Genomic DNA, 57,007 nt, shown 5'->3' on the forward strand with positions numbered 1-57,007 from the left:
GGTCGACCGGGCAGCCGAGATCGGCGCACGTCTCGTGGGCATCAACGCCCGCGACCTGTCGACCTTCGAGCTCGATCGCGATCTGTTCGGACGGCTCGCGGAGCGCATCCCGGCCGGCGCCGTCAAGGTCGCCGAGTCCGCGGTGCTCCAGCCGGCGGACGTCGCCCATTACCGTGCAGCAGGCGCCGATGTCGTGCTCGTCGGCGAGGCCCTCGTCACGAGCGACCCCGTCTCCACCCTTCGCGCATTCCTGGAGGCAGGCGCATGAGTCTTCGCGAAGCATCCGGCCCCTTCTTCGGCGAGTTCGGCGGGCGTTACATGCCCGAGTCGCTCATCGCGGCCATCGACGAGCTGACCGCCGAGTACGAGGCCGCCAAGGCCGACCCGGCTTTCCGGGCGGAGTTCGTCCGCCTGCTCCACTCGTACGCCGGGCGACCGTCGCCGATCACCGAGGTACCGCGATTCGCGGCCCACGCCGGCGGTGCCCGCATCTTCCTCAAGCGCGAGGACCTCAATCACACCGGCTCGCACAAGATCAACAACGTGCTCGGCCAGGCCCTGCTCACGCAGCGCCTGGGCAAGACCAGGGTCATCGCCGAGACCGGCGCCGGCCAGCACGGGGTTGCGACCGCGACCGCCGCCGCGCTGTTCGGTCTGGAGTGCACCATCTACATGGGCGAGGTCGACACCGAGCGCCAGGCGCTCAACGTCGCTCGCATGCGTCTGCTGGGGGCGGAGGTGGTGCCGGTCAAGACCGGCTCACGCACCCTCAAGGACGCGATCAACGACGCCTATCGGGACTGGGTGGCGAGCGTCGAGAACACGAACTACATCTTCGGCACCGCCGCCGGGCCGCACCCGTTCCCGGCCATGGTGCGCGACTTCCAGAAGGTCATCTCCGATGAGGCGCGCGCACAGCTCCTCGATGAGGCGGGCCGGCTTCCGGATGCCGTGCTGGCGTGCGTCGGCGGAGGCTCGAACGCCATCGGCATGTTCGACGCGTTCCTCGACGACGAGGGCGTCGCCCTCTACGGCGTCGAGGCGGCGGGCGACGGCGTCGACACCGTCCGTCACGCCGCGTCGATCGAGCGCGGCCGGCCGGGCATCCTCCACGGCGCCAAGACCTTCGTGCTGCAGGACGAGGACGGCCAGACGATCGAATCGCACTCGATCTCGGCGGGCCTGGACTACCCGGGTGTCGGGCCCGAGCACGCCTGGCTCGCCGCCATCGGCCGAGCGCAGTACATCCCCGCCACCGACGACGAGGCCATGCAGGCGTTGCGGCTGCTGTCGGAGACCGAAGGCATCATCCCCGCCATCGAGTCCGCGCACGCACTGGCCGGCGCTCTCCGCATCGGCCGCGAGCTCGGGCCGGACGCGATCCTCGCGGTCTGCCTGTCGGGTCGCGGAGACAAGGACATGGACACCGCGGCGCGGTACTTCGAGCTCTACGACGCGGCACCGGCCGTCGTCGCGCCCCCGGCTGACGACGCCGCCAAGGGCGAGGGGACGAAGCTGTGAGCTCTCGTGTCGCCGCGGCGATCGATGCCGCGAACGCCGCGGGCCGGGGCGCCTTCGTCGGCTACCTGCCGCTGGGCTTCCCGGATCTCGACACCAGCATCGAGGCCGCCGTCACCCTCGCCGAGAACGGGGCCGACATCCTCGAGCTCGGCCCGCCGTACTCCGATCCGGTGATGGACGGTCCCATCATCCAGGAGGCGACCCAGGCCGCCCTCGCGAACGGGTTCCGGCTGCGCGACACGTTCACCGCGGTCCGCGAGATCACGCGCCGCGTCGATGTGCCGGTTCTGGTCATGACCTATTGGAACCCGGTGCTGCAGTACGGCGTCGACCGCTACGCCGACGACCTCGCCGCCGCGGGAGGCGCCGGACTGATCACGCCCGACATCACCCCCGATGCCGCGGCCGAGTGGATCGCCGCGAGCCGGCGCACGAACCTCGATCGCGTGTTCCTCGCCGCTCCGACGTCGACCGACGAGCGACTCGATCTCATCATCGGCCAGTCCACCGGCTTCGTGTACACCGTCTCGACCATGGGGATCACAGGGGAGCGGACCCAGCTGGACGCCGCCGCCCGCACCCTCGTTCACCGGCTGCACGAGCGGGCAGATGCGCAGGACGCCCAGCTGCGCGCGTGCGTCGGCATCGGCATCTCGACCGCCGACCAGGTGGCCGGGGTGCTGGAGTACTCCGACGGCGCGATCGTCGGCACCGCTCTGGTGCGCGCGCTGCGCGACGGCGGGCTTCCCGGCCTCGCCGAGACCGCCCGCGGACTCGCAGCGGGCACCGGACGCGCCGGGAATTAGACTTCTGACGTCGGCCGCCGCCGGCCCACCCACCAGCAAGGACACGGTTCTCCCATGATCACCGCCGCCGCGAGCGTCGTCGCCAGCATCCCGAGCCCGTCGATCAGCTATTTCGACCTCGGCCCGCTGCGTATCCACATCTACGCGCTGTGCATCATCACGGGCATCATCGCCGCGGTGTTCCTGACCAACCACCGGCTGACCAAGCGCGGAGCGGAGCCGTGGGTCGTCATCGACATCGCACTGCTGGCCGTGCCGCTGGCGATCATCGTCGCCCGGGCCTACCACGTCGTCACCCACTGGGACTTCTACTTCGGCGAAGGGGCGAATCCGCTCTCGGCGCTGTACATCTGGGAGGGCGGCATCGCCATCTACGGCGCTCTCATCGGCGGCGCGGTGGGTGCATGGCTCGGCTGCCGGTGGACCGGCATCCGGTTCTGGACCTTCGCCGATGCCCTCGCGCCGGGACTCCTGCTCGCCCAGGCGATCGGCCGATTCGGCAACTGGTTCAACCAGGAGCTGTTCGGCCTGCCGACCGATGTTCCATGGGGCCTCGAGATCGACTACCCGAACGCCGCCTGGCCGATCGGGCTCCCCGAAGGCACGCTGTTCCACCCGACCTTCCTGTACGAAGTGCTGTGGAATGGACTCGGCGTGATCTTCCTGCTGTGGGCCGGCCGGCAGTTCCGGCTGCAGTGGGGGCGCCTGTTCGCCCTCTACCTCGTCTGGTACAGCGCCGGTCGCATCGTGTGGGAGTCGATCCGCATCGATCCGAGCGAGATCTTCCTCGGCATCCGCACCAACGTGTGGGCCGCGATCGCCGGTGTCGTCCTGGGTCTGGTGATCTTCTTCGTGCAGAAGAGGCGGCACCTCGGCTTCGAGCCGTCGCCCTATGTGTCCGGCCGCGAGTGGAACGCCGGACAGGCTGTACAATCGCAGGACACCGACGACTTCGTCGACGTCACCGACCCCCGACGTCCGAGGTCGCGGGATCGGCGCCACAAGCGCAGCCGTGAGCCCCACCCGGTGATCCGGGTCGCCACGATCACACGCGGTCTCCTCCGAGAATCGCGACCCAGGGCCGACGTCGTCCCATCTTGAGTATCAACGTGAGGACGGTAGGAATGGCTTCGAGCCCCCGTCGTCTCGCCTCGCAGGAGGCGAACACCCCCGCATCGGCAGGCCTCGCGGGTCTTCCGAAGAAGCAGGGCATGTACAACCCGGCCTTCGAGAAGGACGCGTGCGGTCTGGCGATGGTCGCGACTCTGCGCGGCGAGGCAGGTCACGACATCATCGACCTGGCCCTGACGGCGCTGCGCAACCTCGAACATCGGGGCGCGATCGGCTCCGACGCCGGCACCGGCGACGGGGCGGGCATCCTGACACAGATGCCCGACGCGTTCCTGCGCGCCGTGGTCGATTTCGAGCTGCCCCCGGTGGGGGAGTACGCGGCCGGGATGGTGTTCCTTCCCCGTGACGACGAGGCCCGCGCGGCCCAGAAGAGCGGGATCGAGCGGATCGCGGCATCCGAGAACCTCACGGTGCTCGGCTGGCGCGAGGTGCCCACCTCCGACGAGAACCTCGGCAAGCTCGCGTTCGCCGCCCGGCCGGCCTTCGAGCAGCTCTTCGTATCGCGGCCCGCCGTCGGCGACAGTCCGGCGCTGTCGGGGATCGCCCTCGACCGCCGCACGTTCCGCCTGCGCAAGCGCGCCCGCACCGAGCTCGACGCCTACTTCGTGTCGCTGTCGGCGCGGACGCTCGGCTACAAGGGCATGGTCACCACGCTTCAGCTCGAGCCGTTCTACCCCGACCTGCAGGACGAGCGCTTCGCCTCGGAGCTTGCCGTCGTCCACTCGCGGTACTCGACCAACACCTTCCCGTCGTGGCCGCTGGCGCAGCCGCTGCGCATGCTCGCCCACAACGGCGAGATCAACACCGTCAACGGCAACCGCAACTGGATGCGGGCGCGGCAGTCCCAGCTCGAGTCGGAGCTGCTCGGCGACATCCAGCCGCTTCTGCCGATCTGCACCCCGGGCGCCAGCGACTCCGCCTCTTTCGACGAGGTCCTCGAGCTTCTCACCCTGACCGGGCGAAGCCTCCCGCACGCCATCATGATGATGGTGCCCGAGGCATACGAGAAGCAGGCCGACATCGACCCCAAGCTGCGCTCGTTCTACGAGTTCCACTCGATGCAGATGGAGCCGTGGGACGGGCCGGCCGCGCTCATCTTCACCGACGGCACACTCGTCGGCGCGACTCTGGACCGCAACGGCCTCCGCCCCGGGCGGTGGACCGAGACGACCGACGGCCTCATCGTCATCGGCAGCGAGACCGGCGTGCTCGACTTCGAGCCCGAGCGCATCAAGCGCCGCGGACGCCTGCGTCCCGGGCGGATGTTCCTCGTCGACACGGCGCAGCGCCGGATCGTCGAGGACGACGAGATCAAGACCCAGCTCGCCGAGCTCGAGCCGTGGCAGGAGTGGCTCGACGCCGGTCGCGTGCGACTGGCCGATCTTCCCGAGCGCGAGCACATCGTGCACCCCATCGCATCGATCACGCGCCGTCAGCGCACCTTCGGCTACACCGAGGAGGAGGTGAAGATCCTTCTCGCGCCCATGGGCCAGGCCGGCGCCGAACCGCTCGGCGCGATGGGATCCGACACCCCCGTCGCGGTGCTCAGCGAGCGTCCGCGCCTGCTCTTCGACTACTTCACGCAGCAGTTCGCGCAGGTGACCAACCCGCCGCTGGACTCGATCCGCGAAGAGGTTGTGACCTCTCTCGCTCTGGGCCTCGGGCCCGAGCGCAACCTGCTGGAATGGGGCGCCGAGCACACCCGCGTGGTGACGCTCGACTTCCCGGTCATCGACAACGACGAGCTCGCGAAGATCCAGCACATCGACACGGCGCTCCCCGGCCGCACGTCGGTGACGATCCGCGGTCTGTATCGCGTCGAGGCCGGTCACAAGGGCATGAAGAAGCGCCTCGAGCAGATGTGCGCCGAGGTCGACCAGGCCATCGAGGACGGCGCCGAGTTCATCGTGCTGTCCGACCGCGACTCCAACAAGGACCTCGCGCCCATCCCGTCGCTGCTGATGCTCGCCGCGGTGCACCACCACCTCATCCGCAAGCAGACTCGCATGAAGTGCGGCCTGGTGGTCGAGGCGGGCGATGTGCGCGAGGTGCACCACGTCGCCACCCTCATCGGATACGGCGCGTCGGCGGTCAATCCCTATCTCGCGATGGAGACGGTCGAATATCTCGTGCGCGCCGGCCTGATCACCGGCATCGCGCCCGAGAAGGCGGTGCGCAACCTGATCTACGCGCTCGGCAAGGGCGTGCTGAAGATCATGTCGAAGATGGGCATCTCGACGGTCTCGTCGTACGCCGGCGCGCAGGTGTTCGAGGCGGTCGGGCTGTCGCAGGACTTCGTCGACGCCTACTTCACCGGCACCGAGTCGAAGCTCGGCGGCGTGGGACTGGACGTCATCGCGGCCGAGAACGCCGCGCGCCACGAGTACGCCTACCCGGAGGATGCCGCGGTCCGCGCGCACGAGCGCCTCTGGACCGGCGGCGAATACCAGTGGCGGCGCGACGGCTCGCCCCACCTGTTCAACCCCGACACGGTCTTCCGGCTGCAGCACTCCACGCGCACGCGCCGGTACGACATCTTCCGCGAGTACACGCAGCTGGTCGACCAGCAGGCGGGCGAGCTGAAGACGCTGCGCGGCCTCTTCTCGCTGAAGACCGAAGGACGCGCGCCGGTGCCGATCGACGAGGTCGAGCCGGTGTCGTCCATCGTCAAGCGCTTCTCCACGGGTGCGATGAGCTACGGCTCGATCTCCAAGGAGGCCCACGAGACCCTGGCGATCGCGATGAACCGTCTCGGCGGCAAGTCGAACACGGGCGAGGGCGGCGAGGACGTCGACCGGCTGCTCGACCCCGAGCGTCGCAGCTCGATCAAGCAGGTCGCCTCCGGCCGGTTCGGTGTCACGAGCCTCTACCTCACCGAGGCCGACGACATCCAGATCAAGCTCGCCCAGGGTGCCAAGCCGGGTGAGGGCGGCCAGCTGCCGCCGACCAAGGTCTATCCCTGGGTCGCCCGCACGCGGCATGCGACGGCGGGCGTGGGTCTCATCTCCCCGCCCCCGCACCACGACATCTACTCCATCGAAGACCTCAAGCAGCTGATCTTCGATCTGAAGCGCGCCAATCCGGGTGCTCGTGTCCACGTCAAGCTCGTGAGCCAGTCGGGCATCGGCGCGGTCGCTGCGGGTACGGCCAAGGCTCTCGCCGACGTGATCCTGGTCTCGGGCCATGACGGCGGCACCGGCGCCAGCCCGCTGAACTCGCTGAAGCACGCCGGCACCCCGTGGGAGCTGGGCCTCGCCGAGACGCAGCAGACGCTCATGCTCAACGGCATGCGCGACCGCGTCGTGGTGCAGGTCGACGGTCAGCTCAAGACCGGGCGCGACGTCATCATCGGCGCGCTGCTGGGCGCCGAGGAGTTCGGCTTCGCCACGGCACCGCTGGTCGTCTCGGGCTGCATCATGATGCGTGTGTGCCATCTCGACACCTGCCCGGTGGGCGTTGCGACGCAGAACCCCGTGCTCCGCCAGCGCTTCAACGGCAAGCCCGAGTTCGTCGTGAACTTCATGGAGTTCATCGCCGAAGAGGTGCGCGAGTACCTCGCCGAGCTCGGCTTCCGCTCGCTCGACGAGGCGATCGGCCGCAGCGACCTGCTCGACGTCGCGGGAGCGGTCCGGCACTGGAAGGCCAGCGGTCTCGACCTGACGCCCGTGCTCGAGGGCCCGGCTTTCGCCGATGACGAGCCGCGTCGCAACACGACGGCGCAGCTGCACGAGCTCGACGAGCACTTCGACGTCGCTCTCCTCGAGCGCGCGCAGGACGTCATCGCGCACGGCGGCGAGGTCACCATCGACCTGCCGATCCGCAACACCGAGCGCGCCGTCGGCACCCTTCTCGGGCACCACGTGACGCGCGCCCGCGGCGAGAACGGGCTGCCCTCCGGCAGCATCGTGGTGAACCTGACGGGCTCGGCCGGCCAGTCCTTCGGAGCGTTCATGCCGGCCGGCATCACCCTGCGGCTCGAGGGCGACTCCAACGACTACGTCGGCAAGGGCCTCTCGGGCGGTCAGATCGTGATCCGCCCGCCGCGGCGCGCGGCCTTCGACGCCTCGAAGAACGTCATCGCCGGCAACGTGATCGGCTACGGCGCCACGCAGGGGACGATGTTCCTTCGAGGAGTCGTGGGGGAGCGGTTCTTCGTGCGCAACTCCGGCGCCACCGCGGTGGTCGAGGGCGTCGGCGACCACGCCCTCGAGTACATGACCGGCGGCCTCGCCGTGATCCTCGGCGCCACCGGCCGCAACCTCGGCGCGGGGATGTCGGGCGGCACCGCCTACGTCTACAAGCTCGATCGCAAGCTCGTCAACCGTGAGGCCCTGGCCTCGGGCGAGCTCGAACTGGGCGAGCTGGGCGCCGGCGATGCCGAGATCCTGCGCGACCTGCTCGAGCAGCACGCCGCAGAGACCGAGTCGACCCTCGCACGCGCTCTGCTCGATGACTTCGAGGCAGAGGTCGACAATTTCGTCAGGGTGATGCCGCGCGACTACGCCGCGGTGCTGCAGACCCGCCAGGCGGCGGTCGCCGAGGGGCTGGACCCCGACGGCGATGTCGTCTGGCACCGGATCCTGGAGGTGACAGGTGGCTGACCCCAAGGGCTTTCTCAAGGTCACCGAGCGAGAGCTGCCCCCGCGGCGGCCGGTGCCGGTGCGCATCATGGACTGGAAAGAGGTCTATGAGCCGGGCGATTCCGCCGTCATCCGCCGGCAGGCGGGACGCTGCATGGACTGCGGCGTGCCGTTCTGCCACCAGGGATGCCCGCTGGGCAACCTGATCCCGGAGTGGAACGACCTGATGTGGCGCGGCGAGGGCCGGGCCGCGATCGAGCGCCTGCACGCGACGAACAACTTCCCGGAGTTCACCGGCCGGCTGTGCCCGGCGCCGTGCGAGAGCTCGTGCGTCCTCGGCATCAACCAGCCCGCCGTGACCATCAAGCAGGTCGAGGTCTCGATCATCGACGAGGCCTTCGGCCACGGCTGGGTCGAGCCCGAGCCGCCGGGACGCCTGACCGGCAAGACCGTCGCCGTGGTGGGCTCCGGCCCCGCCGGCCTGGCTGCCGCTCAGCAGCTCACGCGCGCCGGCCACACCGTGGCCGTGTTCGAGCGCGACGACCGGATCGGCGGACTGCTGCGCTACGGCATCCCCGACTTCAAGATGGAGAAGAAGCACCTCGAGGCGCGTCTTCGCCAGATGCAGGACGAGGGCACGCGGTTCCGCGCCGGCGTCGAGATCGGCAAGGACATCTCGTGGAGCGACCTGCGCGCCCGCTACGACGCCGTCGTGGTCACCACCGGAGCGACGGTCCCGCGAGACCTTCCGATCCCGGGGCGCGACCTCGCCGGCGTGCACTTCGCGATGGAGTACCTCGTCGAGTCGAACAAGGCGGTCGCCGGTGACGCGGTCCCCAACCAGATCACGGCCGAGGGCAAGCACGTCGTCGTCATCGGCGGCGGCGACACCGGCGCGGACTGCATCGGCACCGCCCACCGCCACGGCGCTCTCAGCGTGACCAACCTCGCCATCGGCAAGCAGCCTCCCGGCGAGCGTCCGGAGCACCAGCCCTGGCCCATGACGCCCACTCTCTTCGAGATGGCGTCGGCGCACGAGGAGGGCGGCGAGCGGTCCTTCCTCGCATCGACGGTGGAGTTCCTCTCGAACGACGTCGGTGAGGTGCGCGCGCTGCGCGTCGCCGAGACCGAGTTCGTCGACGGCCGCCGCGTGCCCAAGAGCGGCACCGAGCGCGAGATCCCCGCCGACCTGGTGCTGATCGCGATGGGATTCACCGGCCCTGAGCGGACCCTCCTCGAGGAGCAGCTCGGCGCCCAGTTCAGCGACCGGGGGAGCATCCGCCGCGAGGAGGACTACCAGACGAATGCGCCGGGCGTCTTCGTGGCCGGCGACGCCGGTCGCGGGCAGTCGCTCATCGTGTGGGCGATCGCGGAGGGCCGCGCCGCCGCCGCGGGCGTCGACCGCTTCCTCATGGGCGAGACTCAGCTTCCCTCGCCCGTCCGCCCGCACGATGTCGCCATCGGCCTGCAGCCCGCGTAGGCTGGCCGAGGCATTCGCCACCTTCCCAACACCCGGAGAAACCACGGATGAGACGCGCCAAGATCGTCGCCACCCTGGGTCCCGCCACATCGACGTATGAGATGGTCCGCGCGATCATCGATGCCGGTGTCGACGTCGCCCGATTCAACCTGAGCCACGGGGACTACTCGGTCCACGACAACAACTTCGCCAATGTGCGAAAGGCCGCTGACGACGCCGGACGCGCTGTCGCCGTCCTCGTCGACCTCCAGGGCCCGAAGATCCGGCTCGGAAAGTTCGAGAACGGCCCGCACGAGCTCGCCGTCGGCGACATCTTCAAGATCACGACCGAAGACATCCTGGGTACGAAGGAGATCGTCGGGACGACGTTCAAGGGTCTTCCGAACGACGTCAACCCCGGAGACTTCCTCCTGATCGACGACGGCAAGGTGCGCGTCGAGGTCGTCGAGACCGACGGCACCGTCGTCACCACCAAGGTCATCGTCGGCGGCCCGGTGTCGAACAACAAGGGCATCAACCTGCCCGGCGTCGCCGTCAACGTCCCTGCGCTCTCCGATAAGGACGAGGCGGACCTCCGCTGGGGCCTTCAGGCCGGCGCAGATCTCATCGCGCTGTCGTTCGTGCGCAGCGCGAAGGACGTCCAGCGCGTGCACGTCATCATGGCGGAGGAGGGGCGTCACGTGCCCGTCATCGCCAAGATCGAGAAGCCGCAGGCGGTCGACAACCTCGAGGAGATCATCGACGCGTTCGACGGCATCATGGTCGCCCGCGGCGACCTGGGCGTCGAGCTTCCGCTGGAGGCTGTGCCGATCGTGCAGAAGCGCGCGGTCGAGCTGTGCCGCCGTATGGCGAAGCCCGTCATCGTCGCCACCCAGATGCTCGAGTCCATGATCGAGAACCCGGTTCCCACGCGCGCCGAGACGAGCGACGTCGCCAACGCCGTCCTCGACGGTGCGGACGCGGTCATGCTCTCGGGCGAGACCAGCGTCGGAAAATACCCGGTCGGCGTCGTCGAGACGATGGCGCGCATCATCGACTCCACCGAGGAGCACGGCCTGGAGCGCATTCAGCCGCTCAACACCAAGCCGCGCACGCAGGGCGGCGCGATCACGCTGGCCGCGATGGAGGTGGCGGACTTCGTCGAGGCGAAGTACCTCTGCATCTTCACCGAGTCCGGCGACACCGCGCGTCGCATGTCGCGTCTGCGCCCTCGCATCCCGATGATCGGCTTCACTCCCGAGCCGGCGATCCGCCGCCGCATGGCGATCACGTGGGGCGTGCAGTCCTCGCTCGTCGAGCACGTCGCGCACACCGATCTGATGTTCATCCAGGTCGACGACTTCCTGCTCGCGAACGATCTCGCGAAGGTCGGCGACAAGGTCGTGGTCATCTCGGGTTCTCCTCCCGGAATCATCGGGTCGACGAACGACATCCGCATCCACAAGGTCGGCGACGCGGTCCACGGCAAGGCGCCCATCTACAAGTCGCGGGACTGAACACCGTTCTCACGGGCTGTCGCGAGCACTAAGGTGATCGCGACAGCCCGTTTTCTCGTGGGAAGGTGCCTCGCCGTGTTTCTCCAAGACTTCTTCTGGTTCCTGCTGTGGAGCTTCTACTTCATCGCATACCTGTACGTCGTGATCCTCATCATCACCGACCTCTTCCGCGACCACTCCCTCAACGGCGGCTTCAAGGCCCTGTGGATCATCGCGCTGGTCTTCGTGCCGTTCCTGACCGCGCTCATCTACATCATCGCCCGGGGCAAGGGCATGGCCCAGCGCCTGCAGGTGTCGCGCGGCGTCGTCGCCGAGAGCGACGACTACCGTCCGGCGGCATCCTCCAGCCCGTCCGAAGACATCGCACATGCCAAGAAGCTGCTGGACGCGGGCACCATCACTCAGGGCGAGTTCGACGCCCTCAAGAGCAAGGCGCTCGGAAACCAGTACTTCGGCGCCTGAGCCGTACGCACCACGTGGTGAGCGGATGCCGGGGGCTCCGGCATCCGCTCACCTCTTCGTCTGCGACGGCGGGCTACTCCACGAGCTTGCCGGCGACCGACACCTCGCGCATGAGGTCGGCGATCCCGCGCGGGATCGGCGGGATCTCTTCGCGGACCACGCCGGTCGACGGTGACCAGACGAGGTTCACCTGCAGGCCGGGGTCGAGGTCGGGATAGTCGCTGCGGTTGTGGCATCCGCGTGTCTCACGGCGCTCCAGCGCCGCCTCGAGGGTGGCTCGCGCGGCCAGCGCCGCCGACTTGAGATCGAAGGCGTGCGCGAGATCGTGGTAGCCGGCGATGTCGGGATGCACGCCGATGTCGGTCATCCGGCCCTCGATCACGTCGAGCTCTGCGAGCCCGGCGCGCAGCCCCTCGTCGTCGCGGACGACTCCGGCGTGCTCCGTCATGACGTCGCGGATCGCGCGCTGCAGTGCCCGCACGTTCTCTGTTCCGGACGCCCCGAGCAGATCGGCGATCTCGGTGCGCGCCTGCGTGACGGCTGCGGCCGACCTCTTCTGCGCCGCAAGCGAGGCCGAGTAGGCCGCCGCGGCCTGACCGACGATCCGCCCGAAGACCAGCAGCTCGATCAGCGAGTTGCCGCCGAGCCGGTTCGCGCCGTGCAGTCCGGAGGACGCCTCGCCGATCGCGTACAGTCCCGGCACGTCGGTCGAGTGATCCTCGGAGCGCACCCACACGCCGCCCATCGAGTAGTGCGCGGTAGGGGCGATCTCGATCGGCTGCTTCGTGATGTCGAGCATCTGCAGCTCGAGCATCGTCTGGTAGACCCGGGGGAGCCGGGTCATGATCGTCTCGCGCGGGAGATGGGACACATCCAGCCAGACGCCGCCGTTGGGGGTGCCGCGGCCTTCCTTGATCTCGGTGTAGCACGCGAGCGCCACGCGATCGCGGGTCGACAGCTCGAGCCGCTCGGGGTCGTACCTGTGCATGAACCGCTCGCCGAGTCCGTTCCGCAGGATTCCGCCCTCACCGCGCGCGGCCTCCGAGATGAGCGTGCCCGCGGCGTTCTCGGGTTCGATGATGCCGCTGGGATGGAACTGCACGAGCTCGGGATCGCGCAGCCGGCCGCCGGCCTCCACCGCGAGACGGAAGGAGTCGCCGGTGTTCTCGTCGCGGCGCGACGAGGTGCGTCGCCAGATGCGGTTGTGTCCACCGGCCGCGAGGATCACGGCGTCGGCGTGGATCAGATACCGCGTGCCGTCGTCGAGATCGAACCCGTAGGCGCCGAACACCGCGCCGTCGTCGTTGACCAGGATGCGCGTGATGTAGACGGTGTCGAGGACGGGCACCTGCAGCTGAGCGGCCCGATTGATCAATGTCCGCTGGATCTCGAGTCCGGTGTAGTCGCCGGCGAAGGCGGTGCGACGGTAGGTGTGCGCTCCGAAGAAGCGCTGCGAGATGCGGCCGTCGTCCTCGCGGGCGAACGGCATGCCGTAGCGCTCGAGGTCTTCGATGCCGCGCGCCGCCCCCGACGTGACGATCTCGACGGTGTGCGGGTTGGCGAGCAGGTAGCTCTCCTTGAGCGTGTCGGCGGCGTGCTGCTGCCAGGAGTCATCGGCATCCATGGTGCCGAGCGCGGCATTGATGCCGCCGGCGGCGAGCGATGTGTGGGCGTCCGATCTGGGTCGCTTGCCGAGGGCGAGCACGTCGACGCCGGCCTCCGCCAGCTCGATCGCGGCACGAAGGCCGGAGCCGCCCGTGCCGATGACGAGGACGGTGGTGGAGATCTGACGTTCTGCAGTGGTCATGCCTCGAACGTATGCCTGGCGCGACGATTACTCCAATGCATCTTTCTGCTCGGATCCATAGCGATACGCTATTCACATGAACCTCGAGCAACTGCGCGGTTTCGTAGAGGTCGCGAACGTCGGCAACTTCACGCGGGCCGCGGACCGACTGCATCTCGCCCAGCCGTCCTTGAGCAGGCAGATCGCCACGCTCGAGCAGGACCTCGGGGCCGAGCTGTTCCATCGGACGAGGGGCGGCAGTTCGCTCACCGCCGCGGGGGAGTCGCTCCTGCCGCTCGCCCGGCGGATGCTCGCCGACGCGGAGTCGGTGCGCCGTGAGTTCGCCGAGATCTCCGGGCTGCAGCGCGGCCGAGTGCGTCTGGGAGCGACTCCCACGTTGTGCATCAGCCTCGTCGCAGAGGTCTTCAGCGCATTCCACCGAGCCCACCCTGCGATCGAACTCCACCTGTCGGAGCACGGTTCGCGCCGGCTGCTCGGAGAGCTCTCGGGCGGAGAACTGGACCTCGCCGTGGTCACGACATCCGACTCGGCCTCCGCCGACCGCTTCATCGTCACGCCGCTGCTCGTCGAAGAGCTCGTCGTCATCTCGTCGAGCGACGCGCCGCCGGTGACCAGCCGTGACGCCGTCAGCCTCGAAGAGGTCGCGCCGATGCCGCAGATCGTCTTCAGCTCGAGCTACGACCTGCGTGCCACCACCGACGACGCGTTCCGCGGCGCGGGTCTGCGTCCCAATGCGGTGATCGAGGGCGCGGAGATGGATGCGGTGCTGCGCTTCGTGGAGCGCGGCCTCGGGGTGGCGATCGTCCCCGCCATGGTGCTGATCAACCGGCCGGGGCTGCGGGCCGTGCGGCTCTCGTCGCCGACCCTGACCAGGACGATCAGCATCGCTCGTCCGGCCGACATCGCGCCGACGACCGCGGTCGAGGTGATGCAGCGGACCATCGTCGGCACCGCCCGAGAGCTCGCCGCCTCGGCCGGCGCGACGATGCGCCTCGCCTGAGTGCGGCGCGGAGCCTTTGCGTGCCGGTGGTGGGAGTCGTCCCCACGGCCACTCCACGCGCCGCTGGCGCGTCGCGCGGAGCCTCTGGCCGCGTGGTCCCACCCACAAGCGGGCTCTTTCCAAGCCCACGACCGGCACGACACCGGGAAAGGCACCCTCCGGGCGGCTTCCCCGATCCCGTGCCGGTGGTGGGAGTCGAACCCACACGCCCTTGCGGGCAACCGAGTTTGAGTCGGTCGCGTCTGCCATTCCGCCACACCGGCCCACGCCTCGCGGCGCGTCCGCGATTGACCATACCGTAGGATTCAATGGTGACTGAGCAGGAGCAGACCGCCGCATCGACGGCTTCCACCCCCCGTCGTGTCGTGGTGGCCGAGGATGAATCGCTGATCCGACTCGACATCGTCGAGATCCTCCGCGACAACGGCTTCGACGTCGTCGGCGAGGCCGGTGACGGCGAGACCGCCGTGCAGCTGGCCACCGAGCTGCGCCCCGACCTCGTCATCATGGACGTCAAGATGCCGCAGCTCGACGGCATCTCGGCCGCCGAGAAGCTCAGCAAGAACCACATCGCCCCCGTCGTCCTCCTGACCGCCTTCAGCCAGAAAGAGCTCGTCGAGCGTGCGAGCGAGGCCGGTGCCCTGGCGTACGTGGTGAAGCCCTTCACGCCCAACGACCTGCTGCCGGCGATCGAGATCGCGCTGGCCCGCTACGAGCAGATCATCACGCTCGAGGCCGAGGTCGCCGACATGGTCGAGCGCTTCGAGACCCGCAAGCTCGTCGACCGCGCCAAGGGACTGCTCAACGAGAAGATGGGCCTGAGCGAGCCCGAGGCGTTCCGCTGGATCCAGAAGGCGTCGATGGATCGCCGCCTCACGATGCAGGACGTCGCCAAGGCGATCATCGAGCAGCTCGCGCCCAAGAAGGGCTGACAGAAACATCACGGGGGACGGATGCCGCGGCATCCGTCCCCCGTTCCTGTCCTGGCGATCAGCCGGCCGGGAGATCCTTGATGTGATTCGTGATGCGCACCGTCGAGCAGCGTCTGCCCTCGTCGTCGGTCACGACGATCTCGTGAACGGTGAGGCTCCGGCCCAGATGAAGCGGAGTGCACACGCCGGTGACATGGCCCGACGTGGCCGAACGGGTGTGCGTGGCGTTGATATCGACGCCGACCGCGAGGCGACCCGGACCGGCGTGGTAGTTCGCGTGCATCGAACCGAGCGATTCGCCGAGCACCACGTAGGCCCCGCCGTGGAAGAGCCCGACCGGCTGGGTGTTCCCCTCCACGGGCATGCGGGCGACCGCGCGCTCGGGGGTGAACTCGAGCCACTCGAAGCCCATCTTCTCGGCCAGGGCGCCGATGCCGCGGCCCGTCGCCCACTGCAGGCCGTCCTGGTCGGCGAGAGGGCTGTCGGCGAGGGACTTCTCGGACATGGCGACACCTTCGGTGGAGCGCCGCGGCGGACCGTCGTGCGCCGCGGCGGGGAGATCGGGCTGTCCGCGGGCCTGGCTAGGCTTGCAGGGTGACGGACTCCGCAAAGCCTACCCTTCTCGTCGTGGACGGCCATTCGCTGGCATACCGTGCCTTCTACGCCCTCCCGGTCGACAACTTCTCGACGAAGGACGGGCAGCACACCAACGGCATCTACGGGTTCCTCGCCATGCTCATCAACCTCATCAAGGCGGAGAAGCCCACGCACATGGCCGTGGCGTTCGACACGTCCCGTCAGTCGTTCCGCTCGCGGGAGTATCCGGAGTACAAGGCGAACCGCTCCGAGACCCCGTCCGAGTTCAAGGGCCAGATCCCGCTGCTGCAGGAGTGCCTCGCGGCGATGAGCATCCCGGTGCTGCAGCAGCAGGACATCGAGGCAGACGACATCCTCGCGACGCTCGCGAGCCAAGGCGCCGAAGCCGGCTTCCACGTCCTGGTGTGCTCCGGCGACCGCGACACGATCCAGCTCGTGAACGACGACATCACGCTGCTCTACCCGAACGTCCAGGGCGTCTCGCAGCTGAAGCGCTACGACCGGCAGGCCGTGATCGACCGCTACGGCGTGCGACCCGAGCAGTACCCCGACATCGCCGCGCTCGTCGGCGAGACCAGCGACAACCTCCCCGGCGTGCCCAAAGTGGGGGAGAAAACCGCCGTCAAGTGGCTCACCCAGTTCGGCTCGCTCGATGCGCTGCTGGAGGGCGCCGAGACGATCAAGGGCGTGGTGGGCAACAACCTTCGCGAGCACGTCGACGATGTGCGTCGCAACCGCATGCTGAACCGCCTGATGACCGACGTCGACCTGCCGCTCGGCCCGGCCGACCTGGAAGTGCAGCCGATGGACGCACAGGCGGTGCGCGACATCTTCGCGCGGCTGGAGTTCAAGACCCTCATCCCACGAGTGGCCGAGCTCGCCGGCATCGAGCAGCAGATGGCCGCCGTGACGTCGGCAGCGGCGATGCTCGCGCCGACGGCTCGCGAGGTCGGCCCCGACGACCTGGTCGCGTGGCTCGGCGACGTGGCCGGCGATGTCGGGGTCACCGTCGTGATCGAGGCAGGACTGCCGCGACGGATCGGCTTCGCCACGATGACGGATGCCGTCGAGTCGGAGCTCACCCCCGAGGCCCGAGATGCGCTCGCGCCGTGGCTCGCGTCCGACGCCCCGAAGGTGTTCAGCGACGCCAAGCCCCAGGTCAAGGCGCTCCGGCGTTCGGGTCTCACCCTCGCCGGCCTCGAGTTCGATGTGATGGTCGCTGGCTGGCTGCTGCGCCCGAGCTTCCCCGACAAGACGCTCGCCCACCTGGTCGACCGCTACCTCGATGAGAAGCTGCCGGAGGCCGATCCGTCCCAGCTCGTACCTGAGACCGAGGGCGCCACGCCCGGCCAGCTGTCGTGGTACACCCTGCGCGTGGCGGAGGCCGTGCGCGCCGAGCTCGCGCCGAGTGTGGCGAGCGTGCTCGCCGACATCGAGCTGCCGACGCTGCGCGCCCTGGCAGACATGGAGCTCGCCGGCGTCGCGGTCTCGCACGACACGCTCGCGGAGTTCTCGAGCGAGCTCGCCGAACGTGCGGACGTGCTCGCGCAGGCGGCCTTCGCGGCGATCGGACGAGAGGTGAACCTCGGCTCCCCGAAGCAGCTGCAGGAGGTGCTCTTCGACGAGCTGCAGCTGCCGAAGACCCGGAAGACCAAGACCGGCTATTCGACCGATGCCGCCGTGCTCGCAGATCTGCAGGAGACGAACCCGCATCCGTTCCTCGACCTCCTCCTTCAGCACCGCGAGGCGACGAAGCTGCGGCAGATCATCGAGTCGCTCGACAGCGCGATCGGCGGCGACAAGGCGATCGGTTCGGACGGGCGGATCCACACCACCTACGTGCAGACCGGCAGCCAGACCGGGCGCCTGTCGAGCACCGACCCGAACCTGCAGAACATCCCGATCCGCACGGAGGAGAGCCGCCGCATCCGCTCGGCATTCGTCGTGGGCGAGGGCTATGAGACTCTCCTCACCGCCGACTACTCCCAGATCGAGATGCGCATCATGGCGCACCTCTCCGAGGATCCTGGTCTCATCGAGGCGTTCAACTCCGGCGAGGACCTGCACCGGTTCGTCGGCGCGCGCGTCTTCGCCGTCGTCCCGGAGGAGGTCACTCCCGCGATGCGCACCAAGGTCAAGGCCATGTCGTACGGCCTGGTCTACGGGCTCTCGGCGTTCGGCCTGTCCAAGCAGCTGCGCATTGAGCAGAGCGAGGCGAAGCAGCTCATGATGGAGTACTTCGCGCGATTCGGCGCCGTGCGCGACTACCTCCGCTCGTCGGTGGAACAGGCGCGTATCGACGGCTACACCGAGACGATCTTCGGGCGGCGCCGACCGTTCCCCGACCTCGCCAGCCCCAACCGGGTGCTGCGCGAGAACGCCGAACGCGCGGCGCTCAACGCCCCGATTCAGGGCAGTGCGGCCGACATCATGAAGATCGCGCTGTTCCACATCCACGACGACTTCGCCGCCGGCGGGCTGCGGTCCCGCGTGCTGCTGCAGATCCACGATGAGCTCGTGGTCGAAGTCGCGCCGGGGGAGTGGGATGCCGCCGAGCAGATCGTGCGGGAGCGCATGGGCGACGCCGCGCAGCTGTCGGTGCCGCTCGACGTGCAGATCGGTCGCGGCGGCGACTGGCACTCGGCAGGACACTGACACCCGCGTTTGTCGGCACCGCGTCTCGTCCCTAGGCTCGGATCCATGACTGAAGAAACCCGCACTCCCACGCAGATCGACAAGATCGCTGACGCGTGGGTGGACACCCTGGCCGAGCTCGAACCGACGCTCGCAACCTACATCGGCCGCTCGGAGTTCAACGACCGCTTCGGCGACTACAGCCCCGCCGGTCAGGAGGCCCTCATCGCCGAGGGTCGCAAGACCCTGGCGGAACTGGAGTCCGCGACGCCGGCCGACGACATCGACGCCGTGACCAAGGAAGACCTCGCCCGCGAGATCGGGCTCGGCATCGAGCTGCATGACGCGCAGTGGCATCTCCGCGACCTGAACGTGATCGCGTCGCACGCGCAGGACATCCGCTCTGTGTTCGACCTGATGCCGACCGCGACACCGGACGACTGGTCCGTCATCGCGACGCGGCTGGGAGCTGTCCCCGGCGCGATCGAGGGCTACGTCGAGACGCTCCGCGAAGGCATCTCTCGGGGCGTCGTGCCCGCTCGCCGTCAGGTCGTCGAAGTCGTCACGCAGATCGCCCGATACACCGAGGACAGCGGCTTCTTCGCCAACTTCGCCGCCGAGGCGGCTCCCGCCGAGGGGCAGCTGCCGGCATCGCTCGCGCGCGACCTCGCCGACAGAGCGAACTCCGCGCGCGTCGCCTACGACGCGCTCGCGCAGTTCCTCTCCACCGAGCTGGCGCCCGCCGCCGGAGACGCCGACGCGGTCGGCCGGGAGCTCTACGCACTGCACTCCCGTCGCTTCCTCGGCGCCACGATCGACCTCGACGAGACGTACGAGTGGGGCGTGGAGGAGCTCGCCCGCATGGTCGCCGAGCAGGAGGCCATCGCGCACGAGATCAAGCCCGGTGCGTCCGTCGAAGAGGCGGTCGCCTTCCTCGAGCAGGATCCGAGCCGCAAGCTGCACGGCACCGATGCCCTTCAGAAGTGGATGCAGGAGACCAGCGACCGTGCTGTCGCCGAGCTCGGCAAGACCCACTTCGACATCCCGGAGCCGATTCGTCGCCTCGAGTGCATGATCGCGCCGACCCGAGAGGGCGGCATCTACTACACCGGTCCCACCGACGACTTCTCCCGTCCCGGCCGCATGTGGTGGTCCGTGCCGGAGGGCGTCGAGGAGTTCGACACCTGGCGCGAGCTGACCACCGTGTACCACGAGGGCGTTCCGGGGCACCACCTGCAGATCGCCCAGGCCGTGTACAACCGCGCACAGCTCAACTCGTACCGTCGCCTTCTCGGGGGCACGTCGGGTCACGCCGAGGGCTGGGCGCTGTACGCCGAGCGCCTCATGGAGAAGCTCGGCTACCTCGACGATCCCGCCGACCGCCTCGGCATGCTCGACGGCCAGCGCATGCGTGCGGCCCGCGTCGTTCTCGACATCGGTGTGCATCTCGGCAAGGAGCGCCCCGACGGCCAGGGCGTCTGGGACGCTGACTTCGCCCTCGAGTTCATGCGCCACAACGTGAACATGTCCGACGAGTTCGTGAAGTTCGAGGTCAACCGCTATCTCGGCTGGCCGGGCCAGGCGCCGTCGTACAAGGTCGGCCAGCGCATCTGGGAGCAGCTGCGCGACGAGGTCGCCGAGCGGGAGGGCGACGCCTTCTCGATCAAGCAGTTCCACAAGCGTGCGCTCGACATCGGCGGTGTCGGACTCGACACGCTGCGCACGGCGCTGTCGCGCTGATCGATCGACGGGCTCAGCGATCGGATCCGGTCGCTGAGCCCGTCGACCCTTACAGCAGAGCCGTCACCTCGGCGTCGGTCGTCTGCGAGAAGTCGTCGTAGTACTGCCCCACGGCCCAGAAGTCGCGCTCCCGGTGCGGGCAGACATATTCGTCCACAGCGTCAGCGGGCGGGCTCCACTTCGCCGGGGCGACCGGCACCGCCAGCACGATGCGTGACGGCTGCCGGCTGCGCAGCGCGCGGCACGCGGCGATCGCGCTCGAGCCGGTGGCCACGCCGTCGTCCACGACGATCGCGGTGCGCCCCTCCAGATCGATGAACGGCGCCCCGAAGGCAGTGGTCCGTCGTGCGAGTTCGTTCCGCTCCGCCTTCTCCACGCGTTCGACGTCGGTCTCCGACATCCCCGCCCAGCGCACGGCCGAGGGGGTGACGATGCGCACGCCGTCCGCGATGGCGCCCACGGCGAACTCCTCATGCCCTGTCGCTCCCAGCTTCCGCACCACGACCGCATCCAGCGGCAGCCCGAGAGCCGTCGACACTTCGGCCGCGGTCACCACGCCTCCTCGCGGGATGCCGAGGACGACGGCATCCGTCCCGCGCCAGGACTCGAGCGCCGAAGCGAGCACCCGTCCCGCGGCATCGCGATCGGCGAACAGTGCCATGCGACAACGCTACGCTCGCGGCGAGCGATTGTGTCGGGAATGCCCCACTCCCTGGCGCGGTTCATTCAGCTGAATCGAAAGGATGTCGTGATGACCACGCAACCGACCGTCGAAGCATCCGCCCCTGACCCGGCCGTGATCGAGCTGGGGCTCGACACCTTCGGTGACGTCACACGTGACGCGTCCGGCGCGCGGCTGAGCGACGCGCAGACCATCCGCAACGTGGTCGAGCAGGCGGTGCTCGCCGATCGCGTGGGCCTGTCGTTCTTCGGGGTGGGGGAGCACCACCGCCCCGAGTTCGCGGTCTCGAGTCCCGAGATCGTTCTGGCGGCGGCCGCCGCCCGCACCGAGCGGATCCGCCTCGGGACAGCGGTCACGGTCCTCTCGAGCGATGACCCGGTGCGCGTGTACGAGCGGTTCGCCACACTTGATGCCGTCTCGAACGGGCGCGCCGACGTAATCCTGGGCCGCGGCTCGTTCATCGAGTCGTTTCCGCTGTTCGGCTACGACCTGCGCGACTACGAGACGCTCTTCGACGAGAAGCTCGACCTGTTCTCGCAGCTGCTCACCGAGAAGCCGGTGACGTGGCAGGGCACCCTTCGTGCCGGGCTCACCGACGCGGACGTCTTCCCCAAGACCGAGAACGGACTGCGGGCGTGGGTCGGCGTCGGCGGCACACCCGAGTCCGTCGTCCGGGCGGCCCGGTACGGCTACGGGCTCATGCTGGCGATCATCGGAGGGCCGGCTGCGCGCTTCCGCCCGTTCGCGGACCTCTACCGTCGATCGCTGACGACATTCGAGCGCGCGCAGCTGCCTGTCGGCGTGCATTCGCCCGGGCACATCGCCGACAGCGATCAGGAGGCCTGGGACGAGGCGTACGAAGGCTTCGAGGCGATGAACAACACCATCGGCCGCGAACGCGGGTGGCCCTCGTACAACCGACTGCGCTTCCAGCACGACGTCGGCCCTGACGGCGCGCTCTACGTCGGCTCTCCCGATACCGTCGCCCGCAAGATCGTCGACACCGTCCGCACGCTCGGCGCCGCACGCTTCGACATGAAATTTTCGACGGGCACGCTGTCGCACGAAAAGCTCATGCGATCGATCGAGCTCTACGGGACCGAGGTCGCACCACGTGTCCACCGGATGCTGGCGCAGGCCTGACACGGACGTTCCGCGCGAGACGAGGCTTCCGTAACATGAGCGCATGACGGATGCCGCCTCCCCGACCGCGACGGCTGTCTCGACGTCCGAGCGACTCGACCGCCTGCCGTTCACGCGGCAGCACCTTCGCGTGCTCACCGGCTCGGGTCTCGGCTGGGCGCTGGACGCGATGGACGTCGGACTCATCTCGTTCGTCATCGCTGCGCTCGCAGTGCAGTGGTCGCTCTCCCCGGGTGAGACGGCATGGATCGCGTCGATCGGCTTCGTCGGCATGGCCATCGGCGCCTCGCTCGGCGGTCTTCTCGCGGACCGCTTCGGACGGCGGCAGATCTTCGCCGTGACGCTGGTGGTGTACGGCATCGCGACCGGTGCGAGCGCCCTCGTCGGGGGTCTCGCTCTCCTGCTCGTCCTGCGGTTCTTCGTCGGTCTCGGGCTCGGCGCCGAGCTGCCGGTCGCCAGCACGTACGTCAGCGAGTTCGCACCCGCCCGGATGCGGGGTCGCCTCATCGTCATCCTCGAGGCCTTCTGGGCCATCGGGTGGACCGCTGCCGCGCTCATCGGGTTCTTCGTGATCCCCGGATCGGAGGCGGGCTGGCGCTGGGCCTTCGCGCTCGGCGCCATCCCGGCGATCTACGCCCTCGTCGTGCGGTGGGGCCTTCCGGAGTCACCACGGTGGCTGGAGCGGCGAGGGCGCCACGCCGAGGCGGACGCCATCGTGCGATCTTTCGAGGAGTCGGCATCGGTCACGCCCGAGGCGCGCCGCCGGCTGACCACCGGACCGATCGAGATCGTCGGCGCCGCAGCGACCACTGCCCGCGGACGCCTCGCGGGACTGTGGTCGCGCGAGTTCCGCATGCGCACCCTGGCGCTGTGGGTAGTCTGGTTCTGCGTCAACTTCTCCTACTACGGCGCGTTCATCTGGATCCCGTCGATCCTCGTCGCACAGGGGTACGACCTCGTCCGGTCCTTCGGCTTCACCCTGATCATCACGCTCGCACAGCTGCCGGGCTACGCCGTGGCCGCCTGGTTGATCGAGGTGTGGGGCCGTCGCCTCACCCTCTCGGTGTTCCTCGCAGGGTCCGCGGTCTCGGCCGTGTTCTTCGGCACGGCGACGAGCGAGTCCGCCGTGCTGATCGCGGGCATGGCACTGTCGTTCTTCAATCTCGGGGCCTGGGGCGCGCTCTACGCCGTCACACCCGAGATGTACCCGACGTCGCTGCGGGCGACAGGGTCGGGCTGGGCTGCGGGGGTGGGGCGAATCGCCTCGATCGTGGCTCCGCTGAGCGTTCCCGTGCTGCTCGCAGCCGGCGGCGCGCCGGTGCTGTTCGTCGTCTTCGCCGTGTTCTTCGCACTTGCGGCTCTCGCGGCGTGGGGTCTCGCCGACCGGCGGGGAGCGGCGCTCGACGACCGGTGAGCGGGCCTAGGCTGGTCTGATGCCATCCGTTCGCTTCGTCGCCATCGGCGACTCCTTCACCGAAGGCGTCGGCGACGAGCTGCCCGACGGTCATGTGCGCGGCTGGGCAGACCTCGTCGCGCAGGGATGGGCGGATGCCGCGGCGGAGCCGGTCGAGTACGCGAATCTCGCGATCCGGGGGCGCCTGGTCTGGCCGATCGTCGAAGAGCAGCTCGAACCGGCGCTGGCGCTGAAGCCCACTCACCTGTCGTTCAACGGCGGCGGGAACGACATGCTCCGGCCTCGCACGAGCGTGACGCGCATCGTCGCGGCGTTCGAGCACGTCCTGCGCCGCTGCGACGAGGAGGGCGTACAGCTCATTGCACTCGCGGGGGCGAATCCGTCAGGGCAGCTGCCGCTCAGCCGTGTCATTCAGCGACGCGGCGACCTGCTGTCGAACGCTGTCGCGGCCCGCCTGCGGGAGCGGCCCGACGTCGTGACCGCGTTCAACTGGTACGACCGGGAGCTGTCGAGCCCGCCGTACTGGTCGGAGGACCGCCTGCACATGAACTCACGCGGTCACCACCGCGTCGCGGCGCGAGTGCTGACGGCGCTCGGCATGGAGCCGCCCACCGCATGGTGGTCGCTTCCACCACTGCCGGCCGGTGCTCAGCGAGGCGCCGCGTACTACCGCACGCACGTCGGACCGTGGGTGCGGCGCCGGCTCACCGGCACGTCGTCCGGCGACGGACGCGCCGCGAAGTTCGGCGTGTGGACGCCGATCGCGCCGTCGGGATCCTGAGCCGCGACCCCTGGCGCCCGTGTCGCCTCAGGCGGGGCGCACCGAGTACACCAGCTCGGCGAACTGTCCGGCCTGCCGCACCGACTCCAGACGCAGGCGGTCCGATTCCAGGCGGCGGGGGAGGAGAGCGCGCCCCGAGACCAGCGTGACGGGTGCCACCGAGACGCGGATCTCATCCAGAAGCCCCGCATCCGTGAACTGACCGACCAGGTCGCCGCCGCCGACCACCCACACGTCGCGGCCTCCCGCGGCATCGCGGATCTCTTCCCAAGCCGCCGTGAGCTCGCCCGAGCGGAACCGGATATCGGCACCCTCGACGGCTGGAAGCGTTCGCGAAGAGAAGACGAAGGACGGCGTGCTCGCGTAGGCCCACCGATCCGGATGCTCCGGAAGCTTCTCGTGCTCGAGGATCCACTCGTACGTCGTCGAGCCCATGACGAGCGAGCCGATGCCCTCGAGGAAGCTCCCGAAGTCGTTCTCAGCGCTCTCGGCGCCGGGGACGGCGAACAGCCACGAGAGGGAGTCCTCGTCGTCGGCAAGGAAGCCGTTGAGCGTGGTTGCCGTATTGAAGATCACGCGCGTCATGAACTTCACGCTAGAGGTGACGTCCGACACGCACGTCAGGACCGGACGATCGACGCCGTCTCGCTCATGTCCGAGGTGAGCGCGGCCGACGAGGCGGATCCATGCCCAGCCGAATGCGGGTGCGCTTGCGCTCGATCACGATGAAGGCGCCGCCGAGCAGCCACAGCGGCATCTGGGTCAGGAAGGCGATGCGGAACGCGTCCAGCGTGTACGTATCGGGGGTGCCCGCTCCTTGCAGATCGAGGGTGAAGCCGATCAGCAGGATCGCGATCAGCGCGGCGAGGAACCCCCCGGCGTTCGTCACGCCCGTCGCGGTGCTGAGCCGATGAGAGGGGTTGTGGGTGCGCGCATGGTCGAACGCGATCATCGATGCGGGACCGCCCATCGCCAGCGCGAACGCCAGTGCGAACAGCAGCCACAGCGGTGCCGGCCCCGGAAAGGCGATCACCGCGACCCACGCGACCGCCTGCACCACCACTGCAGGCAGCACGAGCGCCTTCGACCGCATGTGCGGGATGCGGCGCGAGATCTCGCCCATCACCGGTCCGAGCACCATGCCGACCACGACATACGTCGACATGATCGTGGCGGCCTCGGCCACGGTGCGGCCCTCGCCTGCCGTCAGGAACGGCATGCCCCACAACAGCACGAAGGCCGTCCCCGCGAACGGCGTGGTGAAATGCGACCAGAACGCCAGCCGCGTCCCGGGATGAGCCCAGGCGGCACGGATGCCGACCCCCGTGTCGACCGCCGACGTCACCACACGGATCGCTCCGGTGCTCGTGTCGACCGACACGTCCTCGTCGCGGTCGGGGGGATGGTTGCGGATCAGGAGCGCGACCAGCACCGCGAACAGCACGCCGAGCCCGGCCACGCTGCCGAAAGTGATGGTCCAGGTCGTCGCGTGCAGGAGAGCGGCCAGCGGGATGAGGGCGAACAGCTGACCCGTCTGACCGACGATGCCCGTGAACTGAACCATGAGGGGTCCCCGCTGCGCCGGGAACCACGTCGCGATCAGCCGCAGCACGCCCGGGAAGATCGCGGCGTCACCGGCGCCGAGCAGCATGCGCGCGAGGATCGCAACGCCGACGCTGGGGGAGAGGGCCATCGTCAGCTGCCCCACGGCCATGAGGATCATGCCTATCGTCATGATCGGCCGCGCCCCGTAGCGGTCCAGAAGCACGCCGATCGGAATCTGCATGCCGCCGTAGACGGCGAGCTGCACCACCGCGAACAGCGACAGCGTGGCAGCGTCCGCATCGAAGCGCTCCGCGGCATCGACTCCCACAGCACTCAGCGACGAGCGATTCGTGACGGCGAGGACGTATGCGGCGACACCCACGCCCCAGATCATCCATGCTCTCGAACCCGGCCCGGCAGAAGGGGAGCGGGTGGGGGACGACACCGTTCCACAGTACCGACCGGGTCGGATTCAGAAGCGTCGGCGATCTGTCAAGACCCTACACGGGAGGTCGCCGGTGCGACACGTTGTACGCGGGACAACCATGTTCCGCACAAAGGGGGAGGGCCCTCGCCGCGCCCCGGAAAGGAGCCTCGCATGAGCATCGGTGCAGGCATCGCACTGTTCGCCATCGGAGCCATCCTCGCGTTCGCCGTGAACATCGAGGTGGAATGGGTCAATCTCGACATGATCGGCTACATCCTGATGGGGGCTGGAGCCGTGATCTTCCTTGTGGGCATCATCCTCATGGCGCGTCGCCGCCAGACGGACTCGGTGACCCGCACGGCCGTGGACCCGGCAGCGGGGGAGCGTGTCACCCGACGCTCGACGAGCTCGCCGGATGACTCGGTCGGCCTCTGACACACATGCATGCGAAGCGGGGCGGCACCTTCGGGTGCCGCCCCGCTTCGCGTGATCGGACGGGAGTACCGTGGGGAGTGACGCTCCTGCCCGACCCGGTGTGGCCGGTGGTCGTCCTCGCGGCGATCACGCTGGTCGATGCGGTGCTGTGCATCCGACCAGTGAGCTTCATCGCGCAGTGCTTCGAGGACGTGCGCTGGCCGAAGAAGTACTGGTGGATCATGTCGCCCATCAAGTTCGCGGCCGCGGGCGGCCTCCTCGCCGGAATCTGGATAACCGGACTGGCGGCGTTGACCACGGCCTGCCTCGTGGCCTACTTCTCGGTGGCGATCTCGATGCACATCCGCGCGCGCGACTTCGGGCGCAATCTGTTCGTGAATGCGACAGGAATGCTGGTCCTCTGCGTCGCCACGGGCGTCTACTGCTTCCTCGTGTGAGGAGCACGCGGCGCGTCTCTAGGGTCGATGTGTCGCCGGAAGCCCTCGATGCCGAGCAGCTCTACAGGGGACCCGAGGATCTCGGAATGGCGGTCGCGAAGCGACTCCCACCGCTCACGCGACATCGTGTAGCGGCTGTGCAGCACCGCCACGCCCTCGCGCGCGACATGGAACGAGCCGTCCGGCTCGTACCCGACGCGTCGCGAGACCGCGTTCGATGCCGGGTTGTCGGTGAAGGCTCCTGAGATCGCCTCACGCGCACCCAGCCCGGCGAATGCGAGGTGGAGCGCGAGTATGCGCATACGCGTACCGATGCCGTGGCCCTGATGCTCCCGTCCCAGCCAGGAGCCGGTCTGCACGCGGCGCAGGATGTTCCAGTCGTCCGCCACGAGGCCCTGCACGCCCACCGGGATGCCGTCGTGCACGACGGCCAGCTCGAGCGCGAAGCGTGAGGGAGACACCTGCGGGCGAGTGTTCCATTGATACGCAAGAACACTTCGAGCGACCTCATCGGGCGTGCCACGCGTCCACGGGTGCTCGAACGGCATGGCGTCGGGCTCATGCACACCGCGTGCTGCCAGTCTTGCCAGCTCGACCAGAAGTCCGTCGTCCATCCATCTCAGTTCGAGATCGCCGCTTCTGACGCGGACCGCGGACGCCGGCCACACAGTCGCGAGGGGATCGGGGCCGGACATAGCGGAAGTCTGCCAGAACCCACCTGCCCGGAAGGTGTCGCCGAGCGGATGAGATATCCGCCGCGCGACGGATGTCGACCGCCGAGCCACTGGGTACCGTTTTTCCATGAGCGATTCAAAGAACAGTCGCCAGACATACCTCGGCGTCGCAGCCTCGTTCTTCGTCCTCGCGATTGCGATGTGGCTCACGATGGACAATTGGGCGATCGCACTTCCGTTCGTCACCTTGGCATTGACGTTCTTCGTGCTGGGCGCCCGCCAAGGTGGCACAACCGAGTCCGACGAGAACGACGCGTGATCGACGAAGCACCTTCGAGCGATCCGCTCGTCCTGAGCGCGTGGCCGAGGCTTTACGGTCGACGACGATCCGGCCGCTCGTTCCCGCGTTTGTAGTTGCCCGTGATGCGTGCCATCACCTGCTGAGGGTCATCGCGCTCGATGTCGTCGAGAAACTTGAGTGCCGCCGACTTTCGCAAAGTCGCGGCGAGCCGGCCATGATGGCGTATCTCGACGCGTTCGCCGTGCACGGTGAAGACGAATCCACTCGGTGCACCTGCCATACCTTCGAGCATGCCCGATTGCGACGACCTGGTCTGCGACGACGGCGGTGGGCGTATCGGCGCCTGGTGGCGCCACGCAGATCGGGGACCGGCCGGTGACGTTCAAGCTGACATAATGTGGATTATCGGCGAATGCGTGAAGCGCTCAAGTAGCCGTCGCTCTCCTTCATGTCAGACGGTCCAGGCGCCGTCGCGCAGCACGACCCGCCCCGCGAGCTCGTTGGATTCGCGCCACGTCTGGATCTTCGTCGGCCGCAGCACGAGAAAGACGTAGCCGGCCAGCCCGCGCGGATCCCAGTCCGCCTGCGCGGCGTACGCCGCGCCCAGATCCGCATCGTCGTCGACGCCCACGGATCGTTCGAGTTCAGCGTCCAGGAGCACCAGGTCGCGTGTCGGACCGACGGCCAGGCGGGCTCGCCGCCCCGACGAGAGATTGCGGGCGGTCACCGAGTTCGCGTCGAGCGCGATCACCGCCCGATCGTCGACCCAAGCCAATGACAGCGGCACCAGGTACGGCTCTCCGGCCGGCGAGGCGGTCGCCACCCATGCGTCCGCCGTCGGTGCGGTCAGCTGGCGCAGCGCATCGGCCTTGCGGGTCGCGGGATCGCGGGGTTCCGGCATCCGTGGGTCCTTTCGTCGTCGTCATTCTGACAGAGCCCGCGACCCGATTCGTGGCCCCCGGACGCTGTCTCTAGGCTCGAATCATGCTGGAGTCGCTGACCGGGTTCGTCGTGGTGGGAGTCGCGATCCTCGTCGGCTGGATCATCGGCCGCATCGACCTGCTCGGTGAGCATGCCCGCCCGGTGCTGGCGCGTCTCACCTTCTTCGTGCTCTCGCCGTTCCTGCTGTTCGTGGTGCTCGCGCAGGCCGACGTGCGGACCCTGTTCTCGGCACTCCTCCCGGTCTCGGCGATCGCGGCGGTCACCGTCATCGTGATCCATGTCGTGGTCGCCCGCCTGGCCTGGCGCCGCTCGGTCGGCGAGACCGTCATCGGCGCGCTGAGCGCCGGCCAGGTCAACTCCAACAACATCGGCATCCCGCTGTCGCTGTATCTGCTCGGCAGTGCCGCGTATCCGGCCCCGGTCATCCTGATGCAGCTCCTGGTCTTCACGCCCATCACGATGGGGATCCTGGATGCCGTCACCACCGCGCGCTCGTCCCCGTGGCGCGCGATCGGGCGCGTCGTGACGAATCCGATCGTGCTGGGCTCGGTCCTGGGCACGCTCGTCTCGGTCTCGGGGATCGATCTGCCACCGGTCGTCATGGAGCCCGCGGTCCTGCTCGCGAACGCCTGCGTGCCGATCCTGCTGATCGCCTACGGCATCTCGCTGCACGGGCAGCGGGTGCTGGCTCCGTCGGGACGACGGCGCGACGTCGTCGTCGCCACTGTTCTCAAGCTCCTGGTGATGCCCGCGGCGGCGTGGGCCGTCGCCGAGTTCGTCTTCGGCCTCAGCGCGCAGGACGTGCTCGTCGTCACCGTGCTCGCCGCTCTGCCGACGGCGCAGAACGTCTTCAACTACTCGCAGCGCTACGACATCGGCGAGACGATCTCGCGCGACACCGTCTTCCTCACGACGATCGGCTGCGTGCCGGTGCTGATCGCGATCACGCTGCTGCTCGGCTGATTCACTGCGCGCGCAGCTCGCGCAGGGTGCCGACCACGACCCGCGTCCCCGCAGGCGCACGCAGGATCGTCAGCAGCGTGTGCGTGCACGTGCGGCACCGCATGATCGCCGCGACCTCGTCGATCTCGACAACGGTCTCGGCCAACGGCGCCGCCGCCTGGCACCCGCCGCACACGCCGACGAGCGAGGTCGCATCCGCCTCGAAGACTTCGGCGAGAAGACCTGCCACCGCGTTGCCGTCCACGACGTCTCCGGCGTTGTCAGCTCGCATCACGCACCTCCGAAGCGCTCGGTCAGGATGCGTGCCGGCGAATGCCCGAGCCGCACCAGCGCATCCGCGACATGTTCGACGAACCCTGTCGGTCCGCAGACGAAGAACGTCGGGTCGTCTTCGGCGGGCCACACGGCTGAGCGCAGGGCGTCGTCATCCACCCGCCCGACACTTCCCGCCCACCCCGCCGGACCGCGGCGCGTATACGCCCACGTCGCCGCCACTCCCCCGTCGTTCGCCAGCCGCTGGATCTCATCGCGATATATCGCGTTCTCGGGCGCACGCACCGAGTACAGAAGACGGACGGATGCCGCGGCTCCGGCATCCGTCGCGGCGCGGGCGATGGCGACCAGCGGCACGATGCCCGACCCTCCCGCGATCAGCTGCACCGGCTGCGCTCCCCCGGATCGCCACACGAAGTAGCCCCCCAGCGGCCCCTTCACCTCGAGCTCATCACCGGGCAGCACGTCGCGCACGAGATAGGGCGACACCTCGCCCTCGGGAATCTCGTCGACGGCCAGCTCGATGCTCTCGCCGGGACCATACGAGCCGAGCGAGTACGAGCGCTCCGCCTGATAGCCGTCCTCAGCCGTCAGCCTGATATCGATGTGCTGCCCGGCGTCGCTTCCCGGCCAGCCCGCGACCGAGAGCCGCAGGATCCGTGCCGACGGCGTGGCCTCGACGACCTCGACGACATGCGCGGCCCGCCAGCCGCCGACCGTCACCAATACCGCTCCTCGGTCCACGGGTCGCCATGCATGTTGTAGCCGTTCTGCTCCCAGAATCCCGGCTCGTCGTCCGCCATCAGAGTGAGGCCGCGCACCCACTTGGCGCTCTTCCAGAAATACAGGTGGGGCACGAGCAGTCGGGCCGGTCCCCCGTGCTCGGGATCCAGCGGCTCGCCGTCGAACTCGAAGGCCACCCACGCGCGGCCCCCGAGCAGGTCCTCGAGCGAGAGATTCGTCGTGTAGCCGCCGTAGGAGTGCGCCATGGCGTAGGCGGCGTCGGTGTCGACCGACTCGAAGAGGGTGTCCAGCGACACTCCCCGCCACGACGTGCCGAGCTTCGACCAGCGGGTGACGCAGTGGATGTCGGTCTGCACGTCCTCGATCGGAAGGTCCAGGAACTCCTGCCACGTCCAGGTGAGCTGAACATCCGATTCGGAGCGGATGGAGAAGGACCACTCGTCGGTGTCGATCCGTGGTGTCGGCCCTGCAGACAGCACCGGAAAGTCGTCGGTGAGGTACTGCCCTGGCGGAAGCCGCGGATCACTGTCCCGCCGGCGGGACCCGAAACCTCTCGAGATGACTGCCATCATGAACCCCGCTTCCTGTCGCCGCACGCTCACCGTAGCGCGGGCGACACACCCGGGCCAATACCGGGAGTATCAAGTTCGGGTCTAAGCTTTAGCCGCACTACGCACAGCTAATTTTCAGAAAGGACCTCGCATGTCCACGGAATACGCGGCCGAGAAGTCAGCCGTCAACGGTATCCGCACCGCCCTCGGCATCGGCGGCGTCCTCGCCGTCATCGCCGGCATCCTGATCCTCGTGTGGCCGGGAAAGACGGCCATGTTCGTCACGGCCATCATCGCCATCTACGCCATCGCCGCCGGCCTGGTCTACGCCGGCCTCGGGATCTTCTCCAAGACCAAGGGGGGCTGGGCTCGCGTCGGACACATCCTGCTCGGCATCCTGTTCATCATCGCCGGCGTCGTCGCTCTGTTCAACCTGGGGCAGACCGCCGTCTGGCTCGCCCTGTTCATCGGCATCCTCGTCGGCATCCTGTGGATCGTCGAGGGCATCGTGTCGCTCTCGACGCTGAGCGCCGCGGGGTCGAAGGGCTGGACGATCTTCTTCGCCATCCTCAGCATCATCGCCGGACTCGTCGTGCTCTTCTCCCCCATTTGGGGCTCCGTCGTGCTGTGGTGGCTGCTGGGAATCTCGCTCGTGGTTCTGGGCATCATCAACATCGTTCGCGCCTTCACCTTCGGCAAGGGCACGCTCTGACCCACGCGGTACGCGAACGGCCTCGGGAGCGATCGCTCCCGGGGCCGTTTCGTCATCGCGTCGATGTCAGCCGACAGGCAGGTGGCGACGCCACCAGTCCAGCACCGCATCGAAGCGCTGCACCCGGTGTCGCGGCTGCCCCGAGCGGGTCAGCTCGTGGTTCTCGCCGGGGAAAACGAGCAGCTCGGCCTCGGTCCCCTGTCGCTTGAGTGCCGAGTAGTAGCGCGTCGCCTGCTCCAGCGGGCAGCGGAAATCGAGCTCGGAGTGAACCACGAAGGTGGGCGTCGTGACCTGACCGACCACCGCCATCGGGCTCTGCCGCGCCATGTCGTCCGTCGAGACACCGACGTACTCGTCACCGAAGAACGTGCCGATGTCGCTCGTGCCCTGGAATGTCACCGGGTCGAGGAAGCCGCGCTCGACGATGGCGCCGGCGAATCGGTGATCGTGCGCGATCACCCACGCGGTCAGGTAGCCGCCGTACGACCCGCCCATGATCCCGACACGCTCGCCGTCGAGACGGCCGTCGTCGGCGACCGCTCCCTCGAGGAAGTCGATGACGTCGGCGAAGTCGACGGTTCCCATTTGCTGACGGATGCTGCGGCCGTGGGCACGCCCGTAGCCCGCCGATCCGCGCGGATTGCAGTAGACGACCGCGTATCCCTCGTCCACGAGCACCTGCGTCTCGTCGAAGAGGTGGACGCCGTAGGAGGCGTAGGGCCCGCCGTGGATCTGGAGGATCACAGGGAACGGTCCGTCGCCCTCCGGCGACGCGACCCAGCCGTGCACCGGATAGCCGTCGCGCCCGGCAACGGTCAGCTCGCGGGGCAGAACGATGCCGGATGCCGCAGCCGCCGCACCGAAAGCGGTCAGGATGCGTTCCTCCGACCCGTCCACGAGAACGAGCTCGCCGGCCGAATCGGGACGAGCGACGGACGCCACGATCCGTCCGGCGGCAGCCGCATGCCCCGCGACCTCGACGTCGCCACCGAGGACCTCTGAGACTTCACCTGAGCGCGTGACGCGCAGAAGCCGCACCCGCCCGCGGGCGCGGTCCTGCACGAGGAACTCATCGCCGATCGCGGTGATGTGGCTGCCGACCTCGCCGAGGTCGACGGTCTCGCTGTCGGTGAGGCGACGCGGCGCGCCGTTCTCGAGCAGCCACAGCGCCACGCCGGGCGCCACGAAATCCACGCCGTCGCCGACGTCGTGGGCGAGCAGTGCGATCGCACCGTCAGGAGCGACCTCGAGGCCGAGCAGCGACAGGCCGGCATCCGCACCGAGCAGCTCGCGCTCCCCGGAGCCGTCGACGGCGACCGCGATCATCCGTGAGCGCAGATCGCGACGGTCGTGCTCGATCTCGTCCGGGACGGTCAGCACCTCGCGGCCGTCCGCCGTGAAGGCGAGTCCACCGTGCGAGGCGGCCCCGTCGGTCAGCCGGCGGCCCTCGGCGGCGACGAGGATCTTCGCCGGGGCGGAGTCGTCGTCAGCGCGCACGGCGGCCGCGGGCTCGTAGAACGGCTCGGCGTCCGTGGCCGGAGCGGAGATGACGAACACGTGGGCGGGGCGGTCGGCGACGTAGCCGAGCCCGTTGGCGTGCCAGCGGATGCCGGTGACATGGCGCGGCGCCTCGGCTGCGGCATCCAGTCCCTCGACGCTGCCGTAGCGGCCCTTCTCGGGAACGCGCCCGAGATAAGCCAGCGACGAGCCGTCCGGCGACCATGCGAAGTCCTCGACGCCCAGCGGCGCCTCGGTCGCCTGGATCGGCTCGCCCCCGCGCGCGTCGACGACGTGGATCTGCGGCTTGCCCTTGGCATCGGCGCGGAGGAACGCGAGGCGGGCGCCGTCGCGAGACAGGCGCGGAGCGGCATCCGCGGTCCCCCGGGTCAGCCGTCGCGGCGTGCCGTCGGGAAGGTCGATGCGCCACAGCTGTCCGACCGCGCGGTTGGCGGCGAGGTCGGGTCGCGAGGAGGCGAAGACCGCGAACGAGCCGTCGGGTGCGATGACCGGACGACCGACGGAGACGAGCTTCTCGATGTCGTCAGCGCGCACGGGAGCTCACTCCCCCGTGAACGACGAGACGTCGCCGACGAGGCGGGTGTTGTCGGCGGGGACGGGGTCCAGTGCGGCCGCCGCGATCTCGGCGGCGAACTCCGAGACGTTGTACAGCTTGCCCGCCGACTCGCGCCGCGTGGCGATGGCGCCCGGGTTGGCGCGCTCGAGCAGCGTCGCCGTGATGGTGCCCTCGATCATGTCGCCCGACACCACGACGAACTCGACACCGCGCTCGCTGAGCTCCGGGAGGCGCTCGCGGAGCGCGTCCTCGCCGGCCCGCTTCGACAGCGCCACCGGCTCGTACTCCGGCATCGTCGGGGTGGTCCGGATGAAGTGCGCCTGGTGGCTCGTCACGAACACGACGCGCGAGCCGGCGTCGAGCAGCGGCAGTGCCGTCTCGAGCACGCGCACTTGTGCATCGCGGTTCAGCTGCAGCGCGTAGTCCTCGGCCATGCCCGACTCCATGCCGCCCGATGCGTTGAGCACCAGCACGTCGAGACCGCCGAAGGCGCTCTTCACCTCGTCGAACATCGCCTGCACCGAGGCGGTGTCGGTGAGGTCGGCTCCCACCACCAGCACCTCGACTCCGAGCCGGCGAAGCTCGGCGGCGAGCTTCTCGGCGCGCGGGGCCTTGTTGCGGTAGTTGATGACGACGTTCGCGCCGGCCTGCGCGAGGTAGCGGGCGGTATCGGCGCCGATGCCGCGGGACGAGCCCGTCACGAGAGCGGTCTTGCCACTCAGGGAATTCGCGGGTAGCGGTGCGGAAGCCGGGGTGTTTGACTCGGTCACCCATCGACCCTACCTGGTAGGTTCGAAGGCAGAGGAGGCGCATCGTGGAGCTCATCCAGACAGTCGAAGAATGGGCGTGGATCGGCTGGCTCGTGCTGATTCTCGCCTTCCTGGTGATCGAGATGCTCACGCTCGATTTCACCTTCCTCATGCTGAGCATCGGCGGTCTCGCCGGGCTGGGAACCGACCTGCTCGGCGCGCCGCTGTGGCTGCAGGTCATCGTCGCAGCCGCGGTCGCCGCTGTGCTCGTCCTCTTCCTGAGACCGCCCCTCCTGCGGCGACTTCGGCGTGGGGAAGATCCGACGCTGTCGAACGTCGACGCGCTCGTGGGCCTGGCCGGCACAGTGCTGTCGACGGTCAGCGGCCACTCCGGTCAGGTCAGACTCGTCAACGGCGACGTGTGGACCGCCAGGACCGAGGCCGGTGAACTCGAACCTGGGACGCACGTCCATGTCAGCCGCATCCACGGTGCGACTGCGGTGGTCCGCCCCGTAGATCCGACCGGCAGCCCATTCCCCGCAAGCGAGGAGCCCCGCGCATGAACGATCTCGACGCCTTCATCCCCACCGCCATCGGGTGGCTTCTCGCGATCGCGGTCTTCATCTTCGTGCTCGTCGTCATCGCACGCTCGATCCGCATCATCCCGCAGGCCAACGCCGGCATCGTGGAGCGGCTCGGCCGCTACCACAAGACGCTCACTCCGGGCCTGAACCTTCTCGTTCCCTTCATCGACCGACTCCGTCCCCTCATCGACATGCGCGAGCAGGTGGTGTCGTTCCCGCCGCAGCCCGTCATCACCGAGGACAACCTCGTCGTCTCGATCGATACCGTGGTGTACTTCCAGGTCACCGACGCGCGCGCCGCGACGTACGAGATCGCCAACTACCTGGGCGCCGTCGAGCAGCTGACCACCACGACGCTGCGGAACGTGGTCGGTGGCCTGAACCTCGAAGAGGCTCTCACCAGCCGCGACAACATCAACGGGCAGCTGCGCGTCGTCCTCGACGAGGCGACCGGCAAGTGGGGCATCCGTGTCGGTCGTGTGGAGCTCAAGGCCATCGACCCGCCCCACTCCATCCAGGACTCGATGGAGAAGCAGATGCGCGCCGAGCGGGATCGCCGTGCGGCGATCCTCACCGCCGAGGGCTCGAAGCAGTCGCAGATCCTCGAGGCCGAGGGCCGCCGGCAGGCCGAGATCCTCCGCGCCGAGGGCGACAAGCAGGCCGCCGTACTTCGTGCGCAGGGTGAGGCAGAGGCCATCGAGATGGTCTTCAACGCGATCCATGTCGGCGACGCCGACGAGAAGCTCCTCGCCTACCAGTACCTGCAGACGCTCCCGAAGATCTCCGAGAGCCCATCGAGCAAGCTGTGGATCATCCCCAGCGAGCTGACGGAGGCCCTCAAGGGAATCGGCGATGCGTTCGGCGGACGAGCAGCGCCGTCGCCCTCACCGTCGTCGCCGAACCGCACCTCGCGAGTGCGCGAGCGCTCGAGCACCACCTCAGACGAGGCGCTGGCCGAGGCGCAGGCTGCGGCATCCACCGCGGACTCCATCGCCGCTCAGGCCAGGGAGTCCACGCCCGGCGGCGTGGGCGGCGACGAGACACCCCGCTGACCCGAGGTGCCGCACCCCTGGTTCGAGGCCACCGCGACGACGCCACGCGTCCTCGCGCACCGCGGGCTCGTCACCGCCGAGGAGGCGGCCTCCGGCATCGTGGAGAACTCCTTCGCCGCTGTCGCCGCAGCGCACTCTGCGGGTGCCGAGTACGTCGAGTCGGACTGCCACCTCACTGCCGATGGGGTGGTCGTGCTGTTCCACGACGACGACCTGTCTCGAGTCACCGGGGACCCGCGCGCCGTGTCGTCCGTGTCGGTGCGAGACCTCGAGCACCTGATGGCCGATCGCGGAGGCCTCATCACCCTCAGCCAGGCTCTCGAGACCTTCCCCACCGTCCGCTTCAACCTCGACGTGAAAGCGGAGGATGCCGCCACCGCCGTCGGCACCGCGGTCGCCGCGCACGGCGAACGGGTGCTTCTCACGAGCTTCTCGGACGCCCGCCGCCGGGCGGCCCTTGCGGCGGCGCAGGCAGCCGGCGACGGCATCCGCCCCGCGACGTCGGCCGGCACCGGCACCATCGCTCGTGTGCTCGCTGCCGTCGCGACGGGATCGGACCGCCTGATCGCGCGGGCGCTCGGTGCGGTCGATGCCCTGCAGGTGCCGGAGCGGCAGGGCCGCCTGCGCGTGATCTCGCCCCGCCTCATCCAAGCGGCTCACCGTCACGGCGTCGAGGTGCACGTGTGGACCGTGAACGAGCCGGACGACATGCGCCGTCTCGTGGCCCTGGGCGTCGATGGTATCGTGACGGATCGCGCCGATATCGCGCTCGCGACCCTGGCCTGATCGACCCGACCGGCGGCAACCCCGTGCCCGCTGTGCATCCACTGTGAAACGCCGCTGAACGTGGCTGCTTCGGATGATCCCCACAGGTGGCTTCGTTATACCTGTACAGCGACGAGAGGACCACAAAATGGCAGACCGCAGTCTGCGCGGCATCCGACTCGGCGCCCAGAGCCTACAGAGCGAAGAGGGCGTCGTGTTCCATGAACGCGCACAGCACACCTACACCTGCACGTCCTGCGGACGTGACACCAATCTGACTTTCGCGGCAGATGCCGAGGTCCCCCCGGCCTGGGAATGCCGCACGTGCGGCGCTGAGGCGCTGCTGCGCGTCGGCGAGGGCACCGCGAGCGTCGACCACTCGGGCGACAAGGTCCCGCGCAGTCATTGGGACATGCTGCTCGAGCGCCGCACCCTTCCCGAGCTCGAAGAGCTCCTCGAAGAGCGTCTCGCCTACGTCCGCGCCCGCCGCGGCTCGGGTGACGACATGACGGTCGACAAGCTCAGCGCCTGAGCCCCTGACGTGTGACGCCGGCCCTACGGGGCCGGCGTTTTCACGTCCCGGCGGCCCCGGACGAGCACCATCACCCCGATGATCGCCAGGGCGGCGACACTTCCCCACGACAGGACCGCATTCACCCAGCCGCCCACGACGACCGCGGGAGTGAGGCCGGTGCGAAGCGGCACGTCGGTCACCATCTGACCCGGAGCGTCGGCGCGAAGCCCTTCGATCGTGGTGCCGTCCGGCGCGATGACCTGGCTCGTGCCCACCGTCGACAGGTTGACCACCGAGCGTCCCGTCTCGATCGCGCGCAGCCGCGCGACGGCCAGCTGCTGCAGGTTCTCGTCCGTCCCTCGGAAGTCCGCGTTGTTGGTCTGGAACAGATAGAGCTCGGCGCCGTCCCGGGCACCCTCCCAGATGAGGGCGTCGTAGATGACGTCGAAGCAGATGGCGAGGCCGCCGAGCGTGCCGTCGATGTCGAACACCGGGGCGTTCGAACCAGGGGTGTAGTCCCGTCCGATCATGCCGATGAGGTCGGGGGCGATCGACTGGTAGAACCCACGGTCGGGCACGTACTCCCCGAACGGCACCGGGTTGCGCTTGTCGTACGACTGCTCGACGCCCTCGCCCTCCCGCCACACGAACGACATGTTGAAGTACTCGTCGCCGCGCTGATCGATGCGGTTGGCGACCAGCGGCGCATCCATGCGGCGGGCGACGGTGTCGAGAGCGGACGCCGCTGAGGGCGACTCTTCCGGATCGAGGTCGACGCTTCCCTCCGGCCACAGCACGACGTCGACGTCGTCCTCGCCGAAGAGCGGCATCGTCGCCTCGAACTGGGTCTCCAGGACGTCCCCGGCCCGCCGTTCATCGAAGTAGCCGGCGGGACCGTTGCCCTGGATGCTCGCGACGCGCATCGTGCCGTCGGCGGTGGTGGCCCAGGCCGGTGTCACCGCGAGGACCGCCACGAAGACGGCGAGCGACATCGCGGGAAGCAAGTCGGCGAACCGGCGCGACCGTCGGCTGCGCGGCATCCGCACGATCTCGATCGCCATCGCGACGACGAACACCACGAGAAAGGTCAGGCCCGCGGTGCCCGTCCACGACACGACCTCGGCAAGAGGCCCGCTCACCTGGCTCGTGCCCACCCGCCCCCAGGGGAAGCCTCCGTACGGGAAGCCGCCTGTGACGGCCTCACGTGCCGTCCACAGGCCTGCAACGACCGCGGGGGTCACCAGCATGCGTCCCCGCCGACTGTGGACCAGGCGGGGCACCCAGCGGTACGCCAGGCTGACGAGGACTGCTCCCCCGGCGACGATGGCCGCCTCGAGGACGGACAGGGCGATCCAGGGCAGTGGGCCGACCCACGCCGCGGTGAAGTCGACGTTCATCAGGTAGAACGCGAGGCCGAAGGCCAGACCCGCCAGCAGCGCGCCGCCGACGCTGCGGCCGATGAGCGCGACGAGCCCCAGCGCCACCGACGCGAACGCCATCGGCCACCAGCCCACCGACGGAAAGGCGACGTCGAGCAGCAGGCCGCCGGCCGCCGAGACCGGCACTGCCGCCCACAGCGGCAGCGGAGGGCGGGCGACGGCGGGTGGCACGGATTCCACCCTAAGCGAGCACCGGTCGCGCGAGGCTCAGACCCCGGAGTACGCCACGATGCCGCGTCGCACCGCGTCGAGCGCCTTGCGCGCAGTCGATGCGATGGGCTGATCGGCTACGAGCGACAGCTGATCGAGCAGGTCGATCGTCTGCTTCGCCCAGCGCACGAAATCGCCGGCCGCCATGTCGGCCTCGCTCAGCACGCGGTCGAGCATTCCCCCGCGCGCCCATGCGTGCATCGCGGGAGCGAGACTGGCCGAGATCGGCTCCGATCCGGGCAGCCGGTGCTCGCGTTCCAGGTCGTCGAGGGACTGCCAGAGGTCGAGGGTCGCCGCGAAGGCGCCACGGAACGGGCCGCGGGGCAGGCCCCGCTCCCCCGGTCCGGCGTCGTCGCGGCGCGGCTCGTAGACCAGCGCGCACGCGAGGGCCGCCAGTCCGGGCACGTCGAGGTCTTTCCAGATCCCGCGACGCAGCGACTCGGCCACCAGCAGGTCGCGCTCCCCGTAGATCCGCCGCATCGTGCGCCCGGCGGGGGTCAGCGTGCTGGTTCCGTCATCGTCGACGCGCACGTAGTCGAGTTCGGCGAGCACGTCGACGACGCGGTCGAAGATGCGCGCCACCGTTCCGGTCCGGGTCTCGATCTGCTGGCGGAGCTTGCCGATCTCGCGCTTGAGCTTCCAGTAGCGCTCCGCCCAGCGCGCGTGGTTCTCCCGGTCAGGGCACTGGTGACAGGGATGCCGCTGCATCCGCTTGCGCAGACTCGCCAGGTGGCGCTGCCTCTCATCGCGCGTGCGGCGTGATGCTCCGGCGTCCTTGCGGTTGACCTTCTCGAGATCGCTCAGCTCGCGACGTATGCCCGAGTACTCGGCGTAGTCGCCGCGGTCGCACGTCATCGCCCTCTCGTACCCGGCGAGCGACTCCTCCTGCTCCCGCACCTGCCGTGCGAGGCCGACGACCGAGCGGTCGGCTTGGAACTGGGCGAACGACGACTCGAGGATCTCGCGCGCCCGCGGCCGGCCGAACTGGTCGATCAGGTTCACGGCCATGTTGTAGGTGGGGCGGAAGCTCGAATTGAGGGGGTAGGTGCGCCGCGACGCGAGCGCGGCGACCGCCTGAGGATCCAGTCCCTCGGTCCACTGGATGACGGCGTGGCCCTCGACGTCGATGCCACGGCGTCCGGCGCGGCCGGTGAGCTGCGTGTACTCCCCCGAGGTGATGGCTACGCGGGCCTCTCCGTTGAACTTCTCGAGCTTCTCGAGCACGACCGTGCGCGCGGGCATGTTGATGCCGAGGGCGAGCGTCTCGGTGGCGAACACCACCTTGACCAGCTTGCGCTGGAACAGCTCCTCGACCACCTCCTTGAACGCCGGAAGCAGGCCGGCGTGGTGCGACGCGACGCCGCGCTCGAGGTTGTCGAGCCACTCCCAGTAGCGGAGCACCGCCAGATCCTCCTCGAGGAGGCTGCGCGTCCGGTCCTCGACGATCGCTCGGATCTCGCGCCGCTCCTCCTGCGAGGTGAGCCGCACGCCCGAGCGACGCACCTGCTGGACGGCTGCGTCGCAGCCTGCCCGGCTGAAGATGAAGAAGATCGCGGGGAGGAGGTTGGACCGCGACAGAAGCTCGACGACGTCGGGGCGGTCCAGCCGCTCGATCCGCTGCACGTTCGCCGAGCGCACCGGCCGCGTGCCGCCGCGCTGCGGCCTGCGGCGTGATGCCTCGTACCCGGCGTGCCGCGCGCTGTTCGAGGCCTGGGCGCGGCGGTTGCTCTCGTACGAGGGTCCCTTCACGGACCGGATGCGCATCAGCTCCTGATTGACCTGAGCCGTCGCGACACCCGCCCGATCGTCGAACAGGGGCAGCAGGTCGCCGCGGACGAGCACGTGCTGCTCGAGCGGCACCGGACGCGTCTCCGAGACGACCACCTCGGTGTCGCCGCGGACGGTGTCGAGCCAGTCGCCGAACTCCTCGGCGTTGGACACGGTCGCCGACAGCGAGACGAGCCGGACGCTCGGGGCGAGGTGGATGATGACCTCCTCCCACACCGCACCGCGGAAGCGGTCAGCGAGGTAGTGCACCTCGTCCATGACGACGTACCGCAGTCCGCGCAGCGCAGGAGAGTTCGCATAGAGCATGTTGCGAAGAACTTCGGTGGTCATGACGACCACGCGGGCGTTGCCGTTCATGTTCGTGTCGCCGGTGAGCAGCCCCACCTGGTCGGCTCCGTACACGTCCTGCAGCTCGCGGAACTTCTGGTTCGACAGCGCCTTCATCGGCGTGGTGTAGAACGCCTTGTCGCTCGGCTCGCGCATCGCCAGGTGCACGGCGAACTCGCCGACGATGGTCTTGCCGGCACCGGTGGGCGCTGCCACCAGGACGCTGCGGCCGTCTTCGAGGGCCTGGCAGCCCGCGACCTGGAACGGGTCGAGCGTGAAGCGCTGCGATTCTGCGAACGCGGTGGTGATCGGATGGCTCCGGTCCCGCTGCGCGGTCTCGCGCGCGAGCGCGTACCGCTCCGCCGGACTGGGCTCGATCATGCGCTCGCCTCGGGCGGCAGCAGGCTGGCGTTGCGTTTCGCCTTTCGCCGGTCGAAGAGCATCGACAGCCCGGCGGCGGCGAAGAACAGCACCACCAGGACCCCGGCGAGCATCAGCATGCTGACGACATCGGCGGCCGGCGTGGCGAGGGCCGCGAAGGCCGTCGCGATCAGGACGGCGGTACGCCAGCCCTTGAGGATCGCCCGCCCCGACATGACGCCCGCGATGTTCAGCGCGACCAGGAAGACCGGCAGCACGAACGAGACGCCGATCACGATCATCAGCTTGAAGACGAAGTCGTAGTAGTCGGCCGCGTTGTAGAAGTTCACCGCGCCCTCCGGCGTGAAGCCCCACATCAGCTCGATCACATGCGGCACGATGAGCACGCCGACGTAGCATCCGGCGAAGAACAGCGGCACGGCCGACGCGACGAACGCGATCGTGTAACGGATCTCCTTGCGGGTGAGCCCAGGCATGATGAACGCCCAGATCTGCCACAGCCACACCGGCGCCGAGAGGAAGATGCCGATCGAGAACGCGATCCGCATCCGCAGATCGAACGCCGACGTGACGGCCCCGAAGTTCAGCGCCGAGAAGTCGTCGCCGCGCTTCTCGGCGATGACGCGGATCGGCTCGGTGATCCAGTGGATGATCGGGTCGGTGATGATGAAGGCCACCACCATCCCGAGCACCAGGGCGATGGCGGCGATCATCAGCCGCCTGCGCAGCTCGACCAGGTGCTGGCCGAGCGACATGCGCTTGTCACGCTTGGGCGCCTCCGGCCCGTCGAGGGGCACGGAACCGGCTGTTGCGACCATGCCGCTAGGGCTTGGGATCAGACGTGCCGTCGGTCGTGCCGGGCGCCGGAGATGCCGTCGTGTCGGCCACGCTGGAGGTGGCGCCCGCGGCGGGCTTGTCCTCTTCCTTCATGGCCTTCATCTCGCCCTTGAACACGCGCGCCGACTGTCCCATGCTCTTGGCGAGTGCGGGAAGCTTGGCCGCACCGAACAGCAGCAGGATGACGACGAGCAGAATCAGCAAGTGCCAGCCGTTGAGATTTCCCAACATGGTGAGCTCCGTCGTTTCGTCAGAGGGGGACGCGACTCAGTCTAACCCTGCGTCGACGAGCGCACGCCGCGCGCTCACCGATATTGCGCCAGGCCGGCCTCGGCCCATTCCGCGACGGCTCGGCGTGCGGCCGACGGCTCGAGCACCTCGACGACACCGCCGCGCTTCGCGGCCAGGCGGCGCAGGCTCAGCTCGTCGGCGACCCGCATCGTGGCGGTCGTCATGTCTGCCGAGGTCTCGAGCGTCGCGCGCTCCAGGTAGTCGCCCAGCAGCGGTGCGACCGAGGCGGGGAAGCGCACGCGGGCGATCACGTCGTCGTCCGTCGGCTCGAACCACTCGGGCGCCGGCTCCCCTGCGTGGGCGATGGGGATGTCGGTCAGCTCCAGATCGCTCACCCGGTCCAGATGGAACGTGCGCATCGCCTCCCGGAGGTGGCACCAGCCCTGGAGATACCATTGGCCGCTGGCGATGTGCACCTTGACCGGATCCACCGTGCGGGTGGTGGGCGCGGCATCCGGGGCCTTGTAGGTGAACGAGAGCGCCACCCCGCGGCGCAGCGCGTCGGCGACCCGGTCGCGGGCGGTGTCGACCGGCTCGGGCGCGAGGATCACCTCGGCCGGCGCGCTCGAGGCGCCGCGTGCGAGCTTGCGGAGCAGCCCGGAGAAGAGCTCGGTGTCGCCCACGCCCGGGATCGACCGAGCCAGCTGCAGGCCGGCGAGAAGCGCAGCCGCCTCGCGCGCGGTGAGCTTGGGAGCGCGCTCGAGCCCGACCGCGTTCGTGATGACGATGAGGTCGCGCTCGTCGAGCAGATCCCAGTCGATGTCGAAGAGGTCGTTGGACATCTGCCAGTACCCGCGGTCGCCCGGCAGCCCGATGACGGTGAGCTTCTCCACCATCCCCCGCATCTGCTCAGGTGAGACGTCGAACTCGTCGGCCGCTTCGGCGAGCGAGACCTCGCCCTTGCCGATGAGGTACGGCACCAGCTGGAGCATGAGCGCCGCGCGGTCTGTCGCCACGAGCGGTCTCCCGGCGTTCACGCCGCACCGCCGTGCAGGTCGCGGGTGGACGCCAGCCGCTCGATGACGAGCTCCCTCAGGTCGGCCGGGTCCACCACGCGGACCTCGGGTCCGTACGAGGCGAGCTCATCGGCCAGGACGTGCACGTCGACGTAGGGAACGCGGATGCCCTGCTCCGCGGGGCGGGCTCGGCGCGCGAGGCGAAGAGCGGCCTCGGTGCCGGGATTCACCTCGAGGAGCGCCGAATGGCGCGCCGCGACATCCTCCAGCCCCGCCAGCGCGCGCTCGCCGGCGCCGTCACGGAGTGACGGATCGAACGACTCCCTCGTCACGGCGACCGGTCCCACGATGCGCGGCAGCAGGAAGGTGCGGTCGGCGCCGGCGTCGCGATCGATGCCGAACACGTGCCAGCGACCCTCGTACTCGACCAGCGCGACCGGCTGCACGCGTCGCACCCGCGGCGACTCCTCACCGGGCTTCAGGTAGGGGAAGGTCACGACGCGGCTCTGCTCGATCGCCTGCTGCAGCACCGGGAACGAGGGCTCGTGCATCGTCAGGCGCGGCGAGAAGCCGATGATCGGCTCATCGACCAGGTCGCCGAGCGCCCGGATCTTGCGCAGTCCGCTGCGCGCGTCATCCGACATGGAGCTCTCACTCCACACGCCGCCGGCGAGATTGAGAAGCGCCAGCTCGGCCGGAGTGAACTCGATGTCTTCGGGAAGCTCGTACTCCGCGCTCGGGATGCGGTAGCGCGCCTCACGCAGATCATCGGGATCAGCCCAGTCCCCGATCGTCTCGATCGGCACGCCGAGCCCGCGCAGACTCTCCTTGTCGCGCTCGAACATCTTCTCGAGCGCGTCTTTCGATGCGCCCGCCTCGCTCTGCTCGCGATAGCCCGCGACAGAGGTCAGGATCGTGTCCTTCGTCAGCCCCTGATCGGTCGCGATGAGGGCGACCACGAGGTTGACGAGCCGCTCCTCGGGCGGGATCTTCGCGGGCGCAGTGGCAGGCACTCGCCTATCTTAGATCCGCGTGAGAGCCGGATGCGGTTCGCCGCTCTAGGACTACGGCGCCTCGTCCAGGCCGAGGATGTCGATCACGAAGACAAGCGTCGAGTTCGCCGGGATGCTGCCCTGCTCCTGGTCGCCGTAGCCGAGCTCCGGCGGGATGACGACCAGCACCTGCGAGCCGACCGTCTGGCCCTCGAGAGCCTGTGCGAAGCCAGGGACGACGCCGTCGAGGGTCATCGACGCGGGCTGCGAGTCCCACGACGAGTCGAAGCTCTCGTCCTCTCCCCACGCCACCCCGGTGTAGTGCACGCGGACCGGCTGCTCTCCGGTCACCTCGGGGCCATCGCCCTTCTTGAGGGTCTGGATCGTCAGCTCCGAGGGCGGCTCCCCCTCCGGCATGATGAGGCCGGGGCGACCACCAGGTGCGCGGACGACGGCCGGCATGCCCGTGCCGCTGTTGAACTGGTCTGCGCCGTCGGCGGCTGCCAGGTACACCTTGCGCACGTCGACGACCGCGACGGCCGAATCGTTCTCGGCGAGACCGAGGCTCGCGGCGGACTGCGCCTCGATGTCTTCCGGCGCGAGCGCGATCGCGACCCGCGACCCCTCGGTGGCGCAGTCGAGGGCCTCTTCGAAGCCGGGGAAATTCTGCGTCCACTGCGACACCGGGTACACCCGCGAGAGATCGCCGTCGTAGGGCGTCGCCACGAGGGGCTCGCCCGTCTTGCCGCTGAACAGCGCCACGTCGATGACGACGAGCTGCTCCGGCGTCGTGATGGCGGTCCCCTCGCCCGTCTCGACGTCGGCGAAGGCGAGGCTCGACGTCTGCAGCGGAGTGTAGACGTCCACCTCGGGCTCGGAGTCGGTGTCGCCGGTCACGTCGATGAGATCCATGACCTCGGAGTCGGAGACGACCGGGCGCGAGCAGTCGGCGGAGCCCGGCAGCGAGCAGCCGGCGAGGCCGACGGTCACCAGGCCGAGGACGGCGAGGGCAGCGGAGAAGGAGCGCACCGGAACAGTTTAGGCGGAACGGTCGTCGTCGTCTGTCGCGGCGGGTTCTGCCGCAGCGGCGGCGTCGTCCGGCGCGGCATTCGCCGCCTGACGCGCGCCTTCGGCGGCGCGCTCTGCTTCACGAACCCTCTTGCGAAGGTTCTTGTCGGTGATCTGCCGGTCGCCCACCGCTCCGGGAGTCCACAGCTCGACATCCTCGTCGCCGTAGCTGGACTTGGAGGCGCGGCGCTTGACCTCCGGCGGCACGGCGCCCGGGGCCAGGCGACGCGCCCAGACGAGGAACCCGGTGTGGGCCACCATGCGATGATCGGGGCGCACGGCCAGGCCTTCGACGTGCCAGCCGCGCACCATGGTCTCGTTGGCATCGGGCTCGGTGAACAGCCCGGTCCCGCGGATGTACTCGGCGACACGGCTCAGCTGCGTCGCCGTGGCGACGTAGCAGACGACCACGCCACCGGGTGTGAGAGCGTCCGCCACCACGTCGATGCACTCCCACGGTGCCAGCATGTCGAGCACCACGCGATCGACGGATGCTGCGGCCACCGCCTGCGGGAGCTCCGCGGTGAGGTCGCCGACGACGACGTCCCAGTTGGGCGGCACGTCACCGAGGAAGGTCTCGACGTTCGCCCGCGCCACAGCGGCGAAGTCCTCCCGGCGCTCGAACGAGACCAGCCGGCCCTGCCCGCCGATGGCACGCAGCAGCCACAGCGACAGCGCGCCGGAACCCACACCGGCCTCGACCACGGTCGCGCCGGGGAAGACGTCGGCTTCGGCGAGGATCTGCGCCGCGTCCTTCGGGTACACGATCGCCGCGCCACGGGGCATCGACATGACGAAGTCGCGCAGCAGCGGGCGCAGGGCGAGATACTCGTGGCCGCCGCTGTTGGCGACCACCGAGCCGTCGGGCTGGCCGACCAGGTCGGCGTGGCGCAGGACACCGTGGTGCGTGTGCAGCTCGCCGTCCGCGCGCAGCGTGATGGTGTGCAGGCGGCCCTTTGGACCGGTGAGCTGCACGCGGTCGCCGAGGCGGAAGGGGCCGCTCAGGGTCGTGGTCATCGGACGGCCTCCGGGATCGCGCCGGCGCGGTGGGCGGCGTGGAAGGCCACGAGGTCGTCGGCGGTGCGACCTTCCAGCGTCGGCCACACGGCGTGTGCGCCGGCACCGGCGATCGAGACCATGAGGGGCACGCCGATGACAGAGGCGCCGGACGCGACGGCCGAACGCAGCCCGTTGGGCGAGTCCTCGATGGCGACGGTCTGCTCGGGCGTCACGCCGAGCGCCTGGCAGGCCTGAAGGTACGGATCGGGGAACGGCTTGGGCCTGGTCGCATCGTCGCCGGCGATGATCACGTCGAAGGCATCGAAGTCGATGAGGTCGACCACCGTGGTCGCCATGCGGCGCATCGACATCGTCACCAGCCCGGTCTTGATGCCCGCCTCCCGCAGGCCCGCGAGCAGCTCGCGGGCGCCGGGGCGGAACGGCACGCCGGTGAGCGCGAGCCGGCCCATGACGTCGTCGGTGAGGTGGTCGATGATGCCCTCGACGCTCATGCGCACGCCGGCGTCCTGGAAGATGCGGGCCGAGTCCTCGAGCCCCAGCCCGACCAGGCGCAGCGCCTGCTCGTGCGACCACGTTCCCCCGAAGCTCTCCACGAGCGGAGTCTCCGCGGCCATCCAGTACGGCTCGGTGTCGACGAGGGTTCCGTCCATGTCCCACAGGACGGCGGAGAGGCGCGGCGCATTCACCGTCCAAGCCTACCCGGGGGCCGCCGGGCCTATTCTGGAACAAGCTCGCCGAAGGAGCGTGCGGGCGGAGGGGGTCTTGTGGACGGACTGGGTCGCCGTGTTCTCGTCGCCGCGTTCGACGGGTGGAACGATGCGGGAGAAGCCGCGTCGTCCGCCATCACGCGCCTGCGCGAGGGCGGTACGTACGAGACGGTGTTCTCCGTGGACCCCGAGCTCTACTTCGACTACCAGTACACGCGTCCTCACATCGCCTCCGACGGCGAAGGGCGTCGCAGCCTGCAGTGGCCGGAGGCGACGCTGCTGCGGCCGGCGCGCGCCACACGCGGCACGCAGCTGTGGCTCCTGACCGGTGTCGAGCCCGCCCGCGCATGGCAGGCGTTCGCGTCGGAGTTCATCGACATCGCGCTGCGCGAGGATGTCACCGGATTCGTCTCGATCGGCTCCATGATGTCGGACGTGCCGCACACCCGCCCGATCTCGGTCTTCGCCGGCAGCGACAACGAGGCGCTGCGGGGCGCGCTCGACCTCGAGCGCAGCACCTACGAGGGGCCGGTCGGCATCCTGAGCGTGCTCGGGGCCGCCGCCGACGCGGCGGGCATTCCGTCGGCGAGCCTGTGGGCGAGCGTTCCCCACTACGTCGCGGGGCACACGCCGTCGCCCAAGGCTACGCTGGCGCTGCTGGACCGGCTCGAGGATCTCACCGGGGCTCCGATCCCGCGCGGCGAGCTCGCGACCGAGGCGGCTGCGTGGGAGGCGTCGATCGATGCCGCGGCGGCCGACGACGAGGAGATGACGGAGTACATCCGCCAGCTCGAGCGCACGCGTGACACGTGGGACTCCCCCGAGGCATCGGGCGACGCCATCGCGCAGGAGTTCGAGCGGTACCTGCGTCGACGGGGCGACGGGCCGACCAAGCCCGGCCGCGACGATCCGCGCCGCTGACTCTCCGGTGGTCGGCCCTCCGACCGCTGAGTCCGTCGAAGCGCCCGCCGGCGACCTCAGGAACCGCCGTCGCTACGGCTGGATCGCACCCACGCTCAGCAGCACCAGCAGCAGCGAACCGAGCGCGACGCGGTACACCACGAACGGCAGGAAGCTGTGCTTGGAGATCCAGCTCATGAAGAACGCGATCACCCCGAGGGCCACAAGGAAGGCCACGCCGGTCGCCACGGCGGTCTCGCCGAGGGTGAAGACACCGGGGACGTCCGCGTTCTTGAACAGCTGGTAGAAGCCGCTGCCGAACACCGCCGGGATCGCGAGCAGGAACGCGTACCGGGCGGCGGCAGCACGCTCGAAGCCCATGAACAGTCCCGCGGTGATCGTGCCGCCCGAGCGGGACACACCGGGGATCAGGGCCAGAGACTGAGCAAGTCCGAAGATCACGCCGTTGCCGATCGTGATGTCGTGCAGTTTGCGCTTCTTCGCGCCGACGTGGTCGGCGATCCCGAGCAGCACGCCGAAGAAGATCAGCATGCCGGCGACGATCCACAGCGACCGCAGCGTGGTCTCGATCTGATCCTGGAAGAGCAGGCCCAGCACCACGATCGGGATGCTGCCCACGATGATCAGCCATCCCATCTTCGCGTCGGGATCGTTGCGCGGAATACGCCCGAACAGGGCGCGGAACCACTGGCCGATGATGCGGACGATGTCGCGCCAGAAGAACACCACGACGGCCGCCTCGGTGCCGATCTGGGTGATCGCGGTGAACGCCGCCCCGGGGTCCTGCGCCGACGGCAGGAACTCGCCCAGGATGCGCAGATGCGCGCTGGAGGAGATCGGGAGGAACTCGGTCAGTCCCTGGACGAAGCCGAGGATGATCGCCTCGAGAAGCATGGGGGCCTTTCGCTGCAGGACGCCGGGTCGCGGCGTCCGCGGGTCTTCAGTACGTGCGGAGCAGGTCGGAGAGCACGCGCTGGCCGAACACCAGCGCGTCGATCGGAACGCGCTCGTCGACGCCGTGGAACATGCCGGTGAAGTCGAGGTCGGCGGGCAGCCGCAGCGGCGCGAACCCGTAGCCCGCGATGCCGAGCGTCGCCAGCGCCTTGTTGTCGGTGCCGCCACCCATGAGGTACGGGATCACCGGCGCATCCGGGTCGTGAACGCCGAGCGCGGCCACCATGGCGTCGACCAGATCGCCCGAGAAGGGGACCTCGAGGCCGATGTCCTGGTGGACGATCTCGACCTCTACACCGGCGCCCACGATGCGTCGGATGTCGGCGAGGGCGGCCTGCTCGGTACCGGGCAGCACCCGCACGTCGATCAGCGCCTCGGCACGGTCGGGGATCACGTTGTGCTTGTAGCCGGCGACCAGACCGGTCGGGTTGGTGGTCGTCCGGAGCGTGGAGCGCAGGAATCCGGATGGCGCGCCCGTAGCCGCCGCGACCGCGTCGGGGTCCGCGGAGCTCTGACCGAGCAGGTCGGCGAGCCGCTCGGTCATCTCGCGCGTCGTGTCGGTGAGCGTCACCGGCCAGGCGGTCCGCCCGAGAGCCGCGACGGCCTCGGCGAGAGCGGTCACCGCGTTGTCGGCGTGCAGGCTCGACCCGTGTGCGGCGCGACCCCGGGCGACGAGCCGGATCCAGACCAGCGCCTTCTCCCCGACCTGCAGGAGGTAGGTGCGGCGATCACCGATCGTCAGAGAGTATCCGCCGACCTCGCTGATCGCCTCGGTCGCCCCCGCGAACCACTCGGGGCGATCCTGCACGACCAGCGCGGAGCCCTCGACGCCGCCGTTCTCCTCGTCGGCGAAGAACGCGAGGATCAGATCGCGCTCGGGCGCCTCGCCGGCACGGAGGATCTCGGCCACCGAGGTCAGGATCATGGCGTCCATATCCTTCATGTCCACGGCGCCGCGACCCCACAGCATCCCGTCCCGCACGACGCCCGCGAACGGGTCGACGCTCCAGTCCTCGGCGATCGGGGGGACCACGTCGAGGTGCCCGTGCAGCACGAGCGCGGGCTTGTCGCGGTCTCGGCCGGGGACACGTGCCATCACGTTGGTGCGGCGCGGGATCGGCTCGTAGTACTCGGGAGCGAGGCCCAGACGCTCGAGATAGGCGCCGACGTACTCGGCCGCCTCCCGCTCCCCGGCGGCACGACCGCCGCCGTGGTTCGTGGTGTCGAAGCGGATCAGATCGCGAGCGACTGCGGCGACCTCCGGCAATTCGGCTTCGGGCATGCGGACCAACCTATCGCCTCGGCACGGGCGCTTCGAAACGCGGACATGAAACGCGGAAGGCCCCCTTTCGGGGGCCTTCCGGCACTGTGCGCGAGGGGGGACTTGAACCCCCACGCCCTTAACGGGCACTAGCACCTCAAGCTAGCGCGTCTACCTATTCCGCCACCCGCGCAGGTGGTTTCCGGTTTCGCAACCGAGGAACGACATTACCACGTCGCTGAGCGCCGAACGAATCGGGCGGGTCATGCCACAGACACCCCGAATGCGAGACCCAGCAGGTACGTAATGCCGGCCGCCCCGTACCCGATGGCGAGCTGGCGGAGCGCGCGGCGCAGCGGTGGCCCGCCCGAAAGCACCCCGACAGCGGCGCCCGTTCCGAGCAGCGCGACTCCGACGAGACCCAGCGCGGCCAGCACGGCCGGGAGCCCCGACATCCCGAAGATCCACGGCAGCACCGGGATGATGGCGCCCGACGCGAAGAAGAGAAAGCTCGAGAGGGCTGCGCCCCACGCCCGGCCGACAACCTCATGGTCTTCGTCGGTGCCGATCGGCCCGGTGTCCGTCCCCACGCTGCCCGACGCCTGGGCCGCCGAGACGACGCGGTGCGCGCGGGCGAGCGCCTCGGCCTCGGGCATTCCGCGAGTGCGGTAGACCAGCGCCAGCTCGTTCGCGTCGAGGTCCAGGTGCGGGATCGCACCGTCGGCGTAGTCGCTGGGAGCGGTGGAGGCCAGCAGCTCGCGCTGGGACCGCACCGAGACGAACTCTCCCGCCCCCATCGACAAGGCGCCCGCAAGGAGGCCGGCGAAGCCGCTGAAGAGCACGAACTGCGGCGCGACGCCGGTCGCGCCCACACCCATCACGAGGGCCAGGTTCGACACCAAGCCGTCGTTCGCACCGAACACCGCGGCGCGGAAGGTTCCCGACAGTCTGCGCCGCCCGCGCGCGGCCAGGCCGCGCACGACCTCGTGATGCACCTTCTCGTCGGCCGCCATCGCCGGGGGCGCGAACGGCTCGTCGTCGTACGGCGACCGCGCTTCGGCGTTCTGCGCGAGGGCGAGCACGAAGATCGAGCCGAACCGCTTCGCCATCGATCCGAGCAGCGTCGTACGGATGTCGGGGTGCGGCAGCCGCGCCGGCTCGCCGCCGAGGAGCGCGAGCCAATGCGCCTCGTGCCGCCCCTCCGCCTCGGCGAGCGCGAGCAGGATTTCCCGCTCCTCGCCGGCGCGGCGGCCGGCGAGCTCGCGGTAGACACGGGCCTCCGCGCGCTCGTTCACGAGATACCGCTCCCAGCGACGGCGGTCGCGGGCGGTGGGTTCGGCGGGCGCGCTCACTCGGCCTCCAAGTCCGGTCGGAACCTGTCCACGCTAGCCAGCGCGCGGCGATCGACCCGCCTCGATTCCGGGATTGCCAGCATTTCGGGGATCCGAACGGTGCCGGACGGCAACCGCTGCACGCAGCCCCGCCTCGCCTCGCCTCATCACATGAGCATGGGCGCGCTCGAACACCGCTCGCAGCACCGGCGCCGTCGCATTCATCCACGCGCGACGGGTCTCGACATCCCACTGGAACTCGACGACGGTCCCCACGCCCCCTCCAGGCGCCGCTGGCGCGTCGCCCGGAGCCTCCGGGCGCATGGGCCCCGCCTCGACACCGGCCGCCTCGATCGTCACGGCGCCGCCGCCCCGGAGGTCGCCGTCACTGCGTGCTGCGAGGCGCCGGCCCGGCTCGACGAGGGTCAGCTCGAGGAGCAGCCGCAGGCGATAGCCCAAGGGGCTGCGGACCGTGAGAACCAGCCGCTCCCCCGCCGCCAGGCGCCGCGGCGCCATATCGACGGCGAGACCCGGCCACCAGGGCGCCTGCTCGCCGCCCGCCTGCGACGAGGGCCGAAGCCGGCGCTCGAGCTCCTCCCAGGTGCGGTCGGCCGACGCGGGTACGCGCCAGCGCGACACGAAGGAGTACTCCGCGGGCATGCCGCGAGTCTAGGCGTGGCGCCGCGGTGTCAGGAGTGCACGCGCTTGCGGAGCACCTCGATGCGCGCCTGCAGCTGTGCGACGGTGGCATGCGAGACGGCCGGGCCGCCGCAGATGCGGCGCAGCTCGGCGTGAACGAGGCCGTGCGCCTCGCCGGACTGGCGGGCGTACAGACCGACGAGGCTGTTCAGCAGCTGCCGCTGCTCCTTGAGCGTGCGATGCAGGGCCTGCGGGACCTCCGGCGCCTCCTGAGGAGGAGCCTGCGCCTCTCGCGCCTTCCGGTGCCGGCTCTGCCGAGCCTGGCGCTGCATGAGCAGGTCGTGGACATGCTCGGGCTCGAGGAGTCCGGGCAGTCCGAGGAACTCCTCCTCCTCGGGCGTACCGGGAACGGCGAGCTGACCGAACTCCTTGCCGTCGTACAGCACCCGGTCGAAATGGGCCGCCGAACCGAGCGCCTGGTAGGTGAACTCCTCGGTGAGAGCATCGGACGCCTTGTCTTCCCGCTTGGCGGCGTCCATGAGGTCTTCTTCGGCGTTCCACTCGTCGCCGTCGCTCTCGCGGTCCAGCGCGTGGTCGCGCTGGCGCTCCATCTCATTCGCCAGCGCCAGCAACTGCGGCACATTCGGGAGGAACACACTCGCCGTCTCGCCGCGGCGCCGAGCGCGGACGAAACGGCCGATCGCCTGGGCGAAGAACAGCGGAGTCGACGCCGACGTCGCGTACACGCCGACGGCGAGCCGCGGCACGTCCACGCCCTCCGAGACCATGCGCACGGCCACCATCCAGCGCGTGTCGGCCTTCGAGAACGTCTCGATGCGGCTGGAAGCCTCCGCTTCGTCCGACAGCACGATCGTCGTCGCCTCCCCCGTGATCCCCTGAAGGATCGACGCGTAGGCGCGGGCGGCGGTCTGGTCCGTGGCGATCACGAGCCCGCCGGCGTCGGGGACGTGCTCGCGCACCTCGGTGAGGCGGCGGTCGGCCGATCGCAGCACCGCGGGGATCCAGTCGCCCTCCGGGTCGAGGGCGGTCCGCCATGCCTGCGAGGTGACGTCCTTGGTGTTGTCCTGCCCGAGCTGCGCCTCCATCTCCTCACCGGTCTTCGTGCGCCAGCGCATCTGACCGGCGTACACGAGGAAGAGGACCGGCCGCACGACGCCGTCCTCGAGCGCGCGCCGGTACCCGTAGGCGTAGTCGGTGCGCGAGAGGCGGATGCCCTTGTCGTCGGGGTGATACTCCACGAACGGGATCGGGGCGGTGTCGCTGCGGAACGGCGTACCCGACAGCAGCAGCCGGCGCGTGGCCCGACCGTAGGCCTCACGCAGCGCGTCGCCCCAGCTCAGGGCGTCGCCGCCGTGGTGGACCTCGTCGAGGATCACCAGGGTCCTCGCGTCCATCGTGAGTCGCTGGTGGACGGAGGCCTTCACCGCCACCTGGGCGTACGTCACCGCGACGCCGTGATACTGCCGGGCCGGGGCCGCGTGCCGGTTGCTGAACGCGGGATCAAGCCGGATCGAGACCCGTGCCGCGGCGTCGGCCCACTGCGTCTTCAGGTGCTCGGTGGGGGCGACGACGACGATGCGGTCGACGATGCGGCGCCGCAGCAGCTCACTCGCGAGGCGCAGCGCGAACGTCGTCTTTCCGGCGCCGGGGGTCGCCGCGGCGAGGAAGTCGCGCGGACCTGCGCCCTCGCCGTCGGGACCGTCGAGCGAGAAGTAGAGGTCGAGAGCCTCCGCCTGCCACGCGCGCAGGCGCTGCGCCGTGCCCCACGGGGCGCGCTGGGGATAGGTGGGACTGAGGTGCTCGGCCGCGAAGCTGCCGATGTGAGGGTCGCCGTGGCGTGCGTCGAGGACGGTCTCGTCGGTCACCGATGGCACCCCTCCCCGTAGACAACGAGTCACCACGATAAACGAACCGGCCGACAACCGGCCGCGATACCCTGGCTTCGGTCACGAGCCGAGGAAGAGGCGCATGCCCCCGACAGACGATCCCCGCACTCCCTATGTCCCCAATCCGCAGGTCCATCCCTGGCGGCGTTTCGTCGCGATCGGGGATTCCTTCACGGAGGGCGTCGGAGATCCCGAGCCGTCGTCGCCCAACGGCCTGCGCGGCTGGGCCGATCGCGTCGCGGAGGTGCTGTCTCAGCAGGTGGACGACTTCGCATACGCGAACCTGGCGATCCGCGGCCGCCTGATCGGCCAGATCATCGCGGGGCAGCTCGAGCCGGCGATCGCCCTCAAGCCCGATCTGGTGACCTTCTCGGCGGGGGGCAACGACGTCATCCGCCCCGGCTCCGACCCCGACGCCGTCGCCCAGCAGTTCGAGGATGCCGTGGTGCGGCTCTCGCGCGGGGGCGCCACCGTGGTCGTCTTCACCGGCATCGACACCGCTTTCACCCCGGTGTTCCGCGGCATCCGCGGCAAAGTCGCCATCTACAACGAGAACATCCGCGCCATCGCCGACCGCTACGACTGTATCGTCGCCGATCAGTGGGCCCTCAAAGAGGTGCAGGACATGCGCTTCTTCGACGACGACCGCCTGCACTACAACGCCCTGGGGCACCACGAGATCGCGCGCATGGTGCTGCGTGCGCTCAACGTCCCCAACGACCTCCAGCCCATGCAGCCGGGCCCGCTTCCGTTCCGGACCTGGCGGGAGGCGCGCGGCAATGATCTGGTGTGGGCGCGGGCCTACCTCGTGCCGTGGGTGCTGCGGCGGCTGCGCCACCAGTCGTCGGGCGATCACATCCGGGCCAAACGTCCCGACGTCCTTCCCCTGCGGGCCTCGGCCGCTCCCGATCGTGCCGACGAGGCGCGCGACCCCGGCTGATCAGCGCGCGCGCAGCTCCCACAGCGCCACGGCGCTCGCTGCGGCGACATTGAGCGAGTCCACGCCGCCTGTCATCGGGATGGTGACGACGGTGTCGGCCGCGGCGAGCGCCGCGCGGCTCAGGCCATCGCCCTCGGCGCCGAGGAGCAGAGCGACCCGCTCAGGGCGGGCGTCGCCGTACGCGTCCAGCGGCACGGCATCCTCGGCCAGCGCGAGCGCCGCGAGATCGAACCCCGCGCCGTGGAGGATGCCGCGGGCTTCGTCCCACTCGGGAAGCCGCGTCCACGGCACCTGGAACACCGTTCCCATGCTCACGCGCACGCTGCGGCGGTACAGCGGATCGGCGCACCGCGGGCTCACCAGCACCGCATCCGCTCCCAGCCCCGCCGCCGCGCGGAAGATCGCGCCCACGTTGGTGTGGTCGACGATGTCCTCGAGAACGACGACGAGACGGGCGCCGGCCACCACGTCCGCCACCGGCGGGAGTGTCGGCCGGTGCATCGCGGCGAGCGCGCCGCGGTGCACCGCGTAGCCGGTGAGATTCTCGGCCACTTCAGGGGTCACGACGTACACCGGCGCGCGGACCGACGACGCGGCCATCAGACTCTGGATCTCCTCCAGCCACTTCTCCTGGACGAGGACGGATCGGGGCCGGTGCCCGGCCCGGACGGCGCGCGCGATCACCTTTGCGGACTCCGCGATGTAGAGCCCGCCCGCGGGTTCGAGCACACGCCGGAGAACGACATCCGTCAGATCGCGGTAATCCGCCAGCCGCTCATCCGTCGCGGAATCCACCCGTTCGACCGTCACCTCTCCACCTTCGCAGAAACCGCACCCTGCGACTTCGTAACACCTCGGTAAACCGGGCCGCCTACACTCGATCCACCGACACTCGAGCGAAGGGGGCACGGTGACCGCGACAGCGACGGAGTTCGGGCCCGCGACCGCACTGGCGCTCGAGCAGGCTCTCGGAGCCCTTTCGGGCCGGCGCATCGCCGTGCTCACCGGTGCCGGAGTGTCGACGGACTCGGGGATTCCCGACTACCGGGGCAAGGGTGCGCCGGTGCGCACGCCGATGACGGTCGAGCAG

The 57,007-nt window shown here is 69.4% G+C and carries 54 protein-coding genes, 2 tRNA genes and 1 pseudogene (1 of these 57 cut by a window edge); 27 read left to right on the top strand and 30 right to left on the bottom strand.

What is annotated here, in order from left to right:
* The 8 genes and pseudogenes from WYM_RS02220 to WYM_RS02255 all read left to right on the top strand — a co-directional run.
* Window positions 1–268 (top strand): annotated as a pseudogene (locus tag WYM_RS02220) (indole-3-glycerol phosphate synthase TrpC); the annotation flags it as partial.
* Complete coding sequence (gene trpB, locus WYM_RS02225) at window positions 265–1,521, top strand: tryptophan synthase subunit beta (protein WP_019179193.1); 1,257 nt, start codon at window positions 265–267, stop codon at window positions 1,519–1,521. The pseudogene WYM_RS02220 and the gene trpB, both read left to right, overlap by 4 nt.
* Window positions 1,518–2,327, top strand: coding sequence for a tryptophan synthase subunit alpha (gene trpA, locus WYM_RS02230; RefSeq protein ID WP_019179194.1), 810 nt, complete (start codon window positions 1,518–1,520; stop codon window positions 2,325–2,327). The genes trpB and trpA overlap by 4 nt, the downstream gene beginning before the upstream one ends.
* A 54-nt stretch (window positions 2,328–2,381) precedes the next feature.
* The gene (gene lgt / locus WYM_RS02235) at window positions 2,382–3,428 is read left to right on the top strand and encodes a prolipoprotein diacylglyceryl transferase (protein WP_019179195.1); all 1,047 of its coding nucleotides are present in this window, start codon (window positions 2,382–2,384) and stop codon (window positions 3,426–3,428) included.
* A gap of 110 nt (window positions 3,429–3,538) precedes the next feature.
* The gene (gltB, locus tag WYM_RS02240) at window positions 3,539–8,059 is read left to right on the top strand and encodes a glutamate synthase large subunit (protein ID WP_237739283.1); all 4,521 of its coding nucleotides are present in this window, start codon (window positions 3,539–3,541) and stop codon (window positions 8,057–8,059) included.
* Window positions 8,052–9,518 (top strand): glutamate synthase subunit beta, encoded by a 1,467-nt coding sequence (locus WYM_RS02245; RefSeq protein WP_019179197.1) that lies wholly within the window; start codon window positions 8,052–8,054, stop codon window positions 9,516–9,518. The genes gltB and WYM_RS02245 overlap by 8 nt, the downstream gene beginning before the upstream one ends.
* A gap of 47 nt (window positions 9,519–9,565) precedes the next feature.
* A complete protein-coding gene (gene pyk, locus WYM_RS02250) occupies window positions 9,566–11,014 on the top strand; it encodes a pyruvate kinase (RefSeq protein WP_019179198.1) in 1,449 nt (482 codons plus the stop codon).
* 75 nt (window positions 11,015–11,089) lie between these two features.
* On the top strand, window positions 11,090–11,476 hold the full coding sequence (locus WYM_RS02255; RefSeq protein ID WP_019179199.1) for a PLDc N-terminal domain-containing protein: 387 nt from the start codon (window positions 11,090–11,092) through the stop codon (window positions 11,474–11,476).
* Window positions 11,477–11,549: 73 nt separating this feature from the next.
* On the opposite strand, the gene WYM_RS02260 is transcribed toward WYM_RS02255, so the two are convergent.
* Complete coding sequence (locus WYM_RS02260) at window positions 11,550–13,283, bottom strand: L-aspartate oxidase (protein ID WP_019179200.1); 1,734 nt, start codon at window positions 13,281–13,283, stop codon at window positions 11,550–11,552.
* Between the two features lie 76 nt (window positions 13,284–13,359).
* Here WYM_RS02260 and WYM_RS02265 point away from each other — a divergent pair, with 76 nt between their 5' ends.
* Window positions 13,360–14,283 carry a LysR family transcriptional regulator gene (locus tag WYM_RS02265; RefSeq protein WP_019179201.1) on the top strand — a complete coding sequence of 308 codons (924 nt, stop codon included), beginning with the start codon at window positions 13,360–13,362 and terminating at the stop codon, window positions 14,281–14,283.
* Between the two features lie 180 nt (window positions 14,284–14,463).
* Here the strand turns inward: WYM_RS02265 and WYM_RS02270 are convergent.
* Window positions 14,464–14,546 (bottom strand) — tRNA-Leu (locus WYM_RS02270).
* 45 nt (window positions 14,547–14,591) lie between these two features.
* Between WYM_RS02270 and WYM_RS02275 the strand changes: the two genes are divergently transcribed.
* Window positions 14,592–15,215, top strand: coding sequence for a response regulator (locus tag WYM_RS02275; protein ID WP_019179202.1), 624 nt, complete (start codon window positions 14,592–14,594; stop codon window positions 15,213–15,215).
* A gap of 58 nt (window positions 15,216–15,273) precedes the next feature.
* Here the strand turns inward: WYM_RS02275 and WYM_RS02280 are convergent, their stop codons facing one another.
* The gene (locus WYM_RS02280; RefSeq protein WP_019179203.1) at window positions 15,274–15,720 is read right to left on the bottom strand and encodes a PaaI family thioesterase; all 447 of its coding nucleotides are present in this window, start codon (window positions 15,718–15,720) and stop codon (window positions 15,274–15,276) included.
* An 89-nt stretch (window positions 15,721–15,809) separates the two neighbouring features.
* Between WYM_RS02280 and polA the strand changes: the two genes are divergently transcribed.
* Window positions 15,810–18,467: a DNA polymerase I gene (gene polA, locus WYM_RS02285; protein ID WP_026059481.1), complete on the top strand. Its 2,658-nt coding sequence runs from the start codon at window positions 15,810–15,812 to the stop codon at window positions 18,465–18,467.
* 45 nt (window positions 18,468–18,512) lie between these two features.
* Window positions 18,513–20,186 carry a DUF885 domain-containing protein gene (locus WYM_RS02290; protein WP_019179205.1) on the top strand — a complete coding sequence of 558 codons (1,674 nt, stop codon included), beginning with the start codon at window positions 18,513–18,515 and terminating at the stop codon, window positions 20,184–20,186.
* 49 nt (window positions 20,187–20,235) lie between these two features.
* Here the strand turns inward: WYM_RS02290 and WYM_RS02295 are convergent, their stop codons facing one another.
* The gene (locus WYM_RS02295; RefSeq protein ID WP_019179206.1) at window positions 20,236–20,847 is read right to left on the bottom strand and encodes a phosphoribosyltransferase; all 612 of its coding nucleotides are present in this window, start codon (window positions 20,845–20,847) and stop codon (window positions 20,236–20,238) included.
* Window positions 20,848–20,937: 90 nt separating this feature from the next.
* Here WYM_RS02295 and WYM_RS02300 point away from each other — a divergent pair, with 90 nt between their 5' ends.
* From WYM_RS02300 to WYM_RS02310, 3 genes are read left to right on the top strand one after another with little or no spacing between them, the layout of a single operon-like run.
* Window positions 20,938–22,011: an LLM class flavin-dependent oxidoreductase gene (locus WYM_RS02300; protein ID WP_019179207.1), complete on the top strand. Its 1,074-nt coding sequence runs from the start codon at window positions 20,938–20,940 to the stop codon at window positions 22,009–22,011.
* A gap of 43 nt (window positions 22,012–22,054) precedes the next feature.
* A complete protein-coding gene (locus WYM_RS02305; protein WP_019179208.1) occupies window positions 22,055–23,425 on the top strand; it encodes an MFS transporter in 1,371 nt (456 codons plus the stop codon).
* 19 nt (window positions 23,426–23,444) lie between these two features.
* Entirely contained in the window at window positions 23,445–24,206 is a 762-nt protein-coding gene (locus tag WYM_RS02310; protein ID WP_019179209.1) for an SGNH/GDSL hydrolase family protein, read from the top strand.
* A gap of 27 nt (window positions 24,207–24,233) precedes the next feature.
* On the opposite strand, the gene WYM_RS02315 is transcribed toward WYM_RS02310, so the two are convergent.
* Both WYM_RS02315 and WYM_RS02320 read right to left on the bottom strand, forming a co-directional pair.
* Complete coding sequence (locus WYM_RS02315) at window positions 24,234–24,791, bottom strand: dihydrofolate reductase family protein (protein ID WP_051008037.1); 558 nt, start codon at window positions 24,789–24,791, stop codon at window positions 24,234–24,236.
* A gap of 64 nt (window positions 24,792–24,855) precedes the next feature.
* Window positions 24,856–26,145, bottom strand: a complete 1,290-nt coding sequence (locus WYM_RS02320) for an MFS transporter (protein WP_019179211.1) — start codon at window positions 26,143–26,145, stop codon at window positions 24,856–24,858.
* Window positions 26,146–26,349: 204 nt separating this feature from the next.
* Between WYM_RS02320 and WYM_RS02325 the strand changes: the two genes are divergently transcribed.
* Window positions 26,350–26,613: a DUF6458 family protein gene (locus WYM_RS02325; protein WP_019179212.1), complete on the top strand. Its 264-nt coding sequence runs from the start codon at window positions 26,350–26,352 to the stop codon at window positions 26,611–26,613.
* 77 nt (window positions 26,614–26,690) lie between these two features.
* On the top strand, window positions 26,691–27,050 hold the full coding sequence (locus WYM_RS02330) for a DoxX family protein (protein ID WP_019179213.1): 360 nt from the start codon (window positions 26,691–26,693) through the stop codon (window positions 27,048–27,050).
* Here the strand turns inward: WYM_RS02330 and WYM_RS19005 are convergent.
* A complete protein-coding gene (locus WYM_RS19005; RefSeq protein ID WP_157524817.1) occupies window positions 27,032–27,745 on the bottom strand; it encodes a GNAT family N-acetyltransferase in 714 nt (237 codons plus the stop codon). The genes WYM_RS02330 and WYM_RS19005 overlap by 19 nt on opposite strands.
* A gap of 106 nt (window positions 27,746–27,851) precedes the next feature.
* On the opposite strand from WYM_RS19005, the gene WYM_RS02340 reads away from it, so the two are divergent.
* Window positions 27,852–28,043, top strand: a complete 192-nt coding sequence (locus tag WYM_RS02340) for a hypothetical protein (RefSeq protein WP_019179215.1) — start codon at window positions 27,852–27,854, stop codon at window positions 28,041–28,043.
* A 52-nt stretch (window positions 28,044–28,095) separates the two neighbouring features.
* Here the strand turns inward: WYM_RS02340 and WYM_RS02345 are convergent, their stop codons facing one another.
* Together WYM_RS02345 and WYM_RS02350 are read right to left on the bottom strand one after the other, a co-directional pair.
* Complete coding sequence (locus WYM_RS02345; RefSeq protein WP_237739278.1) at window positions 28,096–28,317, bottom strand: hypothetical protein; 222 nt, start codon at window positions 28,315–28,317, stop codon at window positions 28,096–28,098.
* A gap of 159 nt (window positions 28,318–28,476) precedes the next feature.
* A complete protein-coding gene (locus WYM_RS02350; protein ID WP_019179217.1) occupies window positions 28,477–28,926 on the bottom strand; it encodes a pyridoxamine 5'-phosphate oxidase family protein in 450 nt (149 codons plus the stop codon).
* An 83-nt stretch (window positions 28,927–29,009) separates the two neighbouring features.
* On the opposite strand from WYM_RS02350, the gene WYM_RS02355 reads away from it, so the two are divergent.
* Complete coding sequence (locus WYM_RS02355) at window positions 29,010–29,930, top strand: AEC family transporter (protein ID WP_019179218.1); 921 nt, start codon at window positions 29,010–29,012, stop codon at window positions 29,928–29,930.
* A gap of 1 nt (window position 29,931) precedes the next feature.
* Here WYM_RS02355 and WYM_RS02360 read toward each other — a convergent pair whose 3' ends face one another.
* From WYM_RS02360 to WYM_RS02370, 3 genes are read right to left on the bottom strand one after another with little or no spacing between them, the layout of a single operon-like run.
* Window positions 29,932–30,201, bottom strand: a complete 270-nt coding sequence (locus WYM_RS02360; RefSeq protein ID WP_019179219.1) for a DUF6510 family protein — start codon at window positions 30,199–30,201, stop codon at window positions 29,932–29,934.
* The gene (locus WYM_RS02365; RefSeq protein WP_019179220.1) at window positions 30,201–30,926 is read right to left on the bottom strand and encodes an FAD-binding oxidoreductase; all 726 of its coding nucleotides are present in this window, start codon (window positions 30,924–30,926) and stop codon (window positions 30,201–30,203) included. The genes WYM_RS02360 and WYM_RS02365 overlap by 1 nt, the downstream gene beginning before the upstream one ends.
* Window positions 30,923–31,516, bottom strand: coding sequence for a sulfite oxidase-like oxidoreductase (locus WYM_RS02370; RefSeq protein ID WP_026059484.1), 594 nt, complete (start codon window positions 31,514–31,516; stop codon window positions 30,923–30,925). Before WYM_RS02370 ends, WYM_RS02365 begins: the two co-directional genes overlap by 4 nt.
* A 133-nt stretch (window positions 31,517–31,649) precedes the next feature.
* Here WYM_RS02370 and WYM_RS02375 point away from each other — a divergent pair, with 133 nt between their 5' ends.
* Complete coding sequence (locus tag WYM_RS02375; RefSeq protein ID WP_019179222.1) at window positions 31,650–32,210, top strand: HdeD family acid-resistance protein; 561 nt, start codon at window positions 31,650–31,652, stop codon at window positions 32,208–32,210.
* Between the two features lie 66 nt (window positions 32,211–32,276).
* Here the strand turns inward: WYM_RS02375 and WYM_RS02380 are convergent, their stop codons facing one another.
* Window positions 32,277–34,262, bottom strand: coding sequence for a S9 family peptidase (locus tag WYM_RS02380; RefSeq protein WP_019179223.1), 1,986 nt, complete (start codon window positions 34,260–34,262; stop codon window positions 32,277–32,279).
* Window positions 34,263–34,268: 6 nt separating this feature from the next.
* Window positions 34,269–35,054: an SDR family oxidoreductase gene (locus WYM_RS02385; protein WP_026059485.1), complete on the bottom strand. Its 786-nt coding sequence runs from the start codon at window positions 35,052–35,054 to the stop codon at window positions 34,269–34,271.
* Window positions 35,055–35,098: 44 nt separating this feature from the next.
* On the opposite strand from WYM_RS02385, the gene WYM_RS02390 reads away from it, so the two are divergent.
* The 4 genes from WYM_RS02390 (at window position 35,099) to WYM_RS02405 (ending at window position 37,966) form a co-directional block, all read left to right on the top strand.
* A complete protein-coding gene (locus WYM_RS02390) occupies window positions 35,099–35,596 on the top strand; it encodes an NfeD family protein (RefSeq protein WP_019179225.1) in 498 nt (165 codons plus the stop codon).
* The gene (locus tag WYM_RS02395; protein WP_019179226.1) at window positions 35,593–36,669 is read left to right on the top strand and encodes an SPFH domain-containing protein; all 1,077 of its coding nucleotides are present in this window, start codon (window positions 35,593–35,595) and stop codon (window positions 36,667–36,669) included. Before WYM_RS02390 ends, WYM_RS02395 begins: the two co-directional genes overlap by 4 nt.
* A 6-nt stretch (window positions 36,670–36,675) precedes the next feature.
* The gene (locus tag WYM_RS02400; RefSeq protein WP_019179227.1) at window positions 36,676–37,455 is read left to right on the top strand and encodes a glycerophosphodiester phosphodiesterase family protein; all 780 of its coding nucleotides are present in this window, start codon (window positions 36,676–36,678) and stop codon (window positions 37,453–37,455) included.
* A gap of 127 nt (window positions 37,456–37,582) precedes the next feature.
* Window positions 37,583–37,966 (top strand): RNA polymerase-binding protein RbpA, encoded by a 384-nt coding sequence (locus WYM_RS02405; protein ID WP_019179228.1) that lies wholly within the window; start codon window positions 37,583–37,585, stop codon window positions 37,964–37,966.
* 23 nt (window positions 37,967–37,989) lie between these two features.
* Here WYM_RS02405 and lnt read toward each other — a convergent pair whose 3' ends face one another.
* The 9 genes from lnt to WYM_RS02450 all read right to left on the bottom strand — a co-directional run bounded on the left by lnt (window position 37,990) and on the right by WYM_RS02450 (window position 47,943).
* Window positions 37,990–39,558, bottom strand: a complete 1,569-nt coding sequence (lnt, locus tag WYM_RS02410) for an apolipoprotein N-acyltransferase (RefSeq protein WP_019179229.1) — start codon at window positions 39,556–39,558, stop codon at window positions 37,990–37,992.
* Between the two features lie 36 nt (window positions 39,559–39,594).
* The gene (locus tag WYM_RS02415) at window positions 39,595–42,093 is read right to left on the bottom strand and encodes a DEAD/DEAH box helicase (protein ID WP_019179230.1); all 2,499 of its coding nucleotides are present in this window, start codon (window positions 42,091–42,093) and stop codon (window positions 39,595–39,597) included.
* The gene (gene tatC, locus WYM_RS02420) at window positions 42,090–42,848 is read right to left on the bottom strand and encodes a twin-arginine translocase subunit TatC (protein ID WP_026059486.1); all 759 of its coding nucleotides are present in this window, start codon (window positions 42,846–42,848) and stop codon (window positions 42,090–42,092) included. Before tatC ends, WYM_RS02415 begins: the two co-directional genes overlap by 4 nt.
* 67 nt (window positions 42,849–42,915) lie before the next feature.
* Entirely contained in the window at window positions 42,916–43,161 is a 246-nt protein-coding gene (gene tatA, locus WYM_RS02425; protein WP_019179232.1) for a Sec-independent protein translocase subunit TatA, read from the bottom strand.
* A gap of 74 nt (window positions 43,162–43,235) precedes the next feature.
* Window positions 43,236–44,153, bottom strand: coding sequence for a helix-turn-helix transcriptional regulator (locus WYM_RS02430; RefSeq protein WP_051008039.1), 918 nt, complete (start codon window positions 44,151–44,153; stop codon window positions 43,236–43,238).
* Between the two features lie 41 nt (window positions 44,154–44,194).
* A complete protein-coding gene (locus WYM_RS02435; RefSeq protein WP_019179234.1) occupies window positions 44,195–45,190 on the bottom strand; it encodes a helix-turn-helix transcriptional regulator in 996 nt (331 codons plus the stop codon).
* A gap of 51 nt (window positions 45,191–45,241) precedes the next feature.
* Entirely contained in the window at window positions 45,242–46,198 is a 957-nt protein-coding gene (locus tag WYM_RS02440) for an FKBP-type peptidyl-prolyl cis-trans isomerase (protein ID WP_019179235.1), read from the bottom strand.
* Window positions 46,199–46,207: 9 nt separating this feature from the next.
* Entirely contained in the window at window positions 46,208–47,254 is a 1,047-nt protein-coding gene (locus WYM_RS02445; protein ID WP_019179236.1) for a tRNA (adenine-N1)-methyltransferase, read from the bottom strand.
* Window positions 47,251–47,943 (bottom strand): HAD family hydrolase, encoded by a 693-nt coding sequence (locus WYM_RS02450; RefSeq protein ID WP_019179237.1) that lies wholly within the window; start codon window positions 47,941–47,943, stop codon window positions 47,251–47,253. The genes WYM_RS02445 and WYM_RS02450 overlap by 4 nt, the downstream gene beginning before the upstream one ends.
* A 78-nt stretch (window positions 47,944–48,021) precedes the next feature.
* Between WYM_RS02450 and WYM_RS02455 the strand changes: the two genes are divergently transcribed.
* The gene (locus WYM_RS02455) at window positions 48,022–48,885 is read left to right on the top strand and encodes a PAC2 family protein (RefSeq protein WP_019179238.1); all 864 of its coding nucleotides are present in this window, start codon (window positions 48,022–48,024) and stop codon (window positions 48,883–48,885) included.
* Window positions 48,886–48,957: 72 nt separating this feature from the next.
* On the opposite strand, the gene WYM_RS02460 is transcribed toward WYM_RS02455, so the two are convergent.
* The 6 genes from WYM_RS02460 to WYM_RS02485 form a co-directional block, all read right to left on the bottom strand.
* Complete coding sequence (locus tag WYM_RS02460; RefSeq protein WP_019179239.1) at window positions 48,958–49,779, bottom strand: undecaprenyl-diphosphate phosphatase; 822 nt, start codon at window positions 49,777–49,779, stop codon at window positions 48,958–48,960.
* A gap of 46 nt (window positions 49,780–49,825) precedes the next feature.
* Window positions 49,826–51,121, bottom strand: a complete 1,296-nt coding sequence (locus tag WYM_RS02465) for a M20/M25/M40 family metallo-hydrolase (RefSeq protein ID WP_019179240.1) — start codon at window positions 51,119–51,121, stop codon at window positions 49,826–49,828.
* Window positions 51,122–51,208: 87 nt separating this feature from the next.
* Window positions 51,209–51,293, bottom strand: a tRNA-Leu gene (locus WYM_RS02470).
* Between the two features lie 70 nt (window positions 51,294–51,363).
* The gene (locus tag WYM_RS02475; protein WP_019179241.1) at window positions 51,364–52,452 is read right to left on the bottom strand and encodes a VIT1/CCC1 transporter family protein; all 1,089 of its coding nucleotides are present in this window, start codon (window positions 52,450–52,452) and stop codon (window positions 51,364–51,366) included.
* A gap of 33 nt (window positions 52,453–52,485) precedes the next feature.
* Window positions 52,486–53,091: a hypothetical protein gene (locus tag WYM_RS19010; protein WP_019179242.1), complete on the bottom strand. Its 606-nt coding sequence runs from the start codon at window positions 53,089–53,091 to the stop codon at window positions 52,486–52,488.
* Between the two features lie 29 nt (window positions 53,092–53,120).
* Entirely contained in the window at window positions 53,121–54,956 is a 1,836-nt protein-coding gene (locus WYM_RS02485; protein WP_019179243.1) for a DEAD/DEAH box helicase, read from the bottom strand.
* 103 nt (window positions 54,957–55,059) lie between these two features.
* Between WYM_RS02485 and WYM_RS02490 the strand changes: the two genes are divergently transcribed.
* Complete coding sequence (locus WYM_RS02490; RefSeq protein WP_019179244.1) at window positions 55,060–55,917, top strand: SGNH/GDSL hydrolase family protein; 858 nt, start codon at window positions 55,060–55,062, stop codon at window positions 55,915–55,917.
* Here the strand turns inward: WYM_RS02490 and WYM_RS02495 are convergent, their stop codons facing one another.
* A complete protein-coding gene (locus tag WYM_RS02495) occupies window positions 55,918–56,727 on the bottom strand; it encodes a TrmH family RNA methyltransferase (protein WP_019179245.1) in 810 nt (269 codons plus the stop codon).
* Window positions 56,728–56,827: 100 nt separating this feature from the next.
* Here WYM_RS02495 and WYM_RS02500 point away from each other — a divergent pair, with 100 nt between their 5' ends.
* Window positions 56,828–57,007, top strand: partial view of a Sir2 family NAD-dependent protein deacetylase gene (locus WYM_RS02500; RefSeq protein ID WP_019179246.1) — the start only. The gene runs 675 nt beyond the window's last position; only the first 180 of its 855 coding nucleotides appear in the window; it begins with the start codon at window positions 56,828–56,830; its stop codon lies beyond the right edge, outside the window.

This window comes from Microbacterium yannicii PS01, assembly GCF_000304335.1.
Lineage (GTDB): Bacteria > Actinomycetota > Actinomycetes > Actinomycetales > Microbacteriaceae > Microbacterium > Microbacterium yannicii_A.

Bases quoted from the DNA above. Each gene is read 5' to 3' on its own strand.
- trpB (WP_019179193.1), top strand. From the start codon at position 265: ATGAGTCTTCGCGAAGCATCCGGCCCCTTCTTCGGCGAGTTCGGCGGG.
- WYM_RS02370 (WP_026059484.1), bottom strand. From the start codon at position 31,516: ATGGCAGTCATCTCGAGAGGTTTCGGGTCCCGCCGGCGGGACAGTGAT.
- gltB (WP_237739283.1), top strand. From the start codon at position 3,539: ATGTACAACCCGGCCTTCGAGAAGGACGCGTGCGGTCTGGCGATGGTC.
- WYM_RS02305 (WP_019179208.1), top strand. From the start codon at position 22,055: ATGACGGATGCCGCCTCCCCGACCGCGACGGCTGTCTCGACGTCCGAG.
- WYM_RS02355 (WP_019179218.1), top strand. From the start codon at position 29,010: ATGCTGGAGTCGCTGACCGGGTTCGTCGTGGTGGGAGTCGCGATCCTC.
- pyk (WP_019179198.1), top strand. From the start codon at position 9,566: ATGAGACGCGCCAAGATCGTCGCCACCCTGGGTCCCGCCACATCGACG.
- WYM_RS02490 (WP_019179244.1), top strand. From the start codon at position 55,060: ATGCCCCCGACAGACGATCCCCGCACTCCCTATGTCCCCAATCCGCAG.
- WYM_RS19005 (WP_157524817.1), bottom strand. From the start codon at position 27,745: ATGTCCGGCCCCGATCCCCTCGCGACTGTGTGGCCGGCGTCCGCGGTC.
- WYM_RS02280 (WP_019179203.1), bottom strand. From the start codon at position 15,720: ATGTCCGAGAAGTCCCTCGCCGACAGCCCTCTCGCCGACCAGGACGGC.
- WYM_RS02430 (WP_051008039.1), bottom strand. From the start codon at position 44,153: ATGCTCCAGCTGGTGCCGTACCTCATCGGCAAGGGCGAGGTCTCGCTC.
- WYM_RS02325 (WP_019179212.1), top strand. From the start codon at position 26,350: ATGAGCATCGGTGCAGGCATCGCACTGTTCGCCATCGGAGCCATCCTC.
- WYM_RS02465 (WP_019179240.1), bottom strand. From the start codon at position 51,121: ATGCCCGAAGCCGAATTGCCGGAGGTCGCCGCAGTCGCTCGCGATCTG.
- tatA (WP_019179232.1), bottom strand. From the start codon at position 43,161: ATGTTGGGAAATCTCAACGGCTGGCACTTGCTGATTCTGCTCGTCGTC.
- WYM_RS02290 (WP_019179205.1), top strand. From the start codon at position 18,513: ATGACTGAAGAAACCCGCACTCCCACGCAGATCGACAAGATCGCTGAC.
- WYM_RS02265 (WP_019179201.1), top strand. From the start codon at position 13,360: ATGAACCTCGAGCAACTGCGCGGTTTCGTAGAGGTCGCGAACGTCGGC.
- tatC (WP_026059486.1), bottom strand. From the start codon at position 42,848: ATGTCGCTCGGCCAGCACCTGGTCGAGCTGCGCAGGCGGCTGATGATC.
- WYM_RS02300 (WP_019179207.1), top strand. From the start codon at position 20,938: ATGACCACGCAACCGACCGTCGAAGCATCCGCCCCTGACCCGGCCGTG.
- WYM_RS02415 (WP_019179230.1), bottom strand. From the start codon at position 42,093: ATGATCGAGCCCAGTCCGGCGGAGCGGTACGCGCTCGCGCGCGAGACC.
- WYM_RS02275 (WP_019179202.1), top strand. From the start codon at position 14,592: ATGGTGACTGAGCAGGAGCAGACCGCCGCATCGACGGCTTCCACCCCC.
- WYM_RS02375 (WP_019179222.1), top strand. From the start codon at position 31,650: ATGTCCACGGAATACGCGGCCGAGAAGTCAGCCGTCAACGGTATCCGC.
- WYM_RS02345 (WP_237739278.1), bottom strand. From the start codon at position 28,317: ATGCTCGAAGGTATGGCAGGTGCACCGAGTGGATTCGTCTTCACCGTG.
- WYM_RS02460 (WP_019179239.1), bottom strand. From the start codon at position 49,779: ATGCTTCTCGAGGCGATCATCCTCGGCTTCGTCCAGGGACTGACCGAG.
- WYM_RS02350 (WP_019179217.1), bottom strand. From the start codon at position 28,926: ATGCCGGAACCCCGCGATCCCGCGACCCGCAAGGCCGATGCGCTGCGC.
- WYM_RS02340 (WP_019179215.1), top strand. From the start codon at position 27,852: ATGAGCGATTCAAAGAACAGTCGCCAGACATACCTCGGCGTCGCAGCC.
- WYM_RS02445 (WP_019179236.1), bottom strand. From the start codon at position 47,254: ATGACCACGACCCTGAGCGGCCCCTTCCGCCTCGGCGACCGCGTGCAG.
- lgt (WP_019179195.1), top strand. From the start codon at position 2,382: ATGATCACCGCCGCCGCGAGCGTCGTCGCCAGCATCCCGAGCCCGTCG.
- WYM_RS02405 (WP_019179228.1), top strand. From the start codon at position 37,583: ATGGCAGACCGCAGTCTGCGCGGCATCCGACTCGGCGCCCAGAGCCTA.
- WYM_RS02260 (WP_019179200.1), bottom strand. From the start codon at position 13,283: ATGACCACTGCAGAACGTCAGATCTCCACCACCGTCCTCGTCATCGGC.
- WYM_RS02360 (WP_019179219.1), bottom strand. From the start codon at position 30,201: ATGCGAGCTGACAACGCCGGAGACGTCGTGGACGGCAACGCGGTGGCA.
- WYM_RS02315 (WP_051008037.1), bottom strand. From the start codon at position 24,791: ATGACGCGCGTGATCTTCAATACGGCAACCACGCTCAACGGCTTCCTT.
- WYM_RS19010 (WP_019179242.1), bottom strand. From the start codon at position 53,091: ATGCCCGCGGAGTACTCCTTCGTGTCGCGCTGGCGCGTACCCGCGTCG.
- WYM_RS02310 (WP_019179209.1), top strand. From the start codon at position 23,445: ATGCCATCCGTTCGCTTCGTCGCCATCGGCGACTCCTTCACCGAAGGC.
- WYM_RS02295 (WP_019179206.1), bottom strand. From the start codon at position 20,847: ATGGCACTGTTCGCCGATCGCGATGCCGCGGGACGGGTGCTCGCTTCG.
- WYM_RS02320 (WP_019179211.1), bottom strand. From the start codon at position 26,145: ATGATCTGGGGCGTGGGTGTCGCCGCATACGTCCTCGCCGTCACGAAT.
- WYM_RS02395 (WP_019179226.1), top strand. From the start codon at position 35,593: ATGAACGATCTCGACGCCTTCATCCCCACCGCCATCGGGTGGCTTCTC.